Raw genomic sequence first — 57,671 nt, 5'->3', positions numbered from 1 at the left:
GCCCCTTCTCGCCAAATATCTCTTTTTCATAATCAATAAGTCCCCCAGAGTTTTTTGCCTGTGAAAACAGGGCCACTTGAGCATTGGCAGCATCACGGGAAGACTGATCTTCTGAAGGATCGTCACTTGGGGAGTAAAACAAATCAAAGACCCGGTCTTCGCTGTAGTTCCGTAGTCCAAAAAGGCGGATGGCCTGACTAAAACCTGTCGATTGTGAAAATTTGAATTTCGTTTCTCCCGCCACCCCTTTTTTCGTGGTAATGATTACAACACCCGCGGCAGCCCTTGACCCATATATGGCCGCTGCTGAGGCACCTTTCAATATTTCGATGTTCGCTATATCTTCTGGATTGATATCGGCAATACGGTTCGATGGGTTATCTTGGTTGGCATCACTTCCCTGCCCTGCTGCCTCGGAGACCACATTTAATCCCCCAGCAATGGAAGAGTTGTCAATATATACACCATCTACTATATATAAGGGTTGTGTATTACCCGTTATTGAAGTTGCACCACGCAATTTCACCGAAATACCACCACCGGGAGCACCCGAGTTAGAATTGACCACGGCTCCGGCAAATTTACCATACAAGGCCCCATCAAGGGTAGATGGAGGTGTTCTGCCCGTAAGTTCCGCAGCCGAAACCGAGGCAACGGCATTGGCGGAATTCGATCGCTTTACCGAAGTTGCCAAACCTGTAACAACTACCTCATCAAGACCCGTAGCCGATTCTTTTAAGGCAACATCCAATGTTGAAGTACCGGTAACTTCAACTTCCTTATCGGCATATCCCAAATAAGAAAAAACTAGGGTCGCAGGAAAATTATTCACCCGAATCTCATAAATACCGTCAAAATCACTAGTAGTTCCGTTCATTGTTCCTTTAACAACGACATTGACCCCTGGAAGCGGCATCCCACTCTCATCTGTAGTATTTCCTTTGATTGTCCCCTGCGCCAAAACCACGGTCGGTAGCACAAAAAACAGCAAGAAATACAACTTTCCAAATAAAGTTTGTTTCATTTTTAAAAGTTTTGAATTAGTTATTTTAAAAGCAATATAGTTAAGAATTATCTAATTATTAAAATATGTGTTAAATTTTAGAGGCATTAACAAAACAAGACCTCTGCATATACCACAAAAAGGACACTCGAATTTTTTAGCCGTTACCATCATAACTTCTTACATTTGCGCTTTCAAATAGACTTACACATGTACAGAAGCCATACCTGCGGAGAATTACGCGAATCAGATATAAATACCAAGGTTACCCTATCGGGATGGGTACAAAAAACACGTGATAAGGGTTTTGTGGTCTGGGTAGACTTGAGAGACCGTTACGGTATAACCCAATTGGTCTTTGATGAAGACCGTACCTCTTCCAAATTACTCGAACAGGCCAGAAGCTTAGGCCGCGAGTACGTGGTACAGGTAACTGGCGAGGTCATTGAAAGGACCTCTAAAAACCCCAATATCCCAACAGGGGGCATTGAAGTACTCGTCGATGAGGTTATTCTCCTTAACAAGTCGAAAACCCCTCCATTTACCATTGAGAACGAAACCGATGGCGGTGAAGACCTTCGAATGAAGTACCGCTATCTTGATATTCGCAGAAACCCCGTAAAAAACAACCTTATTTTCAGAAGTAAGGTAAGTATGGAAGTTCGAAAGTACCTTAGCGACCATAGCTTCGTTGAAGTCGAAACCCCATATTTAATAAAATCAACACCCGAAGGGGCCCGCGATTTTGTAGTGCCCAGCCGAATGAACGAAGGGCAGTTCTACGCCTTGCCACAATCTCCACAAACTTTTAAGCAATTGCTTATGGTAGGGGGAATGGACAAATATTTTCAGATCGTAAAGTGTTTTCGCGACGAAGACCTAAGGGCCGACCGTCAGCCAGAATTCACACAAATCGACTGCGAAATGGCCTTTGTGGAACAAGAGGACATTCTCGATACCTTTGAAGGCCTTACCAAACATTTGCTAAAGGAAATCAAGGGGGTAGAGATATCGGCCTTCCCACGAATCACCTACGATGACGCCATGCGCATTTACGGAAACGACAAACCAGACATTCGCTTCGGCATGGAATTTGGCGAGCTTAACGCGGTTACCCAACACAAAGACTTTGGCGTATTCAACTCTGCAGAGCTAGTAGTGGGTATTGCCGTACCAGGCGGGGCCAGCTATACCCGTAAAGAATTGGATGCCTTGGTAAACTGGGTCAAAAGACCCCAAGTCGGCGCCAAGGGAATGGTCTACGTAAAATACAATGAAGACGGAAGCTTTAAATCTACCGTAGATAAATTTTACGACCAAGAAGACTTGGCCAAATGGGCCAAGATTACCGAGGCCAAACCAGGGGACCTTATTTGCGTACTCTCTGGGGACGCCAACAAAACCCGAACCCAACTCAGTGCCCTAAGAATGGAACTTGCCGAAAGACTGGGCTTGCGCAACCCGAATGAGTTCGCACCGTTATGGGTTATTGACTTTCCGTTATTGGAACTCGATGAAGAAACAGGGAATTACCATGCCATGCACCACCCCTTTACCTCTCCAAAACCAGGTCAACTGGAATTACTGGAAACCGACCCTGGCGCAGTACGCGCCAATGCGTATGATTTAGTATTGAACGGTAATGAAATAGGGGGAGGTTCCATCCGTATTCACGACAGGGACGTACAGAGCACAATGTTCAAACACCTTGGCTTTACCCCTGAAGAAGCACAGGCCCAATTCGGCTTTCTTATGGACGCCTTTCAGTACGGCGCTCCACCACATGGAGGTATCGCCTTTGGTTTAGACCGATTGGTATCTATTTTGGGGGGACAGGAAACGATAAGGGACTTCATTGCTTTTCCAAAGAACAACAGCGGACGTGATGTTATGATCGATGCTCCAGCAGCTATTGACCAGGAGCAACTTCATGAACTAAAGCTCAAATTAGATATTGAAGCGTAATAAAAGTTAATCCCGCATTGGTGCGGGATTTTTCATATTTTAGATAGCAAACCTGTATAATGCCCACTAAACTACAAAGACTATCTACCAAATTTCTAAAGTGGCGATATAAAAATATCTCCAACAAGACTTTTACGCACATTATGAGTGTTTTGGTGGGACTTTTGGCAGGCTTGGCCTCGGTCACCCTTAAAAACATCGTGTACTTTATTGAGGTTTCCCTAGAGCAAGGTATTTTGATATCGAGCAACAGCCTGTACTTTATTTTACCTATCATCGGACTTACCTTGGTCTATCTCTACGTTAAGTACATTCACAAAGAGCAGCTACAACATGCTGTTTCTTCCATTCTCTTTTCGCTTTCCAAAAAAAAGGGAATCATCAAATCTAAACACATTTACACCCAACTCATTGCAGCCCCTCTCACCATTGGCTTCGGGGGCTCTACAGGATTATTGGGACCCGCTGTAGCTTCAGGCGCGGCCATCAGCTCTAACATCGGGCGTTTTTTCCATATTAATGCCAAAACCCGATCGCTCTTGATCGCATGTGCGTCGGCCGGTGCCATAGCTTCCATATTCCAATCGCCCATTGCGGCCATTGTTTTTGCGGTAGAGGTCTTTAGTCTTGATTTTACCATGCTATCTATGCTCCCCCTTTTGCTCGCGTCGATATCTGGGGTGCTCACCTCTTATTTCTTTTTGGGAAATGAGGTCCTTTTTAACTTTACCCTATCGGAAAACTTTGAGGTCAAAGACACTTTTTTTTACATCATTTTAGGTATAGGCACCGCCTTTGCATCAATTTACTTCACTCGTATGTATTTTGGTATACAGAAGTTATTCTCCCGTCTAAAAACACCTAAATACAAGTTACTTGTAGGAGGCGTATCAATAGGCATTATGCTCTATTTTATTCCACCCCTCTACGGTGAGGGCTTCAGCTTCATCAATGACCTCTTGCACGGAAACCATATTAAAGCCTTAGGTAAGACGCCCTTTGATTCATACACCACCAACATCTGGGTGGTCATTGCCCTATTGTTCGGTATCACCATTTTCAAGGCCGTAGCCATGACCACTACCTTGGCAGCCGGTGGCGCAGGGGGCATTTTCATTCCCACTATGGTTATGGGCAGCGCCCTCGGAAATGTCATGGCCAAGGTCATCAATAACTCTGGCATAGGTTTTTCCGTTTCAGAAAGCAACTTTACCTTGATTGGTATGGCCGGACTTATTGCGGGGGTGTTGCACGCCCCATTGACCGCCATTTTTCTGATTGCCGAAATCACTGGAGGGTATGAACTTTTTGTACCGCTGATGATTACAGCTTCCATATCGTATCTCATTACCAGAAATGCCATTGACTATACCATATATACCAAGGAATTGGCCCGAAGTGGATCTTTGTTGACACACAATAAAGACCAATCGGTACTAACTTTGATGAAACTTGACGATGTCATTGAAACTAATTTTAAAACCGTATACCCAGATATGACCTTGGGCGAGATGCTTCATAAATCCGTAGCAAAATCCACTCGTAATATCTTCCCCGTAGTCGACAAAAACAAGGCCTTGGTAGGTATTGTCCTCCTAGACGATATTCGCGAATTTATGTTCGACACCTCACTTTACGAAAACACCAAGGTAGAAACCTTTATGCACAATGCCCCAGAACACATATTCTACGAAAAGGACAGTATGCAAGTGGTAATGAAAAAATTTCAACACAGTGGAGCCTGGAATCTGCCCGTAATCAAAAAAGGACAGTATGCCGGTTTCGTTTCCAAATCAAAATTACTGACGGCTTATCGCAGGGAACTCATTAACTTTACCGGCTAAGCTTCGCTTGCTGTTGCAAAACTTTCTCAATCAAGACTATCAAAATGAAATATCTCATCGTTTGTATTACACTAGCCTGCTTTGGGGCGATTTTTTACGGCTTTTATATTCAAGAGGAAAACTTGGCCCTTGGCCATAAATTTATCGGGTCGGGCACTGTGGGACTCTTTTTGGTGGCCATGCCGCTTTTCTTAATTGTATACAGTAAAGGAAAGCAAATGAAAGACTACATGCTAACCGAGGAAAACATAAAAAAAATGCGTGAAAAAGAAACGGAAAAGACTGATAATCAATAAACTTTGTAGGATTATTTGATATATTTTAAGCCAGCCTAATCAAAAAATTTATAAATTAGATGGAAACTTTTATGAACTAATTTCTTTTAACATGACTGGCACAGTAAAATTTTTCAATGAGTCCAAAGGCTATGGATTCATTACCAACGACGACACAGGGAAGGACATTTTTGTACACGCCACAGCACTTAACGGTACAACTCTTAATGAAGGGGACAAAGTAGAATATGAAGAGGAAGAAGGCCGAAAAGGCATTGTTGCCGCCCAAGTTCAAGTGGTAGGCTAAATATAGATTCAGTTATCATTACAAAGACCCTAGCACCTCCATGTTAGGGTTTTCTGTTTTCAAATACCAATGATAAGACTTCAATTTAGGTTTCTCTTCTGAATAAAAAAGCGCTTGATCAACGCACTGGCCTCTTGCTCAAGAACACCCCCTAGTATTTTCGTTTTCGGATGAAGTTTGGTTCCCATAACCCCGCAGCCCCGCTGTTCATCTTTGGCCCCATAAACTATTCTCGATATTTGGCTCCAATACAGGGCGCCGGCACACATTTGACAAGGCTCCAAGGTCACATAAAGTGTACAGTTCTGCAAATACTTCCCTCCCAAAAAATTGGCCGCTGCGGTAATTGCCTGCATTTCGGCATGGGCCGTAACATCGTTCAATTGTTCGGTAAGGTTGTGCGCCCTAGCGATGATACGGTCTTCAATAACGATTACCGCACCTATGGGCACCTCCCCTTTTTCATAGGCGGCCTCTGCCTCTTGCAGGGCTTTTTTCATGTAATAACTATCATCAAAGGGCTCTAACATGGCAATGGTTTAACACAAATTTATGGCATACTTTATAAAAGATGTATATAATTTACACATATTACGCCCTCTTAGTGCGAAATGGTATCGAACAAACTTTATTTCAGTGCAATACATGATCAAAAAGAATTGGCCTAGCTCACTCAATCACCTATTTTTGCATTTTAAGCCACTATCTTGAAATCACTTTTAGACCATATTACTTATCCCGATGATTTACGCCAGCTTGCCCTGGAGAAATTACCACAGCTTGCCAAGGAACTGAGGGAATTTATAATCGATATCGTTGCCACCAAAGAAGGCCACCTAGGCGCCAGCCTTGGGGTCGTAGAACTTACTATCGCCCTGCACTATGTATTCAACACCCCCCATGACAAGCTTATATGGGATGTGGGCCATCAAGCCTATGGCCATAAGATACTCACAGGAAGAAAAGAAATCTTTGAGACCAATCGCCAATTGGGTGGAATTAGTGGATTTCCCAAACGTTCCGAAAGTGAATATGATGCCTTTGGCACAGGACATAGCTCTACTTCCATATCGGCTATTTTAGGCATGGCCATGGCCTCTCAGCTCAAAAAGAACGATCACATCCAGCACATTGCGGTAATCGGCGATGCCTCCATCGCAAGTGGCATGGCTTTTGAGGCCCTAAACCATCTGGGTTCTACAAATTCAAACGTATTGGTCATCTTAAATGACAATGCCATCGGAATCGACCCCAGTGTAGGAGCATTAAAAAAATATCTGACCAATGTAAAAAAGGGCACGGCCAAGGACGAGAATATCTTTGAGTGCTTAAATTTTCACTATACCGGTCCAATAGATGGGCACGACCTTGAAGCGTTGATCAGCGAATTAAAGCATTTAAAATTGGTAGCAGGGCCAAAATTATTACATGTCATTACCACCAAGGGAAAAGGTCTCAAAAAGGCCGAGGAAAACCAGGTTACCTACCATGCGCCCGGTAAGTTCGACAAACGCACAGGTGAACTCTTAAAGAAGAGTCCAGCGGTCAATGAGCCCCAAAAATATCAAGATGTCTTCGGCCACACCCTAGTAGAGCTTGCCGATAAAAATAAGGCCATAGTTGGAATCACACCGGCTATGCCCACTGGAAGCTCCTTGAAGTACATGATGCAAAAAATGCCGCATAGGGCCTTTGATGTAGGTATTGCCGAGCAACATGCGGTCACCTTGGCCGCGGGTATGGCCGCCGAAGGTCTTATCCCCTTTTGCACTATCTATTCTACTTTCCTACAAAGGGCCTACGACCAGGTCATACACGATGTGGCCCTTCAAAACCTGCCGGTAATCTTTTGTTTGGACCGAGCGGGACTTGTTGGCCAAGATGGAGCAACCCATCACGGAGTGTACGATATTGCCTATTTAAGGTGTATCCCCAACCTGTGTATTTTTGCCCCGATGAACGAAACCGAACTGCGCAATATCATGTATACCGCGCAAATGGGACTATCGCAGCCTATCGCCATAAGATATCCTAGGGGCCAAGGTGTACAAGAAAACTGGCAAACGCCTTTTGAAACCATCGAACTAGGCACGGCCCGCCAACTAAAGAAAGGTTCCACAATTGCGGTGCTGACCCTAGGACACATAGGAAATACCGTAACAGAACTCGTAGATAGAATGGCCGAACGTGAAAAAATAGGCCATTACGATATGCGATTTGTAAAGCCTTTGGATAAAAAAATGCTTGCCAAAATATTCAAACAGTACCAAACTATAGTTACCATTGAAGATGGAAGTAAAATGGGGGGCTTTGGCTCCGCCGTTCTTGAATGGGCCAACGAGTTGGGCCACACCCAAAAGATCAGCATTCTAGGCCTTGACGATGTCTTTATTGAACATGGTACGGTCGAACAACTACACCAGCAAGCAAAAATAGACACACTAAGTATCGAGAAACACTTAAAAATGTTATTAAATGAATAAGCGCCTTACCTTTTTATGTTCCTTTGTTCTTTTCTTTAGCCTCTTCACCTGTTCACTTTTCGGCCAGGTACAAGATTCCATCCCAAGTGAGCGGGAAATTGACCTCGACTCCATGATTATTGACACGACGGTCGTAGATACGGTCGTTATCAGAAAGACACAAAAGCGAATCAAATTCGTGCCCCGTGGCGTTAATTTGATGAACCCGGTGATTTCGTTCAAACGCACCAAAGCGCTAAACAAGAAACCGAACCGATTTAGGGTTCCTTCTTTTTGGACGAACATTAACAAACTAGGGGCGAATTTCAACGAAGTTGCCTTTGTAAACTGGAACGCAGGGGGTAACAACTCCATTGCGGCCTTGGGAAACGCCCGGTTCGAGCGTAATTACAAATTTCGATACATACAGTGGGACAACTATATGGAAATGCGCTATGGCCTGAACGTTCAAGACGAACAGAAACTAAGAAAAACCGACGACGCCTTGCGATTTAGCTCTACTTTCGGCTTTCAGCGCGATACCATTAGCAACTGGTACTACTCGGCTAAAGCGAACTTCAATACCCAATTTTCCAACGGTTACAAATATCCCGATAGAAGCACGCCCATATCGCGCTTTATGGCACCAGGTTATTCCTTCTTGGGTGCAGGAACATCATATATTACAAAAGATCAAAAGTTCAACCTATACATCTCCCCTATTACACAAAAGGCCACATTTGTTCTAGACAAAGAATTGGCGAACAAGGGTGCCTTTGGGGTTAAAAAAGCGGTTCTCGATGCCGACGGAAACGTTATTGAAGAAGGAGAAAAAGTGTTTTTGGAATTCGGCTTTTTAGTAACCAATCAATACGAGACGGAAGTATATAAGAACATGAACTTAAAACACCGCCTCAGCCTCTACACCGACTACCTGCAGAAATTCGGGAATATTGATGTGGACTGGGAGCTAAACTTCGACCTAAAGGTCAACAAATACGTAGTTACCTCAATCGGCACCCATATTATTTATGATGACGACATTCTTTTTGACGAAAAAAAGGATGCCGATGGCAAAATAACCGATTCGGGAGTCCCAAGATTGCAGTTTAAACAGCTGCTCGGCGTGGGTGTTTCCTATGCCTTCTAAAGTTGCTTGCCCATAATTTTGTTATGTATGTGAACCGCCGCACTATCGGAAAGGCTAGCTACATAACAACAAGTATTCAACAGTATATGATACACCGAATCATCGGTATCCCTATAGAATTCAGGCAATGTCTTAAGCATTAGCGCGTCGTAATTCGATGCCCGGTTTTCTTTTTTACGTATCAATGCGTTTATGTAAACATCAAGTATATCGGAAATGATCTTATAACCCGCTATTTCTTTCTCGACAACCTCTTGAGACCTATATATCTTATTGACACTCAAGGCAATAATGTCCTCTATCTGCGCCTTGAACACACTCCGATCTAAAAGACTGGTATCAAATGTACCGTTCAGTATTTCAGCTTCGTGCGCAATAAAAACGGAGATGGCATCCCGAATCAGGGTATTGATAGCCAGTGCCCTTAAATAACTAAGCCGGTCTTCCTTATATTTTAAGGAGTTATATTTTTTGGTATTGATACTATCCTTGACCAATTTGATAAGGTATTCCAAAGCGAAATCTTCGGAAATAAGTCCGAGATTAATACCATCTTCGAAGTCGATGATCGTATAACAGATATCATCTGCTGCTTCCACCAAAAACGTCAATGGATGACGTGAGAACGATATATCTTCTCCATTTCGCGTCTGAATCAGACCCAAGTCTGCCGCAATTTCCTGAAAGGCCGTCTTTTCGGTTTGAAAGAAGCCAAACTTCTTATCGGCAATATGCTTGGTCGGTTTCTTGGGAAGCGATTCTTTCGGGTATTTCATAAAGGCCCCTAACGTGGCATAACTTAGCCGAAGCCCCCCGGCAACCCCTTCCCTCGACTGGGTCAACAATCGAAATCCGTTGGCATTTCCCTCAAAATCTACTATATCACGAAACTCCTTATCAGAAAGAACCGATTGGTATTTTTGTCCGTTGCCCGTAATGAAATACTCTCCGATAGCTTTCTCGCCACTGTGCCCGAAAGGCGGATTACCAATATCGTGGGCCAAGGCCGCTGCCGCTACGATAGCCCCAAAGTCATTAAACCTATAGCCATGGATCTCACTTAAAAACGGATGCTTTTCAAGAATCTTTTTTCCCGCAATACGCCCCAGGCTCCTTCCCACTACGGAAACTTCCAAACTATGTGTCAATCGGGTATGTACAAAATCGGTCTTCGACAGCGGGATTACCTGTGTCTTATCTTGCAAGCTCCTAAAAGCACTTGAAAATATAATTCGGTCATAATCTACCTCAAAACCCAGTCGGGTTTCGTCTTGTTCCTTTCTAAGTCTTTTATGCGTGTCGCCTTGCCGTTTTAGAGAGAGTAAATTTTCCCAGTTCATTGTATGTTTTTAAGTCCCGCAAGTTACATTTTTTCAAGATCAAAACGCTTCAGGGGCTAAAAGAAGCCCCCATTATTTAACCTTAAGGGAATCAACTATTAAACTTTAGATAACCCTATCTTAACACACTGTGGTTTTCTTTGCAAAGAAAATAAGAACCCATGAAAATAGCCGCTTTTTGCTTTATCCTATTCTGCACGTTTAATCTTTCCGCACAAGAAGAAGGGATAATTAAAGGCAACATATTTGACACCGAAATGAACAATGAACCTTTGTTGTTCGCCGATGTCAAGGTCAAAGGTTCGCAAGTAAAGACCCAGACCAATTTTAGGGGGAATTTCGAAATTAACGGACTTGAACCAGGAAGCTATATTTTGAAGGTGAGTTTCCTAGGCTATGAAACACGGGAAATTCCGGTTGAAGTCTCCGCTTCGCATACCGCATATATTTCAGAGGGACTACAGGCCGAATCCATAAGCTTGTCCGATGTGGTTATGGCAGAAGAAAACACCATGCCAAATACAAGCACCTTAGCCTTGGGTATAGAGAAATAAACGGGCAATATTTGTAATAAATAAAAAAAGGGGGACTCACCATGTGAATCCCCCTTTTCCTTATAAAATAGTATATCAGTCTTTTGAAACGACGCCAGATTTTTTCTCCTTGCTGATAACGTTAGCTATTACATTGTTATCGAACTCAACTTCCTTAACGGTACCATCTGCATAAAAATACCATTTACCAGTTCTAACGCCCTTATCGTAAGTGCCTTTTGATATCTTTTGCCCTGCTTCATCAAAACTTACCCACTGACCGTGCAACTTTCCTGCAAGGTCAAAGGTTCCTTTTTGACTTACTTCCCCATTATCGTGAAAATAGGTTGCCTCTACAAGGTTTGTCTCTTTATTAAGTTTTACTTCCTTCTCCTTTTGGGCATAGCCCGCAGTAACCGATAAAGCAAGTGCTAAAAGTATGATTATATTTTTCATGTTATTTGTTTTTTAAGAGGTTTTGTGCTGAATTGCTGATTCAAATATAGGTAAAATTTACATTAAATACACGATTACTTAACATTAAATTTACATTGAAAACGATTTACGCACCAAAATATTGTTTACGAAGGATAACTTCATATAAATATACTGGCCTTCTTCTCTCTAAATCGTAACAAAAACCTTAATTTACCATCGCTTAGGCCTTTAAAAATCAATAGTTTTAAAGAGGTTGGCAAAACATACCGATTTTCACCGTTTTCATGGGACAATTTCAATGCCATAAACAACCGATAAGATCACTTCATAACCTTATTTTAACGTGATTAATAAATTATAATACCAATTTTGTGCACATTTAAATAACGATGGGCGAGAATCTTTACCTTTTCATGATTATAGCATTGGCCGTACTAGCCATCACCGATTTGGTAGTCGGGGTAAGTAACGATGCCGTGAATTTTTTGAACTCGGCAATCGGGTCAAAAGCCATTTCTTTTAGAACGGTCATGATTGTGGCCAGCATAGGTATAGCCTTTGGTGCCATTTCATCAAGCGGAATGATGGAGGTAGCCCGTAAAGGAATTTTCAACCCTGAGCATTTCGTGTTTGCCGAAATCATGATCATTTTTATGGCGGTCATGATTACCGATATTCTCCTTTTAGATTTTTTCAACACTTTGGGCATGCCCACCTCTACCACGGTATCGATCGTTTTTGAGCTTTTAGGGGCAGCGGTAGCCGTATCTTTGGTGAAAATTATGGGAGACGGCGAAGGCGCTTCAAGCCTTTGGATGTACATCAACACCGATAAGGCCACAGAGATTATTCTGGGCATTTTGCTTTCGGTGGTCATAGCCTTTACCGTAGGGGCCTTGGTACAGTTCATATCACGCCTGCTGATTTCGTTCAAATTTGAGAACAAACCAAGCTGGGTAGGTGCCATATTCGGTGGTTTTGCCCTGACCTCGATTATCTACTTTATTCTTGTAAAGGGATTGAAGAGTGCTTCAATTTTAAGCCCTGAAATTCTTGAGACCATAGCCAACAAACAGTTTCTGTTCATTCTAAGCAACTTTGTGGTATGGACTTTACTCTCATGGATGATTACCACCTTAACGCGTATCAACATATATACCATCGTCATTGTCATGGGAACCTTTGCTTTGGCCATGGCATTTGCCGGTAACGACTTGGTGAACTTTATAGGGGTACCCTTGGCCGCCATGGAATCGTATACTTCATGGAGCACTTCCGGAATAGATGCCAATGTATATACCATGGAAGGATTGGCTACTGCCGTCAAAACTCCCCAATACCTATTGCTTTTGTCCGGTATGATCATGGTGGTGACCCTCTGGTTTTCATCAAAGGCCAAAAACGTAGTCAAAACGAGTGTAGACCTATCAAGACAAGATGAAGGTGACGAGCGTTTTCAACCGAATTTCCTCTCGCGTCAAATTGTTAGGTTTTCTATAAAGGCCTCAGAAAATATTGCGGCCCTTATTCCCGATATCATCGTGAGAAAGATGGACACCCGATTTGAGAAGCCCTACGTATACGTTCCCAAAAGCAGGGTTCAAGACCTTCCTGCCTTCGATTTGGTACGGGCTTCCGTCAACTTAATGGTAGCGAGTGTACTTATTTCGCTGGCCACCTCAATGAAACTGCCGCTTTCCACTACATATGTAACCTTTATGGTCGCCATGGGTAGTTCCTTGGCCGATAGGGCCTGGGGTGCTGAAAGTGCCGTATATCGTGTCGCAGGGGTGTTAAATGTAATAGGCGGATGGTTCTTTACGGCCATTAGCGCCTTTACCGCCGCCGCACTTATAGCCTACATCATTCATTTAGGGGGAATATGGGCCATTGGCGTACTATTGATCATTGCATTTTTCCTAATCGGAAAAAACTACCTGACCCACACCAAGAAGATGAAGGAGACCAAATTGGAAGAAAAGCTGGAAAGAGCTGAAAGCAATTCCATCATCGGCGTAATAGAGGAAAGTGCGGCCAACATTTCATTGGCCATAAAAAGAGCCAATAAAATATATACCCAAAGTATCGATGGCCTGGCCAAACACGATATAGAGACCTTGAGAAAAAGCAAGAAGGGAATCTCTAAATTCGATAAAGAGGTAGAAGATCTTCGCGACAATATTTTTTACTTTATCAAAAACCTAGACGAATCCAGTGTTAGCACCAGTAACTTCTATATCGCCATACTAAGCTACCTACAAGACATGACCCAGTCTTTGGAATATATTGCCAAAGCAGGATATAAGCACGTACATAACAACCATAAAAAATTAAGGTTCAACCAAATTAAGGACCTTAAGGAAACCGATGGCTACCTAGACCAGCTATTTACCGATATACAAACGATTTTCGAGACCAAGGATTTCTTAAAGCTTACCGAACTTATCATCGGCAAACAAGAACTCTTCAAGAAGGTAGACATGAAAATCCACAAACAAGTGGAGCGCACCCGTACCGACGAATCAAGCCCTAAAAACACGGCCCTTTATTTCAGCCTGCTCTTAGAGACCAAAGATTTATTGGTGGCCACCATGAACTTGTTGGAGACCTATGATCAACATGCCAACACTAAAATTTAGTCAAAAAATCGACGAACGGTAATTTTTTTTAAAGACGCGTTCACTTCATCGAAAAAAATATACCTTTCCCCTGATTTAGGCGTTAGCACATAAGAATACTAAATCTTATCTAATGCACTTACTACGACAAATCCTACCTGCTGTTTGCTGTATGACCCTATTTTTCTCATGTAGTAAAGATTCGGACACCATAGAAGACGAAACCCTAACGTCACAACTTGACCCAACCGAAAGAGCGGCCGCCAAAAAACTTTACGAAGATTATTATGTAGCCTCAAAAAACGAGGCTTCCGATGTAGCTTGGTCAGGCGATGAACCAAGTTGCAACGCCGGCAGCGTTCCCGAAAATATTAGAACCAAATTGATTATGCGGATCCATTATTTCAGAAAGGCTGTGGGACTCAACAATACCATTACCGAAAACCCTAGCAAAAGTGAAAAATCACAACAGGCCGCATTAATGATGCACGCGAACGGCACTTTGGACCACTCTCCCCCAGAAAGCTGGAAATGTTTTACTGCCGAAGGAAAGGAAGGGGCAGGAAATTCATTGCTGACCTCTACAAAAAATTCTGTGGCCATTGATTCATACATGCGTGACCAAGGATCGGATAACTATCCGGTAGGACATAGACGTTGGTTGCTATGGCCAAGGCTCCAAGAAATCGGAATAGGAAATACCAGTCAGTATAATGCGCTATGGGTTCTTGGCAATCCCGGGACTACCCCTGAAGACGCCCCCGAATTCGTGGCTTGGCCACCAAAAGGCTATTTACCTAAAAACTTGGCCTACCAACGTTGGTCATTCTCAATACCCAAAGCCGATTTCACGCAAACCAGTATCAAAATGAAAACCCTTAGTGGCACAAATATTTCTTTAGAAATCGAGGAACTCGACGACGCCTATGGTGATAGAACTATTGTCTGGAGGCCTGATATAAACGTTTACGATACTATGGAAGACGTCACTTACAAGGTCATTATAGAAAACGTACTAATAGACGACACCCCTCAAGACTACGAATATGAGGTAACCTTGTTCGACCCGGACAACTAGTCCGAAAAAAAGTAAAAAAACCCATACTTTTGTTTTATTTATAACTTCGAAATCGATTTTGAACCTTTAAATCGTATCTTGTTTAAAGAGACACTTTATGGAAACAATTGTTCCTGCCGAAACCAAGCTACTGGCGCAACGTGATTTTGGCATTGCCAAGTTTTGGTTTTACCCTAATTATTTAGTGGGAGAATTTGCAGAAGGCATGCATGTAACTAAAGAGAATGCCCTTCAACCCATTCGTTTCGCCAAACAGTTCTATGGAGACACCCCCATAATCTATATTTCGCACAGACGAAACTCGTATTCCATGGATACTATAGGTTACAAGGAAGTTGTAGACATGTTCCCCAATTTTATAGGCTTTGCCATAGTTTCAAAAAATAAGTACCGACGAATGATCGCCCACCTAGAGAAAATGTTCATTAAAAGACCGATCGGTGTATTTCTTCAGCTAGACGAAGCCTATGCCTGGGCCGAGGAAGAACTAGACAAACACCAAAAGCACTCTTCTCGTCCCTAGTTTTAATAACGCCTACTGATTCGGTCCCAAAACTAGCATCAGCCTTCCTACTTCAGAGATGTCAAGCTTGACTTGAACCTTATCGATATCCCGTTCTTATGTGCGAAAAGGGGCCATAATGCCGTTCGCCAAAGTCGAGTCGCACCCAATTGTTTCACCTAAACCCGCTCTCATGAAAAACCTGTCCTTACTTCTCCTTCTTCTATCCGTGGTACATTCCATATCCGCACAAGATGATCTATTGCTAAAAGATTTTAGGCCCGAAAGCATTTACAATACCTCCAATACCGTAATCGAACGGGCCAAATACCCTGTCATCGATTTTCATGCACACCCCAATGCCGCCACGAAAAAGGAATTGGAAGAATGGGTATCTACCATGAAAGGACACAATATTGAAAAATCGATCATTCTCACCTACTCCACAGGACAACGCTTCGATAGCATCTATGATATGTATGCCCAATACGGTGATCAGTTCGAGCTCTGGTGCGGTTTTGACTACACAGGGTACAATGAGCCCGGATGGACGAAAAAAGCCATTAAAGAGCTTGAAAGGTGCTTTGCCAAGGGCGCAAGAGGTGTGGGCGAATTGGGTGACAAGGGACTAGGACTTTTCTACTCAAAACCCTCTAAGGCTCCTGGGCTGCATATAGACGACCCGCGCCTACAGCCCCTCTTAAAACGGTGCGGCGAATTGGGTATGCCCATAAGCATACATGTTGCCGACCCTTATTGGATGTACTTGCCCATGGACCAAAAGAACGATGGCCTAATGAACGCCTACACCTGGAAAATAGACCGGTCGAAAGAAGGGCTTCTCTCCCATCAAGAACTACTGACTTCTTTATCGAATGCCGTTAAAAATAACCGAGGCACTACCTTTATCGCATGCCACTTGGCCAATTGCAGCCACGACCTTGACATTTTGGGCAAGCTATTGGACGAACACCCCAATTTATACGCAGATATCTCAGCACGATATGCCGAAGTAGCACCGGTACCCAGACGCACGAAACGCTTTTTTGAGAAATATAAAGACCGATTGGTATATGGAACGGATATGGGGATGGACGATACCATGTACCGTACTACCTTTAAAATTCTGGAAAGTGCCGATGAACATTTTTATGCCTGGGATTACTTTTCGTACCATTGGCCTCTGAACGGACTAGACCTCAACGACGAAACCCTCAAAAAAATCTATCATGAAAACGGCCGTAAGCTCATAAAACGATAGGCTAACGATAAAAATTCATTTCATCCATATACTTCCATACCGAATCGGTAAGCAAGGGACGGATATTCTTACCCTCCTTATGGCTTTTGCGAATAAAGGTCGAAGAGATTTCCATGATAGGAGCGTCTACCTTGTGAATCTTGGGATGCCCTTTAAAGCGATGCTCAATTTCCCCTTCCGATATTCTAGGGTACACATATACATCGTAATCGCTCAAAATAACTTCATAGTTTTTCCATTTATGGAAGCCCTTGAGGTTATCCTCCCCCATAATCAGGCAAAATGCATGGTCTGAACCGTATTTCTCGTTCAGATGAACCAAGGTATGGATGGTATAGTTCGGCTGCGGCAAGCCGAATTCTATGTTACTCGGTTTCAACTTCGGGTAGTCTTTTGTAGCCTCGTACACCATCTGGTAGCGGTGATTGTCGGCGAGCAAGGTCTTTTTGGTCTTAAAAGGACTCTGTGGCGTAACCACGAACCAAACCTCATCAAGGTCTGAAAATTCCACCATATGATTGGCAATGACCATATGCCCTATGTGTATGGGGTTGAAGGTGCCGAAATAGAGACCTATTTTTTTCATATTCAAGAACCGGTGACTTTGTTTCTTTAAGCTTACTTCTCAATTTTCGCCCCTACAAAATCAGCCACCAACTCGTGCGCTTCCTTTAAGGCCGTATCAAGGTCGTAATTCTTGATAATTTTATCGAATTGCGGAGCGGTCGCCAACTCTACCGATGCCTTCGCTATTCGCATATTGATTTTATCCTCGCTTTCGGTACTGCGTTTTTTAAGTCGGATCTTAAGTTCATCTACGCTCGGCGGCTTTACAAAAACGGCTAGGGTCTCTTCCGGAAACTTTCGTTTGATACGTAGTCCTCCTGCAACATCTATGTCAAAAATGACATTTTTGCCTTCGGCCCAGAGTCGCTCGATCTCAGATTTTAAGGTACCGTAAAAATTATCGCGGTACACCTCTTCCCATTCGAGAAAATCATCGTTCTTAATATGGTTTTTAAACTCCGAAATCGACATAAAATAATAATGCTCCCCTTGCTTTTCCTTGGCCCTACGCGGCCGTGAGGTGGCCGAAACCGAAAATGCAAGGTTGAGCTCGGGCTGCTCTAACAAATGTCTAACAATGGTTGTTTTACCGCTTCCCGAAGGTGCCGAGAATATAATTAATTTACCGCCTTTCATGAATTGACTGATTTTGAATTGCCTTGCCTAGAGCACGTTAAGCATTTGCTCCTTTATTTTTTCGAGTTCATCTTTCATCTGCACCACCAATTGCTGCATGGGCGCATAATTGGCCTTCGAACCTATGGTATTGATTTCACGCCCGATCTCTTGCGCTATAAAACCGAGTTTTTTACCGTTGGAATCATCAGATTTCAAGGTACTCGTAAAATAATCAAGATGATTGGCCAGACGTACTTTCTCTTCCGTGATATCGTATTTTTCCAAGTAGTAGATGAGTTCTTGTTCAAAACGGTTGGCGTCTAGGTCGGCCTTGAGGTCGCTAACGGCCTTGTTCAATCGTTCACGAACATCGGTCTGACGATCTGGATCCATAACCACGACCTGCTCCAATAGCTGCTGCAAATTCTCAATTCGTTGAAGAAAATCTTTCTCGAGTACCTCTCCCTCTTCGGAGCGAAATTTATTTATCTCCTTTAGGGCCTCTTGAACCGCAAGCTTTATCGATTCATATTCGTTTTCATCGATATCTTCACGTTCCGTCTTTAGGGCATCGGGCATTCTAAGCGCCATGTCAAGCAGCTTTAGGTCGTCGCCGTCGGCGATGGCCTTTAGTTGTTTCATGTAGTTTTTTACGGCAGCCTCGTTCACCTCGGCCGAAGTCTCACCGCTGGTAAGTTCAATATATAGTCCGAAATCCACTTTACCGCGCATCAACGAACTTGCAATAGTCTTGCGTAGCTCTAGCTCTTTTTCACGATATGCGGAAGGCATACGCGCATTTAAATCAAGACTTTTACTGTTTAGGGATTTGAGCTCTACGGTAATTTTTTTTGTCGGAAGCTGTATAACATGCTTACCGAAACCGGTCATGGACTGAATCATAAATTGCTGCGAATTTTGGCAAATATAACGTAATTACAGAAAGTAGAAGCCCCTACCCTCCATTACTGACCACCTTAATCCACTAACATCCCGTCTAAGAAACATGGAGTGATTTCGAAAAATGGCCCTATTGGTTCGAATTGATTCGCACTACAAGTTAAAAAACAGCGAATCCTTCCCCAAAAAGCAAGGCATGTGATATCTAACCTAGAGCTGCTACTATAGTTCCTTGATTTTAATATTCCTGAAAGCCACTTGGTCACCATGGTCTTGCAAACCGATCTTTCCAGTAGTAAATTTTCCGAAATGCTCCCAGTCGGCAAATTTCGATTTTGACACCATTTCCTTCCACATTTCATTTCCAACAGGAAACTCGACAATAGGCTTTCCGTTCATGGCAATGCTTCCTTTTTCCTCTTTATGGTTTATGGTAATGACCATCGTGTTCCATTCCCCTACGGCATTGGTCACATCTTCCGAAGGTGCCACCATATCGTATAGGGATCCCGCTTGGTGGGTAGTACCGTTTTTGGCATCGGGATGTTTCTCGTTATCCAAGACCTGTACTTCAGGACCGGTCTGATATGCTTCCGAAAGTTCAGGGTTTTCACTTACGCCCCAAAAGACCCCGCTGTTACCCCCCTCGGAAATTTTCCATTCCAAAGACAACACAAAATCGGTGTATTCCTTTTCGGTGACCAAATTAAAAGCTTCCCCCTTTTTTCTGTCCTTTGGAGGATAGAAAACCATGGCCCCATCTTCTAATTTCCAATTCTCGGAAACTCCTTCTTTATTGTATTCCTTCCAACCCTCAAACGAAGAACCATCAAAAAGAACCGTCCACTCTTGAACTGGCTCCTCCACTTCGGTCTCGGCTATGGGAGCAGCTTCCATTTCCCCCTGTTTTTTTTCGGTCTTTTCTTTGCATCCAAAAGCGACTACCGCCATAAAAAGGATAAGTAATAGATTCTTCATAGGTCTTGATAATTTATGTATTAGTTTTTCGAAGAGAGAAAAATGTTTCTCTTGCCAAAAGACAAGAGAAAGCATTCTTCATTATTTTAAAAAATAGATGTCCGCAAGTCTGTTTTGGACTAAAGACCCAAAATCTTCTTGAGCATTTCCTTATCTATAGCTGCACCGGCAAAATCGTCAAAGGTCTTTTCCGTAGCTTCGATAATATGGTCTTGAATAAAGACCGCTCCTTCACGGGCCCCTTGTTCAGGGCTCTTAATACAGCATTCCCATTCCATCACGGCCCAAACATCGCAACCGTATTGGGTAAGCTTGGAGAAAATAGTTTTAAAATCGATTTGACCATCGCCCAAAGAACGGTATCTACCGGCACGATCACCCCAATCATTATAACCACCAAAGGCCCCTTTTTTACCTGTTGGGTTGAACTCGGAATCCTTCACGTGAAACGATTTGATGAACTCATGGTAGTGGTCTATATATTCAATATAATCCAATTGTTGCAATACAAAGTGACTTGGGTCGTAAAGGATGTTTACACGCTTATGGTTTCCTGTAGCGGCGAGAAAACGCTCAAAGGTATCCCCATCGTGCAAGTCTTCTCCCGGATGTATTTCGTAACATACATCAACACCTTGTTCGTCAAAATGGTTCAAGATGGGCATCCATCTTTTGGCCAATTCCTCAAAACCCATTTCAACCAGGCCTGCTGGTCGTTGTGGCCATGGGTGCCATGTATGCCAAAGTAGCGCCCCTGAAAAAGTAGCATGGGCATTAAGACCTAACCTTCTACTGGCCGTAGCTGCTTTTTTAACAACGTCTACCGCCCATTCGGTACGGGCTTTCGGGTTGTTCTTTACGGCATCGGGAGCAAAACTGTCGAACATAAGGTCATAAGCCGGATGAACCGCGACCAATTGCCCTTGAAGATGCGTAGAAAGCTCAGTGATCTCAAGGCCGTATGAATTTACTTTTCCCTTAAGCTCGTCACAATAATCCTGGCTTTCGGCAGCCTTGTCCAAGTCTATTAAAAAACTCTCCCATGTAGGTATCTGAATACCCTTGTACCCTAAATCCGCAGCCCATTTACACATGCCGTCCAAGGTATTGAACGGTGCTTTACTGTCTACAAATTGCGCTAAAAATACGCCGGGTCCTTTAATTGTTTTCATACTTCTATTTGTTTGTATTTAGTAACAGGTTTCTTCCTTTTGTATGTCCTTATAAAGAAAAACCCTATATTTAATTCTCGTAAATAGTCAAAGCCGACTTCCCGTAGGAAAGTTATAAATATAGGCATTACATCAGGTTTAAAACAAGAAATACTATTGTGAATAAAGAAGAAATATTCGATGCCATTGTTGTCGGAACAGGAATTAGCGGTGGTTGGGCCGCTAAAGAATTATGTGAGAACGGGTTAAAAACTTTAGTACTTGAACGAGGACCTATGGTGCGGCATATCGAAGATTATCCCACTATGAACGATGACCCTTGGGACTATCCCCTAAAAGGGGAGCTTTCCAAGGCCGATAAAGAAAAATACCACATCCAATCACGAGTAGGCTGGGCCCCAAAGGAAGATGTAAAGCACTTTTTTGTGAACGATCTTGACCATCCCTACGTAGAAACCAAGCGTTTTGACTGGATACGAGGCTATCAAGTCGGCGGACGATCCTTGACTTGGGGCAAACAGAGCTACCGATGGAGCGACCTTGATTTTGAAGCCAATAAAAAAGAAGGTATAGGCGTAGACTGGCCCGTACGCTATAAAGATATTTCACCTTGGTACGATAAGGTGGAAGCATATATTGGGGTTAGTGGTGAAAACCTGGGCCTACCCCACTTGCCCGATGGTATCTTTCAACCTAAAATGGACCTCAACTGTGTTGAAGAGGAATTTAAGGCCTCAGTGGCCGAAAAATTTGACGACGGACGTTTAATTACCATCGGTCGCGCGGCACATATCACCGACCCTGATGCCGATTTTGAAGGCAGGGGAACATGCCAAAATCGAAATAGATGCTGGAGAGGCTGCCCATTCGGGGGCTATTTTAGCAGCAATTCCTCTACCTTGCCCGCTGCGGAACGTACCGGAAATATGACACTACGGCCCAATTCCATCGTATACGAAGTGGTATATGACGACACTACCAAAAAGGCTACTGGCGTTAAGATCATCGATGCCGAAACCAACGAGAAGATTGAATTTAAGGCGAAAGTGATTTTTCTATGTGCCTCATCAATGGCATCGGTCGGGATTCTTTTACAATCAAAGAGCGAGCGTTTCCCCAATGGCTTGGGCAACGACTCCGACGCACTTGGCCGTGGCATTATGGACCATCACTACAAATTGGGCGCCTCGGCAAAAGTAGACGGTTATTTAGATAAGTACTACAAGGGACGAAGACCCAACGGATTCTACATTCCCAGATTCGTCAATTTGAACGACGAAACCAAGCGCGAAGGCTACCTGCGCGGCTTTGGTTACCAAGGAAGTGCCAGCAGGCAAGACTGGTCGGCTTCAATCGGAGAAATGGGATACGGAAAAGACCTTAAAGAATCCATTCTAAAACCTGGTCATTGGCAAATTGGCGTTACGGGTTTCGGCGAGTTTTTACCCTATGACGATAATCGCGTAACCCTTAGCCGAAGCAAAAAAGACAAATGGGGACTACCCCAACTGGATTTTGACGTTGAGTTCAAGGAAAACGAATACAATATGCGCGAGGACATTAAAAAGGAAATCGTTGCCATGTTCAAAGCGGCGGGCTTCAAAGATGTACAGCCTTATGATGAAGTAACCGGTCCCGGCCTGGGCATTCATGAAATGGGAGGTGCACGTATGGGACATAGCCCCAAAACGTCAATAGTGAACAAACACAACCAATTACATACCGTTCCCAATGTATATGTAACCGACGGAGCTTTCATGTCATCGTCAAGTTGTGTCAACCCTTCGTTGACCTATATGGCGTTTACGGCAAGGGCCGCCAACCACGCCGCCGAACAATTAAAGTCCGGAAAACTTTCATGATTATGTATAACGACCGATAAATCAATCTGATATTCTAAAATATCACCTAAAATTGTTCGTTCGTTTGTATATTGTTAACCTAAATTTTTCGCTAATACCGTGAAAAACTAGCTAACCGCAATAACTATATGGAAAACGCTTCAGCCCGAAATTTGTGGGGAGATTACCTTGACAAACATTTAGAACATGCTTTTGTCGATGCCCCACAAGTCGTACATTTCTGCAACAACGAACAGGATGCCAACGAATGCGCGGCATTGGTCAAAAAAGGCATTAAACGTGCCACCTCCCACTCGTTGTTGGGTCTGCAGTACCGCAAACAGCCATTGCCCAAGATTGGCGATTTTATGATCGTAACCAATTGGGAAGGCGAGGCACAGTGCATCGTTAGAACTACCGCAGTAAAGTTAAGGCCCTATTTCAGTATAGACGAGGCCTATGCCCAGCTCGAAGGTGAGGGCGACAAAAGCTTGGCCTATTGGAAAAAGGTGCATTGGGACTACTTTACCAAAGAACTGGCCGCTTTCAACCGCAAGCCCAACGAGAGCATGATCATTGTCTGTCAAGAGTTCGAAAAAATATTCGACCGTTAAACGGTTTTTATAGGGATTGAGGGACTGTGCTATTTTGTGATACCACAGAAGCCTAGTTTATTGTAAAGTTTTTTTACCTTGTACAGTATCAACGTAAACAAACTCTAGCATGCTCAACTCAACTCCCTATAAGCCCTCATTCGGCCTATTTCTTCCGTTTCTTGGTTTATTCCTATCCATTTCTTTACAGGCCCAGGCGCCTAAATGGGAAAATCCCGAATGGGAAAATCCCGAAATATTTCAAATCAACCGTGAAGCCCCAACGGCTTCGTTCTATCGATACAAAACGCCCGAGAATGCACTACAGAACGATAGTTGGGAAAATTCTCCCTTTTACCGCTCATTAAACGGCGATTGGCGCTTTAAGTATGCCGACAATGTTATGGCCCGGCCCCTTGATTTTCAAACGGCCGATTTTGACACTTCCACTTGGAGCACGATTCCAGTGCCTTCCAATTGGGAACTTCAAGGCCACGGCATTCCCATTTACACGAACATCGTCTACCCTTTTCCAAAGAACCCTCCTTTTATTCCCCACGACAAAAACCCCGTAGGAAGCTACAAACGTGATTTTGAAATTTCAGAAGATTGGAACGGCAAGAACATTTACCTGCATTTCGGTGGGGTCAGCGGCGCTATGTATGTTTGGGTCAACGGACAAAAAGTAGGTTACAGCGAGGGCAGCAAGACCCCGGCGGAATTCAACATCACAAAGTACCTTAAAGCAGGCAAAAATACCTTGGCCGTACAAGTACTTCGATGGTCCGATGCCAGCTATATGGAAGACCAAGATTTCTGGAGACTGAGCGGCATTGACCGCAACGTCTATCTGTACGCTACCGAAACCACCACCATTAAAGACTATCGGGCCATAGCCGACCTGGAAAACGACTATAAAGATGGATTACTGAAGCTTAACCTGAAACTAGAAAACACCGGAAAAAAGGCAAAAGGATACAAAGTAGGCGTACAACTTTTAGATGATGGCAAAGTACTTTACTCAGAGGAAAAAGAAGTGGTCTTCAACCAAAATTCGGCCGTAGTCGAATTTGATAAATCCTTAAAAAACATCAAAAGCTGGAACGCCGAAAAACCTAATCTTTACACCCTACTCTTTACCCTTAAAGACAGGAAAGGAAAGGTGACCGAAGCCATAAACTCTAAAATAGGTTTCAGAAAAATTGAAATCAAGAACAATCAATTCTTGGTCAATGGCCAGGCCGTTCTCATTAAAGGGGCCAACCTACATGACCACGATGAAACTACGGGCCATGTTATCAGCAGGGAAGCCACATTAAAAGACATGGAGGTAATGAAACGCAACAACTTAAATGCCATACGCTGCAGCCACTACCCCAAAAACGAGTTTTTCTATCGCATGGCGGACCAATATGGTTTTTACATCGTCGATGAAGTCAATATTGAAACCCATGGCATGGGCACCACCAACCAAGGTCTTGACAACGATGAAGAGGCCAAAACAACACACCCTGCCTATAGGCCTGAATGGAAAGCCATGCATTTAGACCGTACGATGCGCATGTACGAACGCGATAAAAATTTCACTTCTATCGTTACTTGGTCTTTAGGAAATGAGGCAGGTAACGGCGAAAATTTCTTCGCTACTTACGAATGGCTCAAAAAACAAGACGATACGCGCCCCGTTCAATATGAAGGCGCTACCCAGTACGCCAATACCGACATTCAAGCGCCAATGTACGCGACTATAGAACAGACGGTCAAATATGCCGAAAACGACCCTAAAAGGCCCCTTATTCAATGCGAGTACGCCCATGCCATGGGGAATAGCGTTGGCAACCTTCAGGATTACTGGGACGTTATTGAAAAATACGACGTGTTGCAAGGTGGCTTTATTTGGGATTGGGTCGATCAAGGCCTAAAGACCAAAAATGAAGACGGGGTCGAATTCTATGCCTTTGGAGGCGATTTCGGCGCCTCACACCTTCAGCATGACAATAATTTTTGCCTAAACGGATTGGTGAATCCTGACCGTTCGGCACATCCTGCTTTGTACGAGGTAAAAAAGGTATACCAATATGTAAAGTTTAAATCGAACAATCCTAAATCAGGTAAAATCACGATTACCAACAAATATGATTTCACCAATCTTTCAGAATATAATTTCACATGGAAATTGTTCAAAAACGGAATTGAGGTGAAGGCTGGAACTATTACCGATGTAGCAGTAGCTCCGTATGAGTCTAAAGAATTTCAGATTGCCCTACCGGAATTGACCGACGAAAAATCTGAATACTTCTTGAATGTTTACGCATCCACCAAAAATGCCTCGCCACTTGTTCCGCAAGGTTTTACCCTTGCTTATGAACAATTCCAATTGACCGATTACACCCCCAGTGTTTTTGAATTGGAAACCAGTGGACTTTCAGTTACGAATGTAGATGGCACCGTAAAAATTAAAGGAGAAGGATTTGAAGTCGGTTTTAGTAGTAGCGATGGTAGCTTGACCACACTAGATTACGGCCAAGGCAATTTGATCAAAAACGGACCGAGCGTAAACTTCTGGCGTGCGCCGACCGACAATGATTATGGCTACAATATGCCTAAACGTCTAAAGGTCTGGAAAGAGGCTACCGAAACTCAAAACCTGACGAGTTTTCAACTGAACTCCAATGACGGCAAAAAGGTCATTGACGCTGTAAAACTTAGTAAGAATCCGTTTAAAATCAAAAACGATTTACAGCTTACGGCCACTTACAGCCTGCCTTCCGTACAAGGTGAAGCCACGGTGACCTATGCAATCAACAACAAGGGAGAAATTCTAGTGAGTACGGACCTTTCCAACATTAAGGATAGCCTGCCCATCGTGCCCCGTTTTGGAAATAACTTTATCATAGACTCGGCATACGATAATGTGAGCTGGTACGGTAGAGGTCCACATGAAAATTACCAAGACCGGAACACTTCGGCATTGGTAGGTTCATATAATGCAAAAGTAAAGGACTTATATTTTGAGTACATACGTCCACAAGAGAACGGGAACAGAACGGATATCCGTACGGTATCCTTTTTAAACAGGAACGGAAAAGGAATCGAAATTTCCTCACCAAGACTGTTCGGATTCAGTGCCCACAATCAATATAATTCCGACTTTGATGAGGGTATGGAAAAACAACAACGCCACACCTATGACATCCCTCAAAGAGACCTTATCAACATCAATATAGATTATAGCCAAATGGGTGTTGGAGGCGATAACAGCTGGGGACTATTACCACACGAAGAATATCAAATTAAACCAGATAATTTATCTTTTAGTTTTATGATACAACCGGTGAAATAGGAGTTTTTCATCGATTGAACAAGTTTAAAACAAAAACCCCCGAAAGTCAAATGCTTTCGGGGGTTCTTATTTATTGCGGATTTTCTTTAGACTATTTAGTCTTCCAATTCCACCCAAGTATTTCCGTTTTTATTAGACTCTACGGTAGCTTCAATAAAATTCATACCACGAACACCATCGGTCATGGTCGGATACTCACCGCTATCATACTGCTCACCTCTTATCGCTTTGGCTACACCAAGGTAGATATTCGCCATAGAATCAAAAATACCTTCAGGGTGTCCCGGAGGAAGTTTTGTGCCACCTAAAGAAAGCTCGCTGTTATAGGCATGACCTGGCTTATACACCTGCGTAGGTTTGGTATCGCTCAGGACATACAGGTAATTAGGATTCTCTTGCTCCCATCTGAAAGCTCCTTTTTCCCCATATATAGCGATTCCTAGGCCATTTTCCTCACCCGTGGCTACTTGACTACTTCGAATAACCCCTTTAACATGGTCGCTCATTCTGATAAGAACCGTTCCATCAACATCCATCTGGTTGTCCTCATACAAATAATTGAAGTCGCTCAAAATAGACTTGATCTTTAAGCCTGTAGTGTATTCTACCATATTGAAGGCATGTACCCCGATATCTCCTATACAAGAACTGATTCCTGCCTTTTTGGGGTCTAGACGCCAAACCGAAGAACGCTTCTCTTGATCGTGGATTATCTCATTGATCCATCCTTGATAATAAACGGCGTCTACTTTGTGGATCCTTCCCAACTCCCCATTCTTGATCATTTCACGCATTTGGCGTACCATTGGGTAACCGGTATAGGTGTGGGTCAATGCAAAAACGGTACCCGCCTTTTCATGGGCGGCCTGTAGTTTTTTAGCTTCCTCCAATGAGGTGGTCATAGGTTTTTCGCAAATCACGTGAAAACCGTTTTCCAACAGTTTCAATGCCATAGGAAAATGAAGAAAGTTCGGCGTCAACACCGAACAAACCTGAATACGCTCGTCTTCAGGAAGCTTCATTTCTTCTTCGATCATCGTATCAAAATCTTTATAGATACGATCGGTAGGCACGTCAATCTCCTTGGCAAAAGCCATATTTTGCTCAAAATCAGGGTTGAATACCGCTCCTACTATTTGATAGTTGTCATTAATATGCGATGCTACACGATGTAGTACACCTATTAGAGAGTCTCCTCCTCCTCCTAAAATTCCAAGTCTGATTTTTTTTGGCATTTTGTAATCCTTTTAATTAGTAAAAAGTCGCTATTTGAACTTTTTGTGTTCTTTATTTTTTAAGAGTTTGAATTTAATAAAATAACTATGATTTATAGGCTATTTTTTCATTTTTGAACAAAATGGAGAACAGCAGTAGCACTAGAAACGCAAAAGCGGAAGGATACAGCCAAATCGTACTCCAATCGTGTTGTCCGCCATCCATAACATAGGTATCCGTAATGGCTCCGGCTATCCAGAAACCTATGAGCATACCAACGCCATAGGTCGCTAAAGTAATCAGGCCCTGAGCTGCGCTTTTGTATTTTGCCCCTGCTTTACTATCCGTATAAATCTGTCCGGAAACAAAGAAAAAATCGTAACAAACACCATGCAAGGCTATCCCCGTCAGCAACATAAAGACCAGTTCTCCCGTATCGCCAAAGGCGAACATTAGGTATCTAAGCCCCCAGGCCAACATAGCCGCTACAATGGTCATTTTAAAACCGAACCGTTTAAAAAAGAAGGGCAGGAGCAAGAGAAAAAGAATCTCGGAAATTTGCCCAATAGTCATTTTTCCCGCAGGGTTGGCGACTCCGATTTCCCCCAAAAACTGTCCCGCATGCTGATAATAGAAGGCCAAGGGAATACAGATGAATACCGAGGCCAAAAAGAATATCAAGAAATTACGGTCTTTTAATAATGCCAAAGCATCGAGGCCCAGAATATCCGATAGTTTTATTTTTTGTGATTTATCTGCGGTTGGCGGCGTTTTAGGTAAAGTAAAACTAAACACACCCAATATAGCCGATGATACTGAAGCCATTAAAAACGTATTGCGCAAAAACCCTTCGGTAATACCTTCTTGTGAATCCCAATTAAAAAAACTGATGAGCAATCCGGCGGTGATCCATCCTATAGTTCCGAAGACACGCACGAAGGAAAACTCTTTGGCCGGGTCTTTCATCTGATTAAAAGAAACCGAATTCACCAAGGCCAAAGTAGACATATACATAATCATATAAGCGAGCAGAAATGGGAAAAATCCCGAGAAATCGGTCGCTTGGTACATGGCGTACATAAGCGCAGCACCTATTAAGTGCAGCACCCCCAAAATACGTTCCGCATTAAAATACCTATCGGCAATAAGTCCAATAATAAAGGGCGCTAAAATAGCGCCCCAAGATTGTGTCGAATAAGCCAGGGCGATTTCACTGCCTGTAGAGCCTAAACTATTTGGAAGATATATACCCAAGGTCACGAACCAACCACCCCAGATAAAGAATTCCAAAAACATCATTAACGAAAGCTGTGCCTTAATCTTTATAGTCATTGCGAAGCCTTAATTTTTATAGGTCATATAATCCGTTCGAAAGAACTCCAACCCATTCGCCTTGAAATCCACTTCTATAAGGCTTCTATAATAGGCCGACTCATTAATGATATGAAAAAGTAAGTCTTGCACCGTATGGATCAAGAGTTTCCCTTCGGCATCCTCATAATCAATACGTTTGTCAAAATCATCGGTGGCCGAGGTAATCTCAAAGGAATTGCGCTGGTTTTCGTAATGAAGGTCACCCCATGTACCCAAATCGTGCAACTGCCCCAACTGATAGGTAGGTTGCCCCTTACCGATATATTCGTTATAGATATGATGCATGTTCAAAACATCACTAAAGAGTGCTATACTTTTTCGAGGAACACTTTCCAGTGCCGTGCAAGCTTCAATGAGCTTTTTGTTACAGTAGAAATTATAGTCGAACAGCTGATTGAAAAATACTTTCACGGTAACGGATATCTATTTTAAGTTATTTGATTTCTTTTGATGCTTTTAGCAACAGTTCTTTGGTAGCCATAATTCCTTCTTCCTCGCTCAAGCCGTTTCCTTCATATTCGACCCCCACAAAACCCGTATACCCATGGTCTTTTACCATTTGAAGCATTTTCACATAGTCGATTTCGGTTTCATTGCCCTCTGCATCAAAATCATGCGATTTGGCACTTACCGCCTTGGCATAGGGCATCAACTCTTTTACGCCTTTGTATTTATCGTACATAAGCTCACACTCCCGCGTGCCCTTTTTACGGGTAATACAGAAATTCCCGAAATCGGGCAAGGTGCCGCAATTATCCATTGCCACAGCCTTCATGACCTCGGCGTGCATGGCCCCATTGGAAGATAACCCTCCATGGTTTTCTACAAGAATATTAATATTTTTTCCCTTTGCGTAGGTACACAGTTTTGTAAGACCATCTATAGAATTCTTTTTCCACTCTTCTGGGTCATTGCTTCCGCTCAGGTTAACACGAATGGAGTGGCAACCCATTGCAGCTGCGGCATCCACCCATTTTTTGTGTTTTTCTACGGTCTCGTCCCTTTCCTTTTCATCGCTAACGGCCAGGTTGCCTTGGCCATCTATCATGATCAAAACATTCTGCAGCCCATGCTTTTTGGCCTCGGCGTTCGATTTTTCCACAAAAGCCGCCATGGCCTCTTCCGAATAACCTGCATCGGACAGCTCGGGGTTATATAATTGACTGACATATTCCAAACCAGAAAAGCCCCATTTTTTGGCCTTTTCCGCAAACGTATATGGGTCTACCCCATCCTCTCGGACCATTCTATGTATAGACCATTGTGCTAAAGATAATTTAAAGAAAGGTTCTATTTCGACTTCTTCAGTTTCCGATGCAGCCTCTATCTGTTTTTCCTCTTTTTTGGTTCCCTTGCAAGCCGCAAGACCTAAAATTGAGAGGGCCAAACCGGCATTAGAGCTATTTCTTATAAAGTTTCTTCTTTTCATTATTTACGATTAGTTTATTGAATTATAAGGATTTGGAGGCAGATTACCCTTTATTGTACGACCTTAACAAGATGTATAGCGAATAAATGTAGAAAATTAATTTAATATTTAATAAATTTATGGACTAAACAATTTTGTACATGAGCAAATTTTATTACAACGAAGAGCAAGAATCATATGACGCGATTGTAGTAGGTACAGGTATAAGTGGTGGCTGGGCTGCAAAAGAGCTATGTGAAGCCGGACTAAAAACCTTGGTGCTGGAGCGCGGACGTATGGTGAAGCACATCGAAGACTATGAAACTGCGAACATGGACCCCTGGGATTTCCCTAACGGAGGAAAGCCAACAAAAGAGGACATCGCAAAACAACCGAAACAGAACCGAACAGGTTATACGACCAATGCCGCAAGTAAGATGTGGTTCGTAAACGACCTTGAACATCCGTATAACGAAATACAGCGTTTCGACTGGATGCGTGGTTACCACGTTGGTGGACGTTCCTTGCAATGGGGTCGACAGAGTTACCGCTGGAGCGACATCGATTTTGAAGCCAACAAAAACGATGGTATTGCCGTTGATTGGCCGGTTCGATATAAGGATATCGCCCCTTGGTACGCCAAAGTAGAAGATTATATCGGTGTTAGTGGAGAGGCATTGAATTTACCACAATTGCCCGACAGCAACTTTCTTCCCCAAATGGAACTCAACTGCGTTGAAGAGCATTTTAAGGAAAAAGTAGCGGAGTCTTTTGACGGTCGTACCGTAACCGTTGGTAGGGTCGCCCATATCACGGGAACCAAAAACTTCGATGGCCGTTCAAAATGTCAATTTAGAAATAGATGTATAAGAGGCTGTCCTTTTGGAGCATATTTCAGTAGCCTTTCATCGACCTTACCTGCGGCGGAAGCAACAGGAAATATGACCTTGCGCCCTGATTCCATAGTACACGAAGTAATGTACGACCCAGACACAAAACGTGCCACGGGCGTAAAGGTAATCGACAGGGAAAGTAAAGAAGCTTTCGAGTTCAAGGCCAAAGTGATTTTCCTTTGTGCTTCTTCCATAGCTTCCACATCTATATTAATGCAATCAAAATCAGACCGCTTCCCTAATGGTATGGGTAACGATTCCGACCAATTGGGCCGCAACATCATGGACCACCACTTAGGAGTGGGCGCTTCAGGTAAATTCGACGGTTTTGACGATAAATATTACAAGGGCCGCAGACCTAATGGTGTATACATTCCCCGATTCAGAAACTTGGGAGGTGATACCAACAGAAAAGACTACAAGCGTGGCTTCGGCTACCAAGGTGGTGCGAGCAGAGGCAATTGGGAAGAATTAATTGCCGAACTATCCTACGGAAAAGACCTGAAAGATGCCATTTTAAAACCAGGTGGATGGACCATCGGTATCGGTGGTTTCGGTGAAGTACTGCCGTACGAAGACAACCGTATGACCCTTGATTACGACAAATTGGACAGCTGGGGATTACCGACCGTTACTTTTGACGCAGGATTCAAGGAAAACGAGTTGAACATGCGTAAAGACATGATGGAGTCAGCTATTGAAATGCTTGAAAAAGCAGGTGTAAGGGACGTTAAGGGTCACGACCGCGAAACCGGCCTAGGCCTTGGTATCCACGAAATGGGTACGGCACGTATGGGAAGGGACAGAAAGACCTCCGTATTAAACGGCTATAACCAGATTCACGATGTACCCAATGTTTATGTAACCGACGGATCATTTATGACCTCCGCAAGTTGTGTGAACCCTTCATTAACCTATATGGCTTTTACGGCAAGGGCAGCGAATCACGCCGTAAACGAACTCAAAAAAGGAAATATATAATGGATAGAAGAAAAGCACTCAAGAATATGGGTATGGCCCTCGGTTACACCGTGGCCACCCCCACTCTGATCAGCATTGTCCAAAGTTGTAAGGGCGAGACCGTACTGGAATGGACTCCTGACTTTTTTACAAAGGAACAAGGTGCCGCCTTGACCCAATTGGTAGATATTATCCTACCGAAAACGGATACCCCATCGGCCTCGGAAACCCAAGTACATCTATTTATAGATCGTTTTGCCGACCAGGTTATGGAGAAAGAACAGCAAGACTTCCTTAAAATGTCTATGGACAGGTTTTTAGAAAAGGCCCTCAAAGATTCAGGCAAGGAGAAAGCGGCAGATTTAACCGCCGAAGACCTTGAGCCCGTATTGGCCGATGCCTTAAAAGCTACCAAGGAAGAAGAAGTGAGCAACTTCAAGTCCATCAAACAATACAACGAAGCTATAGCCGAAGGAAAACAGCCCCTTCTTGAAGATGGCATAGCCCGTTTTGCGTTTGCCAACAACCTTAGGGGTATGACCATTTGGGGTTATAAGACCTCAGAGTACGTTGGGGAAAAGGTCTTGGCCTATCTCCCCGTTCCAGGGGAATATATAGGTTGTGCAGATACCAAAGAACTGACCGGCGGAAGAGCGTGGTCGCTCTAAAATAAGTTCTGACATAGAACCATAAAAAGGGCCGATGGTAATCGTAAGTTTACTTTCGGCCCTTTATTTTTTTATATCATCCAATCCATACAAAATGAAAAGAAGAAATTTTATTCAGAAAACGGCCCTTAGCACTGGAGCCCTCTCCATGGCAGGCAGCCTTGCCTACCCTAACCTTAGCAGCACCAAGTCAAAACCCCATAAATTCAACCTAAAATATGCGCCGCATTTGGGCATGTTCAAGGCATTGGCGGGCGATGACCCCATCGATCAGATCAACTTTATGGCCGACCAAGGTTTTACCGCCTTCGAGGACAATGGTATGATGAAACGCGATGTGGCCATGCAGAACAAAATAGGGGAAACCTTGGCCAAAAGAGGAATGACCATGGGCGTATTCGTTATCGACAAAGGCGGTAATATGAAGAACACCCTGGCCGCCGGAAAGCAAGAATATATAGATATCTTTTTAGACGGATGTAAAAGAGCCGTAGAAACCGCAAAACGCGTTAATGCCAAATGGATGACCGTTGTACCCGGTGGCTTTGAAAGAAAACTACCCATTGGCGTACAAGACGGCAACGTTATCGAAGCCCTAAAACGAGGTGCGGAAATCTTAGAACCTCATGGACTCACCATGGTACTGGAGCCCCTATCCGATTCACCCGACCTGTATTTACAGAACTCCGACCAAACCTATATGATATGCAAGGGTGTCGATAGCCCCGCCTGTAAAATTTTGTTCGACATCTACCACATGCAAAAAACCGAAGGGCATCTTATCCATAATATGGGACTCACCTGGGATGAAATAGCCTACATCCAAATTGGGGATAACCCAGGGAGAAAAGAGCCTACAACCGGTGAAATCAACTACAAAAACGTATTCAAATGGATATACGAAAAAGGGTTTGACGGCGTATTGGGCATGGAACACGGAAATTCTAAAGAAGGTAAGGCCGGTGAGCAAGCCGTAATCGATGCCTACAAACAAGAAGATTCATTTTTATAGAACAAACAGCGAACAATATTTACCGCAGCCCTGCCTTTGATCAAGGTGGGGCTGTTTTCTTTATAGGCCCAAATTTGTTAAAAAAATGCACTTTAACGGCAGTAAAAAAAGCCAATTGTGCATTTCAACGAGTTTTTTGACCTTTTTCGACCTAGAACATACTAAAGCTATAAGATAGCTAAAAAGTCGAACGTTGTCCCTGTATGGCTTCATACATCTACTTACTCATCACCTACGCAGCTCTCATGCTAATGTCAAAAGTGGCATTTTACTACTTTAACAAGAAGCAATCGAAAAAACTCACTCGTGCCGACGAGCCAGTTCAAAAAGAAAACCCACAAATCGTGTATTCGGCCGATCGTGCCATGGGCACAAGTCAAATTCGTCTATAAATGCCGCATATTTAAACGAATTGCTAAATTTTTGCCAAAAAAAGGCATTTTCGACAGTTTTATGTAATCTTTTTAATGATTTCCGTACGTATATAGTATAGAATCATTTTGGGGGCAACATGGACAAATACATCATTATACTCATCGTTTATATAGCTGCATATCTTTTATCGGTAGTAGCTAGACCTTATTTAGAAAAATAATAACTTTTAGTTATTTTTTTAAAAGGCGGGCCTAGCCTTGACCCGGCAACAAGTGCATATACAAGATTTCACCCTCTAACCTTCCTCCTCCTTTACAGAAATCAAGCCTTTAGCAAGCTTTAGAGAGCACTCCAAAGATTTTACAGGCCTTACCTCCAGAAAACAAGAAACCCCGGCCGAAAGCCGGGGTTATTCAATATATCTTCTGTTAAGCCTAGGAGCCGCACATTAAACAATCATCGTCCGCCTGCCCTTCTTTGGCACGAGCGATCATTTCTTTCATTTCTTGTGGTGTCATAGGTTGAATATCCAACTCCTGCTCCTGTGTAACCGGAGTAGCCTTCACTTCCATTTCCGCAGCAGCTTCAACAGGTGGTGTTGTTGCCGCAGCTTCCGCCTCGGCAGCCACACTGACCGGTGCCGCTTTTTTCTTGCTGTTATCCAAGGTAAACTTGATCGCATCTACGGCCGCCTTGGTACGTAAATAGTACATTCCTGTTTTTAGGCCGCTTTTCCATGCGTAAAAGTGCATTGAAGTCAATTTGGCGTAGTTCGCATTCTCCATGAACAAGTTCAACGACTGGCTCTGATCAATGAAATAACCTCTCTGACGGCTCATATCGATAATATCTTTCATACTAAGCTCCCATACCGTCTTATAAAGGTCCCTGATGTCTTGGGGAATAGTCTCTATATGCTGTATAGAACCGTTGGCCCTCATAAGCTCTTGCTTCATATTCTCGTTCCAAAGGCCCAAGTTCACCAAGTCTTCCAATAGGTGCTTGTTCACTACGATAAACTCTCCAGAAAGCACCCTTCTCGTATAAATATTGGAGGTATAAGGCTCGAAACACTCGTTATTCCCTAAAATCTGTGAAGTGGAAGCCGTAGGCATAGGCGCCACAAGCAAAGAGTTGCGAACACCGTTCTTTTTTACTTCTTTGCGAAGTTTTTCCCAATCCCATCTTCCGGAAAGTTCTTCGTCTTTTACCCCCCAAAGGTTATGCTGAAATTCCCCTTGCGATATTGGTGACCCTTCGAAGGTAGAATACGGACCTTCTTCCTTGGCCATTTCCATAGAAGCGGTAACGGCCGCAAAATAAAGGGTCTCAAAGATTTCCTGGTTTAATTTTTTGGCCTCATCGCTAGTAAACGGCAAGCGCAACATAATAAACGCATCGGCAAGCCCCTGTACGCCCAGCCCGATAGGTCTGTGCCTCATATTGGAGTTTTCGGCCTCCTTAACGGGATAGTAATTTCTATCAATGACCTTGTTCAAGTTTCGGGTCACCCTTTTGGTAACCTTGAACAACTCTTTATGGTCAAAACTTCCGTTCTTAACGAACATTGGCAATGCAATGGATGCCAAGTTACATACGGCCACCTCGTCCGGTGAGGTATATTCCATTATTTCAGTACATAAGTTGGACGAGCGTATGGTACCCAAGTTTTTCTGGTTACTTTTTCTGTTGGCCGCATCTTTGTATAGCATATAAGGCGTTCCGGTCTCGATTTGGGACTCCAATATTTTCTCCCAAAGTTCACGGGCCTTTACGGTCTTTCTTCCCTTGCCCTCAGCTTCGTACTTAAGGTACAATTCCTCGAACTCTTCACTGTGGTGCGTAAACAATCCCGGACATTCGTTCGGACACATCAATGTCCATTCCTCATTCGCCTCTACCCTTCTCATGAAGAGATCGGAAATCCACATCGCATAAAAGAGATCACGCGCACGCATCTCTTCTTTACCATGGTTCTTTTTCAAATCTAAAAAGGCATAGATATCGGCATGCCAAGGCTCCATATAGATAGCGAAACTCCCTTTACGCTTTCCTCCGCCTTGATCCACATATCGTGCCGTGTCGTTAAACACTTGAAGCATGGGTACGATTCCATTGGATGTTCCATTCGTTCCCGCGATATAAGAGCCTGTAGCACGTACATTATGAATAGAAAGGCCTATACCCCCGGCCGACTGCGAAATCTTCGCCGTTTGCTTTAATGTATCGTAGATACCATCAATGCTATCGTCTTTCATAGCCAATAAGAAGCAAGAAGACATTTGTGGTTTTGGGGTACCCGAATTAAAAAGCGTTGGCGTGGCATGGGTAAAGTACTTTTTAGACATGAGCTCATAGGTCTCGATGGCGGCATCAAGGTCGTTAAGGTGAATCCCCACGGAAACACGCATAAGCATATGCTGCGGACGCTCGGCAATCTTACCGTTAATCTTCAGGAGATAAGAGCGCTCCAAAGTCTTAAAGCCAAAATAGTCATATCCGAAATCCCTGTTGTAAATGATGGTCGAATCGAGTCTTTCGGAATTTTCGGAAATAACCTTATATACTTCGTCCGACAGTAATGGCGCCTTTTTATTGGTACGTGGGTTAACATACTCATAAAGGTCCTTCATTGTCTCGGAGAAGGACTTTTTAGTGTTTTTATGAAGGTTAGAGACCGATATACGGGCGGCCAATTTAGCGTAATCAGGATGGGTAGTGGTCATCGTTGCCGCAATCTCGGCCGCCAGATTATCGAGCTCAGAAGTGGTAACCCCATCATAAAGTCCTTCTATGACACGCATAGCGACCTTTAAGGGATCGACAAGGCCATTTAGGCCGTAACACAATTTTCTAACTCGGGCCGTGATCTTATCGAACATGACCATTTCTTTTCTGCCGTCTCTTTTGATTACAAACATTTAACTACGTTTTAGTGAGGTATTATTTTGGTTTGATTAGGTCTAACTGTTAAAGATTTTAACAGTTTCAAAATTGGGAACAAAGAACCCTTTATAGCTAAGAGCCTTTGGTTTTAAACTATTTAAAAATCTGCGTCGAAGCTTATTTTCTGCGCGTCATCATCCTTTTCTTTGTTCAAAACACCCGCTTTTTGGTATTCGGAAACGCGTTTCTCAAAGAAATTGGTCTTTCCTTGTAGGGAAATCATATCCATAAAGTCAAACGGATTGGTAGCGTTGTAAACCTTATCACATTCCAACTCGACAAGAAGCCGATCCGTTACAAACTCTAGGTATTGGGTCATTAACTTGGAGTTCATCCCGATTAAGCTTGCAGGAAGCGACTCGGTAATAAACTCACGCTCAATATCTAATGCATCGGTCAAAATTTGGGTGATGCGTTCTTTAGGCACTTTATTGACCAGGTGCTTGTTGTGCAAGTGCACGGCATAATCGCAATGCATACCTTCATCCCTGGAAATCAATTCATTTGAAAAGGTAAGTCCCGGCATCAACCCTCTTTTTTTCAACCAAAAGATAGAGCAGAAAGCCCCTGAGAAAAAGATACCTTCAACCGCTGCAAAAGCAATCAACCTTTCTGCAAAACTTGGAGACTCGATCCAGTTCAATGCCCAATCCGCCTTTTTCTTGATGGCCGGAAAATTTTCTATCGCCCTAAAGAGAAGGGCTTTTTCCTTTTCGTCCTTCACATAGGTATCGATCAGAAGCGAATAGGTTTCAGAGTGAATATTCTCCATCATAATCTGAAAACCATAGAAAAATTTTGCTTCGGCGTATTGCACTTCGCTTACAAAGTTCTCGGCCAAATTTTCGTTAACGATGCCATCGGAAGCCGCAAAAAAGGCCAATATATGTTTAATGAAGTACCGCTCATCTTCACTCAATTTATTGTCCCAATCGTTTTGGTCTTCATGTAAATCAATTTCCTCCGCTGTCCAAAAACAAGCCTCGCATTTTTTGTACCATTCCCACAAATCGTGATGTTTGATAGGAAAGATTACAAAGCGGTCGTTATTCTCTTCCAAAATAGGCTCTAGGGCTGCGGACATATCAAAGCGGTTTTAAAAAATTCGTGTATTGGGAAGAAAAGTCTTCCTTTGTGATGGAATAACAAAGATGGCAAAAAACCGCCAAAATATATGGGCTGTTTCATCATTTTGGCTACAAAGTTTTTAACACGAATTGTTGAAATGTAGCCTCGCATTGTATATACACTGACCTTCGCAACAAATACCCCTTACAACAAATTTGATGTAGAAATCGAACAAAAAAAATTAAACCAAAAAGTATATAAAAACATACTTTTTGGTTTAATTTTTAGAAGGCCATGGTCGACCAAGACCGCTACCCCTAATTTATTCTATACCCTTCAAAGAAACTGCCAAAACCATCGATGCGGGAATCTAGGCCGGCACTGTAATTACGCATTTCTACGTAGACCTCTTGCCCGGCGTTTAACTTAAAAATTCCGCTTACCTCGGTATCCACGGTGTCTCCGTCGACCGTTGACCCATCTAACCAATTATTTTGGATATTGAATTTAATCCCAAAAAATGCGCTGCTTATGGCATTTGACTGATCTACCCTGGCATGTAGGAAATAATATCCCTCCTCGGGACATACGAACCTTTTTGTGGTTCTATTGAAACTGTCGGTGGTGTCATATATCTTGTTTTCCCATATATCGGCCTCAATTACAGTGTTCCCGTCCAAATCCTTAACGGCAAAACCTGACCCTTTATACTTAAATACTACAGGCTCGCTAATTTTCAAATTTCCATTGGCATCGGCCACCACGTTTCGTTCGCCCGAACCTTGTAAGCTTCGCACCTGTACATCGCCATTGGCTTCAACGGTCAACCTGGGGACGGCCTTGGTCACCAAATGGACTTTTCCGGTGCTATTGCCACTCCCCGTACCAAAATCCATATCCCTGGCTCCCGAAAAAACACCTGAATACCCAATATAACCGTTGGACGTATCGTAACTGACCCAGTTGCGCACATCATCGGTCTCGAGCATTACGGGGTTGGCGGTGGCCCCAACGACATGCAGCTGCGCACTGGGCGAGGCCGTCCCTATTCCCACATCTCCCCCGGTATAGTACACATCGCTCCCGTCTTCTTCCCACAGCGTGCCTCCGCCACCGGCGCCCACCTCGTCGTTACCCGCGACCCATTGTCCCGAACCCGCATCCCATTTGGCCACTTGGCCATCACTGGTTCCGACCAAGCCTTTTATGGCGGAGCCGTTACCTGTCAGTAATCCGTTTTCCGCGGTTACATCCACATAATCACCCAAATCGACCGAGCCGGTACCGTCTTCAATAGTCAGCACATCACCGGTCAAAACCAAGCCTTGATTATCGGTATCTACCAATCCCCCTGATGCGAGTTCTTCTATGGCCGCCTGTGTATTGCTCGCCGCTAGGCCGGTACCCGCATTGTCAAAAGGAACTTCCGAGGCATTTTGGTCATCCGTACCTCCGGGCGGTATTATGGCAGACAAATCTATTGTCGACCCACCGGTTATGCCCAAATCGGTACCCACAAGGCTAATATCTTGAATTTCATTGGTGGGGTCGGCATCAGCATCGGCCCCTCCGCCAGAGGATGCGATTTCATCCAAGGCGTCTTGAACATTCTCGGACACAAGGCCAGACCCAGCATTGCTATAGGGAACTTCCGAAGCATTCTGGGCAACACCCCCTCCGCCGGACAAACGGTTGTCTACATAGGTCTTAACGGCTTTTTGCGTGGGTAGTACCCTATCGCTGTTCTCCGCCAGCCCCTCATCATCCGATATTCCATCAACTTCATTGCCCTGCCTCAAACCCAGGCTTCCCAAAACCTCAAGGTCACCCTTGACCTTAACTCCCCCTGTATTTACATTTTCAATATCCGCCCCGTTCACGGTCCATCTCTTATCTCCAGAAGCCATCGCATAGGGCACCGCCATAAGTTCCGTAGTTCCGGCCTCCGCACCATTGAACGAAACGGTAACAAATGTAGCTTCGCCCCAAGGCAAATTGGCAAAACTACCGGTACTCCTATTGCCACTTCCGATCTGCAAGCTAAAGACCCCGTTGGCATCGGTCGTTACCGAATGGCTTTCTTGGTATTGGACGACCGCATCGGCACTACCAAATTTTAAGGCAATACTAATTTCCATGGTCTCTTGCGCCATTAATTCGTTATCGGAATTACGGGCTACCCCTTGGTAATTGATAAAGTTTTTTTGCTGCGCCTGAACCATTAAGGTTCCCAAGAACAACAATGAAAGCACGGTAAGTATTCGATAGTATTTTCTTTTCATGGCCCTATTCTTTAATCAGTTTATATTCTTTAGTTTCCGAACGGCCCTCCAGGTAGAGTTTTAACACATATACCCCTTTTGCCATATAGGCCATATCAACCTTGTATTCCAACTCGAGCTCGTCGATTTTTTGAGTGAAGACCTGCTGTCCGTTTACGGCAAATAGTTCAATACCGTACACCTCGTTGCGACCTGTAAAAACGGTGACTTCCTCTACCACAGGATTAGGATATACCAAAATATCCAAGGGTTCCTCGCCAGGGGTCATCGGCATGACCCAAATGCCCTTTCCGGCCCAAAAACCTTGATCTACGGAATTGGTTTCCATCAACAAGCCCACCGCAGGCTCGCCTATGGTGAAACTTACGGACATAGTGCTCGTCGCCATGGTTCCGCCCACGTTACTTATTACGCTCCGTTCTATGGACTGGGCAAAAGAGCCGCCCACGCCAAGACACAGCAATACGAGAAGTAGTGTTTTTTTCATTTTCCTACGTTTTAAGATTAATGTTCCTCCAAAGCCAAGGTTAACACCATTGACGAAACATTTTCGTTTCTACCGACAAATACCGTGGTTCCCCTTTTTCCACATACACCGTAAATAAGCGACAAGGGCTAATAGGCGTTCCGCAATATGTCTTGAAGTATCGGCGACTAGGCCTGCCTCGGAACGGCAATGAAAACCATTAGAAGAACTATAGAAGAAAAGCCCTTTTATTCAAAAAAGTTTAGGCATCAAAGTTTTGAAGCACAAAAAGTAGGCCCGTTGACGAAACTATCGCATAATCGATAAAAAAGAAGGCACACCGTATCAACGGTCTACCTTCAATTTTTATGGGATAACGGTCACCCCTTAGACCCCCTTAAACCAAACCTCATATTTCTTTCCTAGAATAGGCGCAGGGCTTTCCTTTCCGTTTAAAGCGTTCATAAGCGCCATCACCCACATATAAAGCAATACAAAAACACCAAGTATGTTTATCAACCATCCCAAAATAGGTATGAGGCCGATAATCCCCAAACACAATCCTGTAATACAAAGTCCGACCGACTGACGAATATGGTACCTGGCAAACTCTTGTTTTTTCTCATTGTTCATCACAAACGCCACGACCAAGCCGATAACGGTAATATAGGCCAGTATGGCAATGGTTTTATCATTTTCATCCGTCGTGGCCGCGGTTTGGGCCGTATCAATTTTGGTCTCTGAATTTTTCATGATTTTTTGTTTTTAAGTGCTATTGAATGAGTTTTACTCGGCCATCTCGGTCAAATCGACCAAATCAAGCTTGTGAACCAAGTCCCAAGTCTCGTCAGGTTGCATTTTATAGGCATTTATCGTTACCAAGAAGCGCTCATCATAGGCGAACATGAGCTGGGTATCGTTGCTCTTTTTTTTATAGGTCTGTTGTGCTTTTATACCCTTGACCTCAACAGTTTGCCTATGCTTGACGGCATCTTCCTCTTCCATATCGAAATTTCCCAGCATTCCATACCCTGCCGCCATCATACTACCGATAGGCCCTGCGCCATCGATTACCGAAACCTTCAACTTTTTCTTATCGTCAAGATTCCCATAGGTCGCCTCGACGGAATTCACTTGATACGCTCCCACCCTTCCGACTTTAAAAGCCGTTCGTTTCATACCCGATAAGTTTTCAGGAAGCCAGCCCTTAAGTTGATCGTTGGTCAGTGGCACAGCATTCTTAAGTTTTTCAATTTTATCTTGAGCTTTCGTCGTCTCATTGACCAACTTAGACGTATTCGATATCTGTTTCTTTGCCTTGCCAAGTTTTTCTTTGGCTTCGCCCAAACAAGAATTCAGCCCGAAAACCATCAGACAAATCCCTAAAATCTTCATTATTGATTTCATAACTCTTCATATTTCGGTTAGAAAAAGGGTACGATTAATCGCACCCATCTTTATCAACATTTTCCTTAGCTTCCTTTATGGCCTTATCATATTCGGCCTTATTGGTGCCGGGCACACAATCGGCCCAACCTTTTAATGCATTAAAATAATCTATGGCGGCCGCCTTGTATTTATTACAATTTTCTGCGGTGGGATTCTCACTATAAGCCTGACCTGCAGCCGATAAGGCCGCAGTTTCATCGAGTATATTTTGTGACCAGACGCCACTGGCACATCCTCCCAAAGGATTTACAGGGTTGTCTTTGCTGCAACTGCACATAAAGGCAATCATCAGTATGGTACATCCGTAAAGAAACATCTCTTTTGTTCTATTTGTTTTCATGGCTTTCCTTGTTTTTGTTATTAATTATTTATGGGTACTTATTTTCGATTATCAATCTTGACACAAATCACCTGAGCTATTGTTCGAATAGTTTAAATTCGACTCCTCAAGGGTTGCAGCAGCCCTTACATATATACCGCACCCACCACTATTGGCCAACAAGGTATTTTGAACCTTCATTTTCCCGGACTTTACATAAAGGGCACTTTTATCGTTACAGCAATACACGTAATTTGAACCGGCATTACTGATTTCGGCGTAATCGATAATATTATTGATACTGTTGGTTTCGGTATGTATCCCTCTCCAATATCCCACACTATTTTCCACACCTCTAAAAATTATATTTTTCTCTGCCGTACCCACGGCATTGAATGAACCGGAATCATACACGCCAAGTCCGGAACCAGAACCAAACTCCATTATCACACCAGGCAAAACACTCAAGGCAGCGGTGATGTCAAGCACCTTATTTTCCGTCAGCCTATAAGGAATATCGGTAGCGGAAATGGTGGTCTCTTCTTTGATCTTACCTCCATCAATGAGTATATAATTTTTGGTATTTCCCGTATAGGAAGAAGTACTTCCATCTAAAAACCGGACAACCGATGGATCTATAAATAGGGGGGGCTCATCATGGGTAGTAATCGTATTTGCAGTGTATTCTTCAAATTCAAAACCATCCTTGGCCACGATACCATATGATTTTCCGTTACTTAAGGTTGAATTGGAGATACTGGCCTTTCCCGAATTAAAGAGAATGGCAGCCTTTTCCCTACAGCAATAGACATAATTTGAGCCGGTATCGGAGAGTTCTAAATAATCTATTTTGTTATTGAGGCTGTTGGTTTCAAAATACAACCCGCGCCAAAAGCCCTTTACAGGAGACTGGCCACGCATAACAACGGGTGCATCTGCATTTCCGTCAACGGTCAGAAACCCATCGCTATACATTCCAATACCACCGTTTTCATTAAAAACGATCTCTGTTCCTGCCTTGATTACCAAACCTGACTTCACATCCAGCACCTTACCTGGCAATAAGTAGGGAACATTTAGTTCATACCATGTAGTCGGATTATTTATTGCAGCTCCAGTAACATTTATAAAATCTTTATCGTTGCCGCTATAATCAGAGCCCATACCATCTAGGTCGGACAATACCTCGGCATTGACTTCAGCCGGATAAGAATCGTGGGTGTCGATTGTTATATTACTATACGATTCAAGCTGTGTACCTGTGGAAGCCATCAGACCTATTTCCTTTCCATTCGTCAAATGCACATTTTTAAGAGCTATTTTAGCTCCTTTTAAGAATAGACTGGCCGCTTGATTACAGCAGTAGACATAATCTGAACCCGCATCTTCAATAGTTACATGCTCTAGTTTATTGTTGACCGATTGTGTTTCGATATGAACACCGCGCCACCATCCTTTAATGTCGCTGTTACCCCGCAGTACAATCGGCTCGTTATCAGTGCCCACAGCATTCAAGGTTCCTTCGTTATAGATGCCCAAACCGGCATTTTCAGCAAATTCGATCACTACCCCCGGCTCGATTGTCAAGGGGGCCGTAACATCGAGAACACATTTTACAATATAGTCTACGGCAGCGGGACCGTTCTTTAAAACCGTCTCCTCCTTTATTTCACAGGAAAGCTCTTGGGTTTCTACAGGGCCGGCGTCAGCAATCGGCGTATATTCGCCTTCCCGAACCCATTTCTGAATATTACCCGCCCCAGATGAGCCAACAGAAATTCTCAGGGTATCATCCTCCCTCAGTTCCATAGTAGCCGAGTAATAGGCAGCATCACTACCGAGTTCCTCATATATATAATTTTCTTGGTCCTCTGGCTTAATGTCTTTCCATTTTATATCTCCAACACCAAAGGTAGAACCGGCCTTATCGACTATTTTACCTTGCCCATCTTTCATCTCTACAATCATTCCGTCGTTCGACGGAAGGCTACTGGCAATTCGAATCCATGAACCTGTTAAATTATCAAGGTTCAATTCTTCCTCTGTTTCTTCCTGGGTATTGGGTTGATCTGGGGCATCATCTTTGGAACATGCTACAAAGAGCAAGACAAAAAGTGCGATATAAACTACATTCTTTGTTTTCATAATCGTATGTTTTTATTGTTTTATACATCCGTTTATACCCTAATTCCAAAAAGGTCAACATCCCCGATAAAAAAAATTTATATTTAAGGGATGTTTACTTTTTAACCAACCGAACACCAATGGAAGACCGGCAGCTTATTTCCCAAATGAAAAAACGGGACAGGAATGCGCTGAAAGATGTTTACACGGGGTATAAATCTGAATTTTTCAGGTTCGCCTCGCGATATACTTCAGATGATGTTGTATTGGAGGATATTTTTCAAGATGCCATAATCGTTTTATACGAGAACGCCCTATCAGGAAAATTAGATGAGTTAAAAAGTAGTCTTAAGACCTATCTTTTTAGCGTAGGAAAGTTTATGATCTTTAAAAAGTTCAGGGATACCAAGGAGTTGACAACAGACGAAGATTACGTTTTCGACCAAAACGAAATTACCGTCATTAACGATGTACATGAAGACGAAGGGCCCAATGAATACCAAAAAAAATTAGTGGAGAATTTTAAGAAACTCGGCGACAAATGCCGTGAAATACTAGAACTGTTTTATTTAGAGGGCCTAAAAATAGATGAAATAATGCGTGTACAAGGCTATGAAAACAAGAACGTAGTGAAAAGCCAAAAATCACGATGCCTCAAATCTTTAAAAGACCTAATTCTTAAGCATAATGGATAACGACACTTTAATTAATGGCTACTTTGAAGGCTCTCTCACCGAGAGTCAAAAAAAGGATTTTGACCATCTCTTAGAAACGGACGTACAGTTTGCCGAGGATTTTAAATTTCAGCGCGAGTTGCAAGAGTCGCTCAAAAAGGAAGAACGCAAAGCCGTGAAACAGATGTTCGCCGCAATGTCGGCTTCTGAACCAAAACAAGAAGCCAAGGTCATTTCTTTACGCCCCTGGCTCGTGGCCGCCTCAATCATCTTTTTGGTCGGTATCGGGTCATGGTTCGTATTCTTCAATACCCACAACTACAGCACCGACGAACTTTACAATGCCAACTTTGTGGCCTATGAAAATGTAGTCCACCCCATTGAGCGAAGTGCAGAACTGGAAGACCTACAGACTAGAGCTTTTACCGCCTATGAAAACGAAGATTATGCCGAGGCCCTTTCATTGTTCAAGACCCTTCAAGAAAAAAACAACGATGGTTATATACAATTCTACGAAGCCATTACCTTGATGCAGCTTCAAAAACACAAAGAAGCGGTGCCACTTTTAGAAAACTACATAGAGGCCGATGGTGAACTCAAAGACCGGGCCATTTGGTACCTGGCCTTATCGGACCTAAAACTGGGCCGTATTGACGAAAGTAAAATACAACTACAAAAATTGGTTTCACAGAACGGTTTTAAGGCAGCTGCCGCCAAACGATTATTGGAAGAATTGGATTAACCCCTGTTTTAAAGGTTTATCTGTGTGCGGCGTTTCCAAAACCAAATTAAGAACACCACCAAGGCCAGTATAGCGGCGCCCCAGTACCACCAAAAAGAATGGTCCGACAAGGGGGATCCGTCACCCGAAACAACAAAGGCCGACCAGTAATAAGGGTGTTTTAAAAGCTCGTCATCAGTACTTTCCAAATACTTCAATTTAGCATCGCGCAAGGCCCTTGTTTTTGATTTTCCTTCGGATAAGCCTTCATAAAAATCCTCCATCAGCCTTACACTGCTCTTGTCGTTTATCTTCCAAAGCGTATTGACCAAAGATTTCGCCCCGGCATAATAAAAACCCTTGGACAAACTAAGCATCCCTTGACCTTTTTGCAGTTTTCCTATACCCGTTTGACAAGCACTCAAGGTAACCATATCGGCATCTAAAGCGATGTTGTACAAGTCTTTTATATATAGGATATTATGCTGCACACTATCTGCCTCTGCACTAAATGCGAGATACGAATAGTCGGGAAAGGCATCGTTCGCCGAAGCATGGGTAGCCAAGTGCAATATATTATAACGCGAAAGGTTCGACTTGAAATAGGACAAGGTGGCCTTTTCGTCTAAAACCACTTCGGTATGGTAAAAACGATCAATTTTAGAAACCTCGTCATCGTTATAGAGTAACCTACCGAATTGCCGCACACCCTGAACCGGTCCTTCTCCGGAGAAGCTCGGCGCAAAAGCCAATACACTATTCGTTTCGGCTTTTCTTTTTGCCTTGAGTTTCATCAGCGAAGCCACCGAATTGGCATATCCGATACTCTTGGTTTTCAAAACATAGTCGTCATTATCACTTAAAAGATCAAAAGGCAAGTAATGCAATACCCCATCGGGAACTATAGTGACCTCTTCACCATCAAAGCCCCGCAAGGGCCGCTCCAGCAGTTTTTCAAAAAGCTGGCCACCGAGTTCCTTGATAGGTTCTTGACCCGTTAAGGAAGGATGGGAGAGCAATCGGTACAATTCTTTTACTTTATTTTGGTCGTCTTGGTCAAATGGGAGCTTTATGAACTTTTCACCCTGACCATGCAACATGATTACGTAAAGCCAATCATCGGCAACGGTATAGGAAACCAATGCCGAGCCATCTTTCAAAACCCTTTTCTTTACGCCGGCCAGATCAAGACGTTCACTCTCGTATTTTAACTCGTAGTATTTAGGAAAGTCGGTTCTCAGTTTTTTCAAAAGACCATAGTACTCTTGTTTCAGGTCGAATAATTGTTCTTGATAGTTGGTAATGGTATCCGTAGCATCGAATAGTTGTTTTTCCAAATGGGTGATGCCTGCCCTCAATTGCACTTCTTTATTCAACAATTGTGGAGGTACGCCACCATATTTTGTCGCTTGGGCATTCCGCAGGGCTTCCAGCAACACAAAGTCTTTGTTTTTTTCCGCGATATTCAACGCAAACCCTATCGTTTTTGACGAAGGATTTCGTTCATAACTCCTATACACTATCGCTAGCATACGGTAAAAAATAGGATAGACCCGTTCGGCCAAAAACTGTTTGTCCAGTTTACTGTCAAATTCACCTTTCAGTGCATCAAAGGTTTTCAAAATGGCGTCACTGGTCCGTAAAGCTTGTTCTTCATAATTGAGCTCGCCGGTTTTCCCCAAAGCCATTTGTAAAAGCTGCAGTTTTATATCGAGCAAATGCAAAAGTTGGATTTTGGAAAAGGTTTGATCGGGACTAGGATTGCTTTCGGAATCGGCAATATGGTTTCCGGCATTTAGAAAAGCGTCTTGAACCGCCTGCAGCCCTTGCTTAAAATCCATGCGCCGTAAATGCAGTTCGGCTATCTTCCCATACGCCTCGGCTATATCTTGGTGCGGTTTGTTGCGTCGGTACTCTTGGTACGACTTCAAGGTCTTTTGATAATAGGACAAGGCCGTTGAGAACTCCTTTTTTCCTAAAAAGGCATCACCATATATCATATCGACTTCCTTTTTAAACGGATTGTCTTCGGGCCTGATGACATTGTTTTCGTTCAAAACCGCTATGGCCGAATCAAAATCTTCTTGATTGATATAGTTCTTGGCCAAGAGCATATAGGTAGACAGAAAGTTATTCTTAAATCTCGGGTTATCGACCTTGGTTTTGTAAAAAATCAAGGCTTCCTGTAACAATCGATTGGCCTCTGTCGTGTTGTTTTGGTCTTCATACACCTGCGACAATAATTTTTTAGTATTAAAACCGACCGACCGGGCATCTTCAATACTATCGCTATACGTTTCTATCAGCCTCAAATCTTGGGTGTAATAAAACTCGGCCTGTTCATATCTCCCCGTGTGCCGGTGTATCAGCCCTAAAAAGCTATAGATGGCGGATAAGGTATCGATATCCAAGGCGGTAAGTTCATTTTGGGGTATCGATTTCAGTTGGCCATAGAGTTCTAAAAAATAATTCTGGGCCGTTACATAGTCTTTAAGCTTATAGTGATAATTTCCCCTGTCAAAAAGCAATCTTTGCTCGTATACCTGTTTTAGTGCAAAACTATCAAGGCGGGCATCACTTTCAAGCAGTGTGCCCATACGCTCCAGATTGTCTCCGTACTGTTCAAGGTCATAAAAATTACTATTGGCATTGATCAAGTAGCTAAGTCCCCCCATCAGCACATCTAAATTATCCTGCGCATCGGCCATAGAAATGACCTTGTCATAATAAAAATAGGCGCTGTCTTTATTGGTGTAATGGTTTTCAAAAGCACGACCGAATGCCTCATCTAACCCGATTGAATCTACTTGGGAGACCCCTTGGGCGATAAAAACAAAGAAAAACCCTATACAGTGTAGATATTTCATAAAATAAAGTCCCTCACAAGATACACAAGGAAGGACTTTAATTGAATTAAAAATTGATTCATTCTTTATAAACGGGCACCTGCAAGACAATTTCTTGACCAAATTTGCGTATATCCGTTTTTTTGATAAGCATGGTAGCATCTCCATTAAAATCTCCCTTAAGCATAATGACCGTTTTGCCATCTTTCAACTTTTGGGGAGAAGAACCCTTAGCCAGCACATTGTTTTTTTTGTCCACCACAATTACCTCGACCCCTTCTAGACCGTCGGTTATTTCAATGCCATTGAAGTCGCTGATATTTATTTTCGGGACACACCCTAATCGAGGGTCGTCAAAACAACCCCTTGGCGGTCTTGGAGGGAACTTGCCCCCCCTCGGCATAACGATACTAACGAGCCCGGTTTTATATTCACTAAGCGCCGATTCTTTTTTTTGGGCCATTTCCAACTTGGCAATCTCGCCCTTGCTCCCTTTGTTAAGGTCAATACCTTCCTTCAACTTCGCAATTTCCTGTCTTACCACTGTAAGGCTCTGTATGGTTCCCAATTTGTAGAGTTCTGCCCCATTCAGGTATTGGGGCTCTTGAAAATGGTAATATCCGAAATTGGTAGCGGTCAACTCTTCTTCCGGAGCTTCTGTTCGAGTACACGACAGGCTCAACAGCATAATCGTGGTCAATAGTACATAGTTCATAGTTTTCATATTTAACAGTTCTGTTTAGGTTAGTTACCCCTGCCGCAAAAAGGTTAACACGAGTATTCATTTTTCATGCTAAATATGATTGTAATTTACCCAGGCCACAATCAATCATGTTCAATCGGTAAATTTTTATGTACCGATGAACCTATTTCTTGTATCAATAGCAAACACCCCTTCTTACCCTTTCTTGAAAAAAGTAATACAATTCGCTCAAAACAAGCGTTTTACAGCAAAGACATAAACATAAAAAAGCCGGAAAAAATAAATTTCCGGCAAAGTTAAATAAGGTATGATACCGCCAAACCGTACGGTTCCTCTAATGTATCAAAATCGATTATTACCAGAAAGGGTGCTGATTCAGGTAGTTCCCCCGAAACCTATAATCGAGCAATCACTTTTCCAACAAGTTGGACGAGTGTTCCCCAAAGTGGTTTCATTAGACGGACAATTCATGTTCTTTATCTTAACACGACGCCTAGAACCGTACCTTTTTGGTTGGCAGTTTCATAAAATTGTAGCTAGTTCCCCATTGATTTTTTGTATATAGTTATGCTTGGTCTATTCTTCTATATTTATGCCCTAAGGCGTACTCATACTTGGCTTATAGCAATCGGGGGGATGGTAAAAATAAGCATTTTCTTTACACCGCGCACTATACACAAGCATATTTGTACATTCTAACTTGATCACTGGTAGAATATTACAAATAACGCTACATGCAAGAAAACTTAGCGTTTCGCAAGCATGTTTTCATAGGTCTCCACCTCTTTTTTGACGGCAGTGAATTTTCTTTTCACCTGAATGATTTGACCCTCAAAATTTTGAAACTGAATATGGATATCACCACTCATAGACAGTCCATTATACTCATTGACCGTAAAGGTGCCGTTGTAGGCAAAAAAAGGCTTTTCGCCCAAATCGTCAACATTGACAAAACCGAACACTCCCTTAAAATCTTGTAGAAAACTCTCTGCATTGGGCCGTACCGTATATTTCTTCAACAAATTGGTGGTATCGGCCGAAGACATTGAAACTAGAATACCCATTACATTTTCGCGCTTATCGGCATTGTTCATCATTAACTCGAGTGTAGTATACAAACGACCATTCTTAGAAGCTATATCATTCATTTCAAATACCATAGGAATGGCCAATGCTTCGTCTACATCGCTCATAGCGGATATCATAGGATAAACCCCGTCTTTATTTTCGGCATTGACAAAACCATTTTCTACCGTTTCACTAGACAGGAACAAGAACGAAAACAATATCCAAAAACTAAATTTACCTGCTCGTATAAAAAATTGAAACAAATCGTTCATATCTATCAATTTTTTGAGGTGAGTACTGACTCTTCCGAAAGCTCATTCATTGTGTTTTCGACAAATTGTTCGTTTCCTAAACGATTCTTGTCAAAATTACTTTTCCCGTCTTGATTGGTATACATTGCTACTATTAGCAGCACTACCAATACCGTGAACATAACAACACACTTTCTCATTGTAATTCTTATTTAGTTCAACCTTACTGCGGTTTGACATCAAACCTTAATGGGGAAACATTAATATCCATCACAATTTCAAGCCTAAATTAGCCTTGACCTTATGAGCTTTACAGGCCTTATGTGTAAATGGTGCTTTTTTCTGTATAAATAGCACTTTGCCTGCTTTTAGGGGGATTTTGGTGTTAACAAAACCCTAATTATGTGGGTAAAATCAATAATCGCGCCAATTTTTAACCTTTAAAACCATATTTACATTTTTTTAGGCCGATTATACGAGAAACCCATCCAACGGCACATCTTTTTTTTAGAAACCACGGTATACCATTAAATTTGATTAATTTACCTTAAAGCTGAATTCTATGTTAGAAGCCGTAATTGTTGATGATGAAATTAAGGCATTGCAAAGCCTATCTTGGGAATTGACCAATTTCAGTGACGAAATTAAGGTCGATGCTTCATTTACCGACCCTTTTGAAGCCCTGAGCTATCTTGAAACACACACTCCCGATTGTCTTTTCTTGGATATTGAAATGCCGACTATGGACGGGTTTCAATTTATCCAAAAGCTTACCAACAAGAACTTTCCGGTGGTCATCACTACGGCCTATAACCAATATGCCATTAAAGCATTGAAAAACGAGGCTATTGATTACCTTTTAAAACCTATAGATACCGACGATCTTAAGGAAACCATTGTCAAAATCAGAAGGTACAACGCCAAAAACTATACGGCCGAGCGGTTAGAGAAATTGCTCTTAAACTTTAATTCTAACGCCAAGCACAAAAAAATAACCTTTAATACCGATGGCAAACTGGTGTTTTTAGACAGCGACGAAATTCTGTATGCCGAATCGGATGGGAACTACAGTACTATTTTCTTGGCCGATGGCCATAAGATCGTACTCACCAAAAAACTGAAAGAAGTCAATGAACTGCTTCCTGCCGATACGTTTTTCAGGATCCACAATTCATACATTATCAACCTTACTAAAATAAAAGAATTCTTAAAGACAGATGGCTATGTAATACTCGAATCGAACCATAAGATTCCCGTTTCCAGGCAAAAAAAATCGGACTTTCTGGATATGCTATAAAACTTAATGCAGTTTCAACGGATACATATTAAAAATTCCCTCATCTTTTATTACCCACCTATGGCCATAAAGGTGATTTGCCTTGTGTTTTTTTCATGTATTACTTTTTGCCAGGCACAATTTGTTCCCTCATCGTTCAAACAAACTGTTGACAGCCTGATCCATGCGGCCCCAGAGACCTATGGGGAAATACACTCCGTACTACAACCCTATAAGAGCGATACCATTTTAATGCGCTACCTGTCCAATACCACTTTAAAGGAGAACTACTTGCCCGGACGCACCTATGCCCTAAATGAATTGGGCAGGGTCTACCGCAACACCTCACAATACACCAAGGCCATAGCATTGCATAAGGAAGCCCTAGAAATAGCCAATTCAACCAATAACATTGAATTTAGGGTCGCCAGCCTAAACGATTTGGGAGTCGTATACCGACGAACCTCATCGATTCGTACGGCCATGGACTACAACAAAGAAGCCCTTGAACTGGCTGAAAGTGTCAAGGAAAAATCAAAAAGTCTAAAAAAGAGCATAAACGTGTCCCTTAACTGTATAGGCAACCTATACATTATGCTGAACCAATACGGGCAGGCCATTGAGTACTTTAAAAGGTCGATGAAACTCGAGTCTGAACTCGGGAACACCTTGGGCATGGCCATCAATTATCAGAATATTGGGGAATGCCAAGAACATCTAGGTGAATTAGACGAAGCCCTCAGCAACTACCGCACTTCATTGGCCTATAACGAAGAAATAAACAGTGATATGGGCCGTGTAATCTGCAAGAACAGCATTGGCCAGATCTACCTGAAGCAAAACCGCATTACCGAAGCATCGAATCTTCTGAGGTCTACCTTGCCACTTGCCGAAAAATTGGGAGATGGCTTTTTGATATCGCCCATTTATACGAACATCGGCTGGTCTCAAATGGCAACGAACAATTTTTCCGGTGCGGAAGAAAACATTCTCGAAGGCCTACGCATAGCCGAAAAGTATAATTTACGGGCAGAAGCGGCCAGGGCCAACCATTTGCTGACGGAACTCTACCAATATATGGGCGATTACAAAAAGGCCTTGACCGCCAATATGAGGGCCTATGAACTCGACGAGGAAGTAGCCAATGAGAGTACCGTACGCTATGTTAACGACATCATCTTTAAATACGATTCGGAAAAAAAGAACAATCAGATACAAAGGCTCGCGCAAAACTACGAAATAGTCCAAATGGAACTTCGAACCAGTCGCACCACCTTGCTTATCGGGGGTATCGCCCTAGCCCTTTTGGCCGGCATATTCTACATATTGTACCGACAATACCAACTAAAGAACGAAAAGAAACTACTCACCCTTGAACAAAGCATGCTCCGAAGCCAGATGAATCCGCATTTTTTGTTCAATTCGTTGAACAGTATAAAACTGTACATCATCAACAATGAACAAAAAAATGCAGTCCACTACCTGAACAAGTTCTCTAAATTGGTACGAAAAATATTGGAAGCTTCATCGATGCGCGAAATTCCCCTTGCCGAAGAGCTCGAGACGGTTGAACTCTACATGAACATTGAAAACATCCGCTTCTCGAATGAAATCGACTTTAAGGTTCGCATCGATGAAGGTGTCGATACGCATACGATAAAAATTCCATCGCTAATTTTACAGCCTTTCTTAGAAAACGCCTTGTGGCACGGCCTTTCGTCAAAAACCGGAAAAAAATCCATCGACCTTCATATTTCAAAAGACCAAGAACAATACATTCACATTTCCATTACGGATAACGGTGTAGGAAGGGAAGCCGCGGAAAAGTTAAAATTGAACAAGATTCTCAAACGCAAGTCGGTCGGAATAGATATTACCAAGGAACGTCTGGCCAATTTCTCAAAAGACTTTCAGAATTCGTTCGAAGTTGAAATCGTAGACCTCTACCATGAAGATGGAACATCGGCAGGCACAAGGATTATTTTACATATTCCTACGGTTTAGTATGCTCTTCGGCCACTTCTTCGAGTTCTTTGTACCAAGCCTCGCCGAACTTACGGATCAGCGCTTCTTTTACAAATTTGTAGATGGGCACTTGCAGCTCTTCCCCTAAAGCACACGCGGGATCACAAATGCTCCATTTATGGTAATTAACTGCGGTCAACTCGGTGTATTCCCTTATACGAATCGGATATAGGTGGCATGACACGGGTTTTTTCCAATTGATCGCGCCATCGTTATACGCCTCTTCAATACCACATTTTGCCGTACCGTTTTCAGAAAACACGACGTAGGCACATTCGCTATCGTTGACCAATGGGGTTTCCCATTCATCATCTTCGCCTTTGATAAACGCACCTTGTTCTTCAATGGCATCTATACCCTCTTTTCTGAGGTAAGGCTTGACCTTACTGTATATGTCCACCAAAATTTCGGTTTCATCTTCATCAAGCGGAGCGCCTGCATTACCGTCAACGCAACATGTACCCTTACAGGCAGAAAGATTACAGACAAATTCGTTCTCTATAATCTCTTCAGATACGATGGTCTTACCCAATTGAAACATAAATACCTATTTAGATATGCAAAGATACTTTTTAAAGGGGGATTTTGACCTAGTAATTTATTTGAAGTTGCATGCCGCTAATCCGTTTTAATAAATGTAATTTTGCCGAAAATTTAAAAGTATGAAGGTACATTTCGATTTTCGGGAAATTGCCACGGCCACAATGATCCTCTTTGCGGTCATCGACATTTTAGGAAGCGTACCTATTATTATAGGCTTACGAAAAAAAGTGGGGCATATCGAGTCAGAAAAGGCGTCGGTGGTATCATTGGTCATCATGATCGCCTTTCTTTTTGTCGGAGAGAAAATACTGAAACTGATCGGCATAGATGTCTACTCCTTTGCCGTTGCGGGATCTTTCATTCTTTTCTTCCTGGCCCTTGAAATGATATTGGGAATTACGCTGTACAAGGAAGACGAGCCCGAAAGTGCCTCGATCGTACCGATTGCATTTCCGCTCATTGCCGGGGCAGGTACCCTTACCGCATTGCTTTCACTAAGGGCCGAATATCATGTTGAAAACATCATTGTTGCCATTACTATAAACACTATTTTTGTATATATCGTTCTGAAATCTTCAAAACGCATTGAAAGTGTTTTGGGTAAAAACGGACTGAATATTATACGAAAGGTCTTTGGTGTTATTCTCTTGGCCATTGCGGTAAAACTGTTCGCCGCCAACATCAACGAGCTTTTCTAGTAGGATAATTGCTTTCGAAAGTTGCCGGAAATATTAAAAAACATACCATGAACAAGACATTCACCTTAATTTTAATCGCATTGGCCGTTGCGCTGATTGCCTACAACGTCACTATTGTCGATTTTCAAGACCCGCTCAATGGAGACAGCACTATAGCCCTTATCGGCATTGTGGCCTCTTTATGTGCCGTGCTGCTACTTTTGATCTTCAGGACGAGCAAAAAGATCCAGAAAAAAATAGAACAGCGAGATTAGTCATTGATTTCAAGGCCTTCCGCCTGTTGCTCTTGCGCTTCGGGCTTGTCTAATTTGAGTACCTCTTGCAGCATTTTATCTTGGGCACTTTTTATTTTTGCATGGATATTGGGCCCGAACAACTGCTCGGCCAAGGCCGCCTTTAAATACAATTTGATACTGCTTTCATACTTGTAGAAGTCCATTCTAAGGTTTCGCCTAATGGAGTAGTCGACAAATTTCTCAAATAGGATATCATCTACCCTAAAGTCTTCTATAAATTCCTTTTCGGTCAACGAGCTATAGCGCTTACGATCGTCATCTAGATGTTCGAATATAAAATAAGAAAGCCAGCCGAAGCTATCCATACTTTCTACCGCTTCCTCTTCATTGGTACCTATTGGAACGAATACGTCGGGAATAATGCCCCCGCCACCATAGACTACCTTGCCCTTGGGCGTAACAAATTTGAGCGAATCGGCTACCTTGATACTATCTACCGAGATCAACTCGCCACTGTGATATCGGTCGGTAAATTTTTGGTAATAGTCTTTATTGCCGTTTTTATACGTCTTTTGAATGCTTCTTCCCGTTGGGGTATAATAACGTGATACGGTCAAACGAACGGCAGAACCATCGCCCAGTTCCATTTCGCGCTGCACCAAGCCCTTTCCAAAAGAACGACGCCCTACAATGGTCCCAATATCGTTGTCTTGCAATGCCCCGGCTATAATTTCACTTGCCGAAGCCGACCTTTCATTGATCAGCACATATACAGGCTTATCTTCAAAACTTCCCTTGCTCGTGGCGTGAATCTTGTTCACTTCCCCTCTTTTGTTCTTTGTAAAGAGTATGAGTTTTCCTTTTTGCAAAAACTCGTCGGCCATCTGTTCGGCCACACCAAGATACCCACCGGGATTATCCCTTAAATCAAGTGTCAACTTGCGAGCCCCCTGCTTTCTGAGTTCCGACAGGGCTTGTTTAAATTCCTTATAGGTAGATTCGGCAAAGCGATTGACCTTTATATAGGCCATATCATCGGTAAGCATAAAATAGGCCTCGACGCTTTTTATGGGTACGATATCGCGTTTTACATTGACCGTAAATACTTTATCCTCTTGCTTTCTGTACACCTGCAATTTTACGGTACTGCCCTTTTCACCTTTGAGCTTTCCTACAATATCATCGTTGCCCAAGTCTTTACCGTACAGCGTATCGTTATCGGCCATTAAGATCCGATCGCCCGCTTTGATTCCTTTTAGATAACTGGGCCCTTTAGGTATGGT

50 protein-coding genes (2 of these 50 cut by a window edge) are annotated in these 57,671 nt (G+C 43.0%); 23 read left to right on the top strand and 27 right to left on the bottom strand.

All coding sequences use genetic code 11. The features are described 5' to 3' along the window. A protein-coding gene (locus ZOBGAL_RS09175) for a SusC/RagA family TonB-linked outer membrane protein (protein ID WP_013993303.1) crosses the window boundary here: on the bottom strand, positions 1 to 1,024 show its start. It extends 1,979 nt beyond the left edge of the window; 1,024 of the gene's 3,003 nt are visible here — the first part of the coding sequence; it begins with the start codon at positions 1,022 to 1,024; the stop codon falls past the left edge of the window. A gap of 189 nt (positions 1,025 to 1,213) precedes the next feature. Between ZOBGAL_RS09175 and aspS the strand changes: the two genes are divergently transcribed. The 4 genes from aspS to ZOBGAL_RS09155 all read left to right on the top strand — a co-directional run bounded on the left by aspS (position 1,214) and on the right by ZOBGAL_RS09155 (position 5,394). Beyond that, positions 1,214 to 2,968, top strand: coding sequence for an aspartate--tRNA ligase (gene aspS, locus ZOBGAL_RS09170; protein WP_013993302.1), 1,755 nt, complete (start codon positions 1,214 to 1,216; stop codon positions 2,966 to 2,968). A 143-nt stretch (positions 2,969 to 3,111) separates the two neighbouring features. Then, the gene (locus ZOBGAL_RS09165) at positions 3,112 to 4,812 is read left to right on the top strand and encodes a chloride channel protein (RefSeq protein WP_394331324.1); all 1,701 of its coding nucleotides are present in this window, start codon (positions 3,112 to 3,114) and stop codon (positions 4,810 to 4,812) included. 44 nt (positions 4,813 to 4,856) lie between these two features. Next, positions 4,857 to 5,108, top strand: coding sequence for a hypothetical protein (locus ZOBGAL_RS09160; protein ID WP_013993300.1), 252 nt, complete (start codon positions 4,857 to 4,859; stop codon positions 5,106 to 5,108). Between the two features lie 91 nt (positions 5,109 to 5,199). Beyond that, positions 5,200 to 5,394, top strand: a complete 195-nt coding sequence (locus tag ZOBGAL_RS09155; RefSeq protein WP_013993299.1) for a cold-shock protein — start codon at positions 5,200 to 5,202, stop codon at positions 5,392 to 5,394. A gap of 80 nt (positions 5,395 to 5,474) precedes the next feature. Here ZOBGAL_RS09155 and ZOBGAL_RS09150 read toward each other — a convergent pair whose 3' ends face one another. Further along, positions 5,475 to 5,924 (bottom strand): nucleoside deaminase, encoded by a 450-nt coding sequence (locus ZOBGAL_RS09150; RefSeq protein WP_013993298.1) that lies wholly within the window; start codon positions 5,922 to 5,924, stop codon positions 5,475 to 5,477. 177 nt (positions 5,925 to 6,101) lie between these two features. On the opposite strand from ZOBGAL_RS09150, the gene ZOBGAL_RS09145 reads away from it, so the two are divergent. Then, positions 6,102 to 7,877 (top strand): 1-deoxy-D-xylulose-5-phosphate synthase, encoded by a 1,776-nt coding sequence (locus tag ZOBGAL_RS09145; RefSeq protein WP_013993297.1) that lies wholly within the window; start codon positions 6,102 to 6,104, stop codon positions 7,875 to 7,877. After that, positions 7,870 to 9,006 carry a DUF3078 domain-containing protein gene (locus ZOBGAL_RS09140; RefSeq protein ID WP_013993296.1) on the top strand — a complete coding sequence of 379 codons (1,137 nt, stop codon included), beginning with the start codon at positions 7,870 to 7,872 and terminating at the stop codon, positions 9,004 to 9,006. The genes ZOBGAL_RS09145 and ZOBGAL_RS09140 overlap by 8 nt, the downstream gene beginning before the upstream one ends. On the opposite strand, the gene dgt is transcribed toward ZOBGAL_RS09140, so the two are convergent. Then, complete coding sequence (dgt, locus tag ZOBGAL_RS09135) at positions 9,003 to 10,346, bottom strand: dGTP triphosphohydrolase (protein WP_013993295.1); 1,344 nt, start codon at positions 10,344 to 10,346, stop codon at positions 9,003 to 9,005. The two genes, ZOBGAL_RS09140 and dgt, sit on opposite strands and share 4 nt — an antisense overlap. A 161-nt stretch (positions 10,347 to 10,507) precedes the next feature. Here dgt and ZOBGAL_RS09130 point away from each other — a divergent pair, with 161 nt between their 5' ends. Continuing rightward, on the top strand, positions 10,508 to 10,900 hold the full coding sequence (locus tag ZOBGAL_RS09130; RefSeq protein ID WP_013993294.1) for a carboxypeptidase-like regulatory domain-containing protein: 393 nt from the start codon (positions 10,508 to 10,510) through the stop codon (positions 10,898 to 10,900). Positions 10,901 to 10,975: 75 nt separating this feature from the next. Here the strand turns inward: ZOBGAL_RS09130 and ZOBGAL_RS09125 are convergent, their stop codons facing one another. After that, positions 10,976 to 11,335: a toxin-antitoxin system YwqK family antitoxin gene (locus ZOBGAL_RS09125; RefSeq protein ID WP_013993293.1), complete on the bottom strand. Its 360-nt coding sequence runs from the start codon at positions 11,333 to 11,335 to the stop codon at positions 10,976 to 10,978. A 371-nt stretch (positions 11,336 to 11,706) separates the two neighbouring features. Here ZOBGAL_RS09125 and ZOBGAL_RS09120 point away from each other — a divergent pair, with 371 nt between their 5' ends. The 4 genes from ZOBGAL_RS09120 to ZOBGAL_RS09105 all read left to right on the top strand — a co-directional run bounded on the left by ZOBGAL_RS09120 (position 11,707) and on the right by ZOBGAL_RS09105 (position 16,776). Continuing rightward, complete coding sequence (locus ZOBGAL_RS09120) at positions 11,707 to 13,956, top strand: inorganic phosphate transporter (protein ID WP_013993292.1); 2,250 nt, start codon at positions 11,707 to 11,709, stop codon at positions 13,954 to 13,956. A 112-nt stretch (positions 13,957 to 14,068) separates the two neighbouring features. Beyond that, positions 14,069 to 15,013: a CAP domain-containing protein gene (locus tag ZOBGAL_RS09115; protein ID WP_013993291.1), complete on the top strand. Its 945-nt coding sequence runs from the start codon at positions 14,069 to 14,071 to the stop codon at positions 15,011 to 15,013. A gap of 97 nt (positions 15,014 to 15,110) precedes the next feature. Beyond that, a complete protein-coding gene (locus ZOBGAL_RS22665; protein WP_013993290.1) occupies positions 15,111 to 15,536 on the top strand; it encodes a hypothetical protein in 426 nt (141 codons plus the stop codon). Between the two features lie 172 nt (positions 15,537 to 15,708). Further along, positions 15,709 to 16,776: an amidohydrolase family protein gene (locus tag ZOBGAL_RS09105; RefSeq protein ID WP_046287423.1), complete on the top strand. Its 1,068-nt coding sequence runs from the start codon at positions 15,709 to 15,711 to the stop codon at positions 16,774 to 16,776. A 1-nt stretch (position 16,777) separates the two neighbouring features. Here the strand turns inward: ZOBGAL_RS09105 and nadD are convergent, their stop codons facing one another. The 5 genes from nadD to ZOBGAL_RS09080 form a co-directional block, all read right to left on the bottom strand. Beyond that, on the bottom strand, positions 16,778 to 17,362 hold the full coding sequence (nadD, locus tag ZOBGAL_RS09100) for a nicotinate (nicotinamide) nucleotide adenylyltransferase (RefSeq protein WP_013993288.1): 585 nt from the start codon (positions 17,360 to 17,362) through the stop codon (positions 16,778 to 16,780). 32 nt (positions 17,363 to 17,394) lie between these two features. After that, complete coding sequence (gene gmk, locus ZOBGAL_RS09095) at positions 17,395 to 17,979, bottom strand: guanylate kinase (RefSeq protein ID WP_013993287.1); 585 nt, start codon at positions 17,977 to 17,979, stop codon at positions 17,395 to 17,397. Between the two features lie 27 nt (positions 17,980 to 18,006). Continuing rightward, the gene (locus ZOBGAL_RS09090; protein ID WP_013993286.1) at positions 18,007 to 18,864 is read right to left on the bottom strand and encodes a YicC/YloC family endoribonuclease; all 858 of its coding nucleotides are present in this window, start codon (positions 18,862 to 18,864) and stop codon (positions 18,007 to 18,009) included. A gap of 219 nt (positions 18,865 to 19,083) precedes the next feature. Then, on the bottom strand, positions 19,084 to 19,839 hold the full coding sequence (locus ZOBGAL_RS09085; protein WP_013993285.1) for a 3-keto-disaccharide hydrolase: 756 nt from the start codon (positions 19,837 to 19,839) through the stop codon (positions 19,084 to 19,086). Positions 19,840 to 19,958: 119 nt separating this feature from the next. Further along, positions 19,959 to 21,011: a sugar phosphate isomerase/epimerase family protein gene (locus ZOBGAL_RS09080; RefSeq protein ID WP_013993284.1), complete on the bottom strand. Its 1,053-nt coding sequence runs from the start codon at positions 21,009 to 21,011 to the stop codon at positions 19,959 to 19,961. 158 nt (positions 21,012 to 21,169) lie between these two features. Between ZOBGAL_RS09080 and ZOBGAL_RS09075 the strand changes: the two genes are divergently transcribed. The 3 genes from ZOBGAL_RS09075 to ZOBGAL_RS09065 all read left to right on the top strand — a co-directional run bounded on the left by ZOBGAL_RS09075 (position 21,170) and on the right by ZOBGAL_RS09065 (position 26,788). Further along, positions 21,170 to 22,873, top strand: coding sequence for a GMC oxidoreductase (locus ZOBGAL_RS09075; RefSeq protein ID WP_013993283.1), 1,704 nt, complete (start codon positions 21,170 to 21,172; stop codon positions 22,871 to 22,873). Between the two features lie 128 nt (positions 22,874 to 23,001). After that, a complete protein-coding gene (locus tag ZOBGAL_RS09070) occupies positions 23,002 to 23,466 on the top strand; it encodes an ASCH domain-containing protein (protein WP_013993282.1) in 465 nt (154 codons plus the stop codon). A gap of 109 nt (positions 23,467 to 23,575) precedes the next feature. Beyond that, positions 23,576 to 26,788, top strand: coding sequence for a glycoside hydrolase family 2 TIM barrel-domain containing protein (locus ZOBGAL_RS09065; protein WP_013993281.1), 3,213 nt, complete (start codon positions 23,576 to 23,578; stop codon positions 26,786 to 26,788). 95 nt (positions 26,789 to 26,883) lie between these two features. On the opposite strand, the gene ZOBGAL_RS09060 is transcribed toward ZOBGAL_RS09065, so the two are convergent. The 4 genes from ZOBGAL_RS09060 to ZOBGAL_RS09045 all read right to left on the bottom strand — a co-directional run bounded on the left by ZOBGAL_RS09060 (position 26,884) and on the right by ZOBGAL_RS09045 (position 30,806). Further along, positions 26,884 to 28,023: a Gfo/Idh/MocA family protein gene (locus ZOBGAL_RS09060; RefSeq protein WP_013993280.1), complete on the bottom strand. Its 1,140-nt coding sequence runs from the start codon at positions 28,021 to 28,023 to the stop codon at positions 26,884 to 26,886. Positions 28,024 to 28,108: 85 nt separating this feature from the next. Then, positions 28,109 to 29,335 carry an MFS transporter gene (locus ZOBGAL_RS09055; protein ID WP_013993279.1) on the bottom strand — a complete coding sequence of 409 codons (1,227 nt, stop codon included), beginning with the start codon at positions 29,333 to 29,335 and terminating at the stop codon, positions 28,109 to 28,111. 9 nt (positions 29,336 to 29,344) lie between these two features. Continuing rightward, positions 29,345 to 29,788 carry a hypothetical protein gene (locus tag ZOBGAL_RS09050; protein WP_013993278.1) on the bottom strand — a complete coding sequence of 148 codons (444 nt, stop codon included), beginning with the start codon at positions 29,786 to 29,788 and terminating at the stop codon, positions 29,345 to 29,347. 22 nt (positions 29,789 to 29,810) lie between these two features. Continuing rightward, the gene (locus ZOBGAL_RS09045) at positions 29,811 to 30,806 is read right to left on the bottom strand and encodes a sugar phosphate isomerase/epimerase family protein (protein WP_013993277.1); all 996 of its coding nucleotides are present in this window, start codon (positions 30,804 to 30,806) and stop codon (positions 29,811 to 29,813) included. Positions 30,807 to 30,946: 140 nt separating this feature from the next. Between ZOBGAL_RS09045 and ZOBGAL_RS09040 the strand changes: the two genes are divergently transcribed. From ZOBGAL_RS09040 to ZOBGAL_RS09030, 3 genes are all read left to right on the top strand, one after another. Beyond that, positions 30,947 to 32,659: a GMC oxidoreductase gene (locus tag ZOBGAL_RS09040; RefSeq protein ID WP_013993276.1), complete on the top strand. Its 1,713-nt coding sequence runs from the start codon at positions 30,947 to 30,949 to the stop codon at positions 32,657 to 32,659. Then, positions 32,659 to 33,306, top strand: coding sequence for a gluconate 2-dehydrogenase subunit 3 family protein (locus ZOBGAL_RS09035; protein WP_013993275.1), 648 nt, complete (start codon positions 32,659 to 32,661; stop codon positions 33,304 to 33,306). The genes ZOBGAL_RS09040 and ZOBGAL_RS09035 overlap by 1 nt, the downstream gene beginning before the upstream one ends. 94 nt (positions 33,307 to 33,400) lie before the next feature. Further along, entirely contained in the window at positions 33,401 to 34,318 is a 918-nt protein-coding gene (locus ZOBGAL_RS09030; RefSeq protein ID WP_046287422.1) for a hydroxypyruvate isomerase family protein, read from the top strand. Between the two features lie 809 nt (positions 34,319 to 35,127). Here the strand turns inward: ZOBGAL_RS09030 and ZOBGAL_RS09025 are convergent. From ZOBGAL_RS09025 to ZOBGAL_RS08990, 8 genes are all read right to left on the bottom strand, one after another. Beyond that, positions 35,128 to 37,614, bottom strand: coding sequence for a ribonucleoside-diphosphate reductase subunit alpha (locus ZOBGAL_RS09025; RefSeq protein WP_013993272.1), 2,487 nt, complete (start codon positions 37,612 to 37,614; stop codon positions 35,128 to 35,130). A gap of 122 nt (positions 37,615 to 37,736) precedes the next feature. Beyond that, on the bottom strand, positions 37,737 to 38,723 hold the full coding sequence (locus tag ZOBGAL_RS09020) for a ribonucleotide-diphosphate reductase subunit beta (RefSeq protein WP_013993271.1): 987 nt from the start codon (positions 38,721 to 38,723) through the stop codon (positions 37,737 to 37,739). Positions 38,724 to 39,024: 301 nt separating this feature from the next. Then, positions 39,025 to 40,989, bottom strand: a complete 1,965-nt coding sequence (locus ZOBGAL_RS09015) for a C1q-like domain-containing protein (protein WP_013993270.1) — start codon at positions 40,987 to 40,989, stop codon at positions 39,025 to 39,027. A gap of 4 nt (positions 40,990 to 40,993) precedes the next feature. Beyond that, a complete protein-coding gene (locus tag ZOBGAL_RS09010) occupies positions 40,994 to 41,476 on the bottom strand; it encodes a T9SS type A sorting domain-containing protein (RefSeq protein WP_013993269.1) in 483 nt (160 codons plus the stop codon). 366 nt (positions 41,477 to 41,842) lie between these two features. Continuing rightward, positions 41,843 to 42,208, bottom strand: a complete 366-nt coding sequence (locus tag ZOBGAL_RS09005) for a DUF4870 domain-containing protein (RefSeq protein WP_013993266.1) — start codon at positions 42,206 to 42,208, stop codon at positions 41,843 to 41,845. A gap of 33 nt (positions 42,209 to 42,241) precedes the next feature. Continuing rightward, positions 42,242 to 42,862 carry a hypothetical protein gene (locus ZOBGAL_RS09000; protein ID WP_148560700.1) on the bottom strand — a complete coding sequence of 207 codons (621 nt, stop codon included), beginning with the start codon at positions 42,860 to 42,862 and terminating at the stop codon, positions 42,242 to 42,244. 34 nt (positions 42,863 to 42,896) lie between these two features. Continuing rightward, positions 42,897 to 43,244, bottom strand: coding sequence for a hypothetical protein (locus ZOBGAL_RS08995; RefSeq protein ID WP_013993264.1), 348 nt, complete (start codon positions 43,242 to 43,244; stop codon positions 42,897 to 42,899). A 51-nt stretch (positions 43,245 to 43,295) separates the two neighbouring features. Next, positions 43,296 to 45,368, bottom strand: a complete 2,073-nt coding sequence (locus ZOBGAL_RS08990) for a hypothetical protein (RefSeq protein WP_013993263.1) — start codon at positions 45,366 to 45,368, stop codon at positions 43,296 to 43,298. A gap of 146 nt (positions 45,369 to 45,514) precedes the next feature. On the opposite strand from ZOBGAL_RS08990, the gene ZOBGAL_RS08985 reads away from it, so the two are divergent. Then, positions 45,515 to 46,042, top strand: a complete 528-nt coding sequence (locus ZOBGAL_RS08985) for an RNA polymerase sigma factor (RefSeq protein WP_158499722.1) — start codon at positions 45,515 to 45,517, stop codon at positions 46,040 to 46,042. Next, positions 46,035 to 46,763, top strand: coding sequence for a tetratricopeptide repeat protein (locus tag ZOBGAL_RS08980; protein ID WP_013993261.1), 729 nt, complete (start codon positions 46,035 to 46,037; stop codon positions 46,761 to 46,763). Before ZOBGAL_RS08985 ends, ZOBGAL_RS08980 begins: the two co-directional genes overlap by 8 nt. A gap of 8 nt (positions 46,764 to 46,771) precedes the next feature. On the opposite strand, the gene ZOBGAL_RS08975 is transcribed toward ZOBGAL_RS08980, so the two are convergent. The 4 genes from ZOBGAL_RS08975 to ZOBGAL_RS23545 form a co-directional block, all read right to left on the bottom strand. Further along, a complete protein-coding gene (locus ZOBGAL_RS08975) occupies positions 46,772 to 49,609 on the bottom strand; it encodes a CHAT domain-containing protein (RefSeq protein ID WP_013993260.1) in 2,838 nt (945 codons plus the stop codon). Positions 49,610 to 49,667: 58 nt separating this feature from the next. Next, positions 49,668 to 50,303: a hypothetical protein gene (locus ZOBGAL_RS23550; RefSeq protein WP_013993259.1), complete on the bottom strand. Its 636-nt coding sequence runs from the start codon at positions 50,301 to 50,303 to the stop codon at positions 49,668 to 49,670. A 734-nt stretch (positions 50,304 to 51,037) separates the two neighbouring features. Next, positions 51,038 to 51,631 carry a hypothetical protein gene (locus ZOBGAL_RS08960; RefSeq protein WP_013993257.1) on the bottom strand — a complete coding sequence of 198 codons (594 nt, stop codon included), beginning with the start codon at positions 51,629 to 51,631 and terminating at the stop codon, positions 51,038 to 51,040. Between the two features lie 5 nt (positions 51,632 to 51,636). Next, the gene (locus tag ZOBGAL_RS23545; protein ID WP_158499721.1) at positions 51,637 to 51,810 is read right to left on the bottom strand and encodes a hypothetical protein; all 174 of its coding nucleotides are present in this window, start codon (positions 51,808 to 51,810) and stop codon (positions 51,637 to 51,639) included. A gap of 362 nt (positions 51,811 to 52,172) precedes the next feature. On the opposite strand from ZOBGAL_RS23545, the gene ZOBGAL_RS08955 reads away from it, so the two are divergent. Both ZOBGAL_RS08955 and ZOBGAL_RS08950 read left to right on the top strand, forming a co-directional pair. Further along, on the top strand, positions 52,173 to 52,907 hold the full coding sequence (locus ZOBGAL_RS08955) for a LytR/AlgR family response regulator transcription factor (protein ID WP_013993255.1): 735 nt from the start codon (positions 52,173 to 52,175) through the stop codon (positions 52,905 to 52,907). A gap of 6 nt (positions 52,908 to 52,913) precedes the next feature. Continuing rightward, entirely contained in the window at positions 52,914 to 54,890 is a 1,977-nt protein-coding gene (locus ZOBGAL_RS08950; protein WP_013993254.1) for a tetratricopeptide repeat-containing sensor histidine kinase, read from the top strand. Here ZOBGAL_RS08950 and ZOBGAL_RS08945 read toward each other — a convergent pair. Beyond that, positions 54,880 to 55,452, bottom strand: a complete 573-nt coding sequence (locus ZOBGAL_RS08945) for a DUF3109 family protein (RefSeq protein WP_013993253.1) — start codon at positions 55,450 to 55,452, stop codon at positions 54,880 to 54,882. The genes ZOBGAL_RS08950 and ZOBGAL_RS08945 overlap by 11 nt on opposite strands. 121 nt (positions 55,453 to 55,573) lie before the next feature. Here ZOBGAL_RS08945 and ZOBGAL_RS08940 point away from each other — a divergent pair, with 121 nt between their 5' ends. Continuing rightward, positions 55,574 to 56,152: a MarC family protein gene (locus ZOBGAL_RS08940; protein ID WP_013993252.1), complete on the top strand. Its 579-nt coding sequence runs from the start codon at positions 55,574 to 55,576 to the stop codon at positions 56,150 to 56,152. A gap of 47 nt (positions 56,153 to 56,199) precedes the next feature. Then, entirely contained in the window at positions 56,200 to 56,406 is a 207-nt protein-coding gene (locus ZOBGAL_RS08935) for a hypothetical protein (RefSeq protein ID WP_046287839.1), read from the top strand. Here ZOBGAL_RS08935 and ZOBGAL_RS08930 read toward each other — a convergent pair. Further along, positions 56,403 to 57,671, bottom strand: the 3' portion of a protein-coding gene (locus ZOBGAL_RS08930; RefSeq protein ID WP_013993250.1) for a S41 family peptidase. It continues 357 nt past the right edge of the window; the window shows 1,269 of its 1,626 coding nt (coding positions 358-1,626); its start codon lies off the right edge, out of view; it ends in the stop codon at positions 56,403 to 56,405. The two genes, ZOBGAL_RS08935 and ZOBGAL_RS08930, sit on opposite strands and share 4 nt — an antisense overlap.

Origin of the sequence: Zobellia galactanivorans (assembly GCF_000973105.1) — a bacterium.
Classification (GTDB): Bacteria; Bacteroidota; Bacteroidia; order Flavobacteriales; family Flavobacteriaceae; genus Zobellia; species Zobellia galactanivorans.
Note: the sequence above shows the minus strand (reverse complement) of the source record. Positions and strands in the feature narration are given on the sequence as shown.

Bases quoted from the DNA above. Each gene is read 5' to 3' on its own strand.
- ZOBGAL_RS08945 (WP_013993253.1), bottom strand. From the start codon at position 55,452: ATGTTTCAATTGGGTAAGACCATCGTATCTGAAGAGATTATAGAGAAC.
- ZOBGAL_RS08975 (WP_013993260.1), bottom strand. From the start codon at position 49,609: ATGAAATATCTACACTGTATAGGGTTTTTCTTTGTTTTTATCGCCCAA.
- ZOBGAL_RS09010 (WP_013993269.1), bottom strand. From the start codon at position 41,476: ATGAAAAAAACACTACTTCTCGTATTGCTGTGTCTTGGCGTGGGCGGC.
- gmk (WP_013993287.1), bottom strand. From the start codon at position 17,979: ATGAAAGGCGGTAAATTAATTATATTCTCGGCACCTTCGGGAAGCGGT.
- ZOBGAL_RS09040 (WP_013993276.1), top strand. From the start codon at position 30,947: ATGAGCAAATTTTATTACAACGAAGAGCAAGAATCATATGACGCGATT.
- ZOBGAL_RS09045 (WP_013993277.1), bottom strand. From the start codon at position 30,806: ATGAAAAGAAGAAACTTTATAAGAAATAGCTCTAATGCCGGTTTGGCC.
- ZOBGAL_RS08980 (WP_013993261.1), top strand. From the start codon at position 46,035: ATGGATAACGACACTTTAATTAATGGCTACTTTGAAGGCTCTCTCACC.
- ZOBGAL_RS09105 (WP_046287423.1), top strand. From the start codon at position 15,709: ATGAAAAACCTGTCCTTACTTCTCCTTCTTCTATCCGTGGTACATTCC.
- ZOBGAL_RS09060 (WP_013993280.1), bottom strand. From the start codon at position 28,023: ATGCCAAAAAAAATCAGACTTGGAATTTTAGGAGGAGGAGGAGACTCT.
- ZOBGAL_RS09005 (WP_013993266.1), bottom strand. From the start codon at position 42,208: ATGAAAAATTCAGAGACCAAAATTGATACGGCCCAAACCGCGGCCACG.
- ZOBGAL_RS23545 (WP_158499721.1), bottom strand. From the start codon at position 51,810: ATGAGAAAGTGTGTTGTTATGTTCACGGTATTGGTAGTGCTGCTAATA.
- ZOBGAL_RS09055 (WP_013993279.1), bottom strand. From the start codon at position 29,335: ATGACTATAAAGATTAAGGCACAGCTTTCGTTAATGATGTTTTTGGAA.
- nadD (WP_013993288.1), bottom strand. From the start codon at position 17,362: ATGAAAAAAATAGGTCTCTATTTCGGCACCTTCAACCCCATACACATA.
- ZOBGAL_RS09070 (WP_013993282.1), top strand. From the start codon at position 23,002: ATGGAAAACGCTTCAGCCCGAAATTTGTGGGGAGATTACCTTGACAAA.
- ZOBGAL_RS09030 (WP_046287422.1), top strand. From the start codon at position 33,401: ATGAAAAGAAGAAATTTTATTCAGAAAACGGCCCTTAGCACTGGAGCC.
- ZOBGAL_RS23550 (WP_013993259.1), bottom strand. From the start codon at position 50,303: ATGAACTATGTACTATTGACCACGATTATGCTGTTGAGCCTGTCGTGT.
- ZOBGAL_RS09125 (WP_013993293.1), bottom strand. From the start codon at position 11,335: ATGAAAAATATAATCATACTTTTAGCACTTGCTTTATCGGTTACTGCG.
- ZOBGAL_RS09115 (WP_013993291.1), top strand. From the start codon at position 14,069: ATGCACTTACTACGACAAATCCTACCTGCTGTTTGCTGTATGACCCTA.
- ZOBGAL_RS08940 (WP_013993252.1), top strand. From the start codon at position 55,574: ATGAAGGTACATTTCGATTTTCGGGAAATTGCCACGGCCACAATGATC.
- ZOBGAL_RS08960 (WP_013993257.1), bottom strand. From the start codon at position 51,631: ATGAACGATTTGTTTCAATTTTTTATACGAGCAGGTAAATTTAGTTTT.
- ZOBGAL_RS09000 (WP_148560700.1), bottom strand. From the start codon at position 42,862: ATGAAATCAATAATGAAGATTTTAGGGATTTGTCTGATGGTTTTCGGG.
- ZOBGAL_RS09160 (WP_013993300.1), top strand. From the start codon at position 4,857: ATGAAATATCTCATCGTTTGTATTACACTAGCCTGCTTTGGGGCGATT.
- ZOBGAL_RS08955 (WP_013993255.1), top strand. From the start codon at position 52,173: ATGTTAGAAGCCGTAATTGTTGATGATGAAATTAAGGCATTGCAAAGC.
- ZOBGAL_RS08995 (WP_013993264.1), bottom strand. From the start codon at position 43,244: ATGAAAACAAATAGAACAAAAGAGATGTTTCTTTACGGATGTACCATA.
- ZOBGAL_RS08950 (WP_013993254.1), top strand. From the start codon at position 52,914: ATGCAGTTTCAACGGATACATATTAAAAATTCCCTCATCTTTTATTAC.
- aspS (WP_013993302.1), top strand. From the start codon at position 1,214: ATGTACAGAAGCCATACCTGCGGAGAATTACGCGAATCAGATATAAAT.
- dgt (WP_013993295.1), bottom strand. From the start codon at position 10,346: ATGAACTGGGAAAATTTACTCTCTCTAAAACGGCAAGGCGACACGCAT.
- ZOBGAL_RS08935 (WP_046287839.1), top strand. From the start codon at position 56,200: ATGAACAAGACATTCACCTTAATTTTAATCGCATTGGCCGTTGCGCTG.
- ZOBGAL_RS09035 (WP_013993275.1), top strand. From the start codon at position 32,659: ATGGATAGAAGAAAAGCACTCAAGAATATGGGTATGGCCCTCGGTTAC.
- ZOBGAL_RS09090 (WP_013993286.1), bottom strand. From the start codon at position 18,864: ATGATTCAGTCCATGACCGGTTTCGGTAAGCATGTTATACAGCTTCCG.
- ZOBGAL_RS22665 (WP_013993290.1), top strand. From the start codon at position 15,111: ATGGAAACAATTGTTCCTGCCGAAACCAAGCTACTGGCGCAACGTGAT.
- ZOBGAL_RS09140 (WP_013993296.1), top strand. From the start codon at position 7,870: ATGAATAAGCGCCTTACCTTTTTATGTTCCTTTGTTCTTTTCTTTAGC.
- ZOBGAL_RS09065 (WP_013993281.1), top strand. From the start codon at position 23,576: ATGCTCAACTCAACTCCCTATAAGCCCTCATTCGGCCTATTTCTTCCG.
- ZOBGAL_RS09020 (WP_013993271.1), bottom strand. From the start codon at position 38,723: ATGTCCGCAGCCCTAGAGCCTATTTTGGAAGAGAATAACGACCGCTTT.
- ZOBGAL_RS09165 (WP_394331324.1), top strand. From the start codon at position 3,112: ATGAGTGTTTTGGTGGGACTTTTGGCAGGCTTGGCCTCGGTCACCCTT.
- ZOBGAL_RS09080 (WP_013993284.1), bottom strand. From the start codon at position 21,011: ATGAAAACAATTAAAGGACCCGGCGTATTTTTAGCGCAATTTGTAGAC.
- ZOBGAL_RS08990 (WP_013993263.1), bottom strand. From the start codon at position 45,368: ATGAAAACAAAGAATGTAGTTTATATCGCACTTTTTGTCTTGCTCTTT.
- ZOBGAL_RS09130 (WP_013993294.1), top strand. From the start codon at position 10,508: ATGAAAATAGCCGCTTTTTGCTTTATCCTATTCTGCACGTTTAATCTT.
- ZOBGAL_RS09155 (WP_013993299.1), top strand. From the start codon at position 5,200: ATGACTGGCACAGTAAAATTTTTCAATGAGTCCAAAGGCTATGGATTC.
- ZOBGAL_RS08985 (WP_158499722.1), top strand. From the start codon at position 45,515: ATGAAAAAACGGGACAGGAATGCGCTGAAAGATGTTTACACGGGGTAT.
- ZOBGAL_RS09085 (WP_013993285.1), bottom strand. From the start codon at position 19,839: ATGAAGAATCTATTACTTATCCTTTTTATGGCGGTAGTCGCTTTTGGA.
- ZOBGAL_RS09150 (WP_013993298.1), bottom strand. From the start codon at position 5,924: ATGTTAGAGCCCTTTGATGATAGTTATTACATGAAAAAAGCCCTGCAA.
- ZOBGAL_RS09120 (WP_013993292.1), top strand. From the start codon at position 11,707: ATGGGCGAGAATCTTTACCTTTTCATGATTATAGCATTGGCCGTACTA.
- ZOBGAL_RS09025 (WP_013993272.1), bottom strand. From the start codon at position 37,614: ATGTTTGTAATCAAAAGAGACGGCAGAAAAGAAATGGTCATGTTCGAT.
- ZOBGAL_RS09015 (WP_013993270.1), bottom strand. From the start codon at position 40,989: ATGAAAAGAAAATACTATCGAATACTTACCGTGCTTTCATTGTTGTTC.